This window comes from Parasulfitobacter algicola, assembly GCF_013315265.1.
Lineage (GTDB): Bacteria > Pseudomonadota > Alphaproteobacteria > Rhodobacterales > Rhodobacteraceae > Parasulfitobacter > Parasulfitobacter algicola.
This window is the reverse complement of sequence record NZ_JABUFE010000005.1, coordinates 1-56,201: the sequence shown is the minus strand read 5'-3', so window position 1 is coordinate 56,201 and position 56,201 is coordinate 1. Positions and strand designations below refer to the sequence as shown.

At 53.7% G+C, this 56,201-nt stretch carries 58 protein-coding genes (1 of these 58 running past the window's edge); 35 read left to right on the top strand and 23 right to left on the bottom strand.

From position 1 onward, the window contains the following. Nucleotides 1–360, bottom strand: partial view of a Ppx/GppA phosphatase family protein gene (locus HRQ87_RS10080; RefSeq protein WP_174137900.1) — the beginning only. 753 nt of this gene lie to the left of the window's left edge; 360 of the gene's 1,113 nt are visible here — the first part of the coding sequence; it begins with the start codon at nt 358–360; its stop codon lies beyond the left edge, outside the window. A 231-nt stretch (nt 361–591) separates the two neighbouring features. Here HRQ87_RS10080 and HRQ87_RS10075 point away from each other — a divergent pair, with 231 nt between their 5' ends. From HRQ87_RS10075 to HRQ87_RS10050, 6 genes are all read left to right on the top strand, one after another. Further along, nucleotides 592–888 (top strand): virulence factor, encoded by a 297-nt coding sequence (locus HRQ87_RS10075; RefSeq protein WP_174137897.1) that lies wholly within the window; start codon nt 592–594, stop codon nt 886–888. A gap of 26 nt (nt 889–914) precedes the next feature. Beyond that, a complete protein-coding gene (locus HRQ87_RS10070) occupies nt 915–1,856 on the top strand; it encodes a methylenetetrahydrofolate reductase (RefSeq protein ID WP_174138222.1) in 942 nt (313 codons plus the stop codon). Further along, nucleotides 1,853–2,833, top strand: coding sequence for a methyltetrahydrofolate cobalamin methyltransferase (locus HRQ87_RS10065; RefSeq protein ID WP_174137895.1), 981 nt, complete (start codon nt 1,853–1,855; stop codon nt 2,831–2,833). Before HRQ87_RS10070 ends, HRQ87_RS10065 begins: the two co-directional genes overlap by 4 nt. Nucleotides 2,834–2,920: 87 nt before the next feature. Next, complete coding sequence (locus tag HRQ87_RS10060) at nt 2,921–3,187, top strand: hypothetical protein (RefSeq protein ID WP_174137893.1); 267 nt, start codon at nt 2,921–2,923, stop codon at nt 3,185–3,187. Nucleotides 3,188–3,291: 104 nt separating this feature from the next. Then, entirely contained in the window at nt 3,292–5,322 is a 2,031-nt protein-coding gene (locus HRQ87_RS10055; RefSeq protein WP_174137891.1) for an ASKHA domain-containing protein, read from the top strand. Beyond that, entirely contained in the window at nt 5,319–6,140 is an 822-nt protein-coding gene (locus HRQ87_RS10050; RefSeq protein ID WP_174137889.1) for a class I SAM-dependent methyltransferase, read from the top strand. The genes HRQ87_RS10055 and HRQ87_RS10050 overlap by 4 nt, the downstream gene beginning before the upstream one ends. 344 nt (nt 6,141–6,484) lie before the next feature. Here the strand turns inward: HRQ87_RS10050 and HRQ87_RS10045 are convergent, their stop codons facing one another. Beyond that, nucleotides 6,485–7,114, bottom strand: a complete 630-nt coding sequence (locus tag HRQ87_RS10045; RefSeq protein WP_174137887.1) for a DnaJ domain-containing protein — start codon at nt 7,112–7,114, stop codon at nt 6,485–6,487. A 78-nt stretch (nt 7,115–7,192) separates the two neighbouring features. Here HRQ87_RS10045 and HRQ87_RS10040 point away from each other — a divergent pair, with 78 nt between their 5' ends. Then, nucleotides 7,193–7,447, top strand: a complete 255-nt coding sequence (locus HRQ87_RS10040; protein WP_174137885.1) for a BolA family protein — start codon at nt 7,193–7,195, stop codon at nt 7,445–7,447. 3 nt (nt 7,448–7,450) lie between these two features. On the opposite strand, the gene HRQ87_RS10035 is transcribed toward HRQ87_RS10040, so the two are convergent. Then, entirely contained in the window at nt 7,451–7,801 is a 351-nt protein-coding gene (locus HRQ87_RS10035) for a DUF4177 domain-containing protein (RefSeq protein WP_174137883.1), read from the bottom strand. A 116-nt stretch (nt 7,802–7,917) separates the two neighbouring features. Between HRQ87_RS10035 and HRQ87_RS10030 the strand changes: the two genes are divergently transcribed. Further along, entirely contained in the window at nt 7,918–8,340 is a 423-nt protein-coding gene (locus tag HRQ87_RS10030; RefSeq protein ID WP_174137881.1) for a cupin domain-containing protein, read from the top strand. Between the two features lie 44 nt (nt 8,341–8,384). Here the strand turns inward: HRQ87_RS10030 and HRQ87_RS10025 are convergent, their stop codons facing one another. Further along, nucleotides 8,385–9,476 (bottom strand): anhydro-N-acetylmuramic acid kinase, encoded by a 1,092-nt coding sequence (locus HRQ87_RS10025; RefSeq protein WP_174137879.1) that lies wholly within the window; start codon nt 9,474–9,476, stop codon nt 8,385–8,387. 63 nt (nt 9,477–9,539) lie between these two features. Here HRQ87_RS10025 and tyrS point away from each other — a divergent pair, with 63 nt between their 5' ends. Both tyrS and HRQ87_RS10015 read left to right on the top strand, forming a co-directional pair. Further along, nucleotides 9,540–10,790 (top strand): tyrosine--tRNA ligase, encoded by a 1,251-nt coding sequence (tyrS, locus tag HRQ87_RS10020; protein WP_174137877.1) that lies wholly within the window; start codon nt 9,540–9,542, stop codon nt 10,788–10,790. A 173-nt stretch (nt 10,791–10,963) separates the two neighbouring features. Continuing rightward, the gene (locus HRQ87_RS10015) at nt 10,964–11,893 is read left to right on the top strand and encodes a GNAT family N-acetyltransferase (RefSeq protein ID WP_174137875.1); all 930 of its coding nucleotides are present in this window, start codon (nt 10,964–10,966) and stop codon (nt 11,891–11,893) included. Nucleotides 11,894–11,958: 65 nt separating this feature from the next. Here HRQ87_RS10015 and HRQ87_RS10010 read toward each other — a convergent pair whose 3' ends face one another. The 3 genes from HRQ87_RS10010 to HRQ87_RS10000 all read right to left on the bottom strand — a co-directional run bounded on the left by HRQ87_RS10010 (nt 11,959) and on the right by HRQ87_RS10000 (nt 14,041). Beyond that, nucleotides 11,959–12,927, bottom strand: a complete 969-nt coding sequence (locus tag HRQ87_RS10010; protein ID WP_174137873.1) for a DUF3179 domain-containing protein — start codon at nt 12,925–12,927, stop codon at nt 11,959–11,961. 69 nt (nt 12,928–12,996) lie between these two features. Continuing rightward, nucleotides 12,997–13,542 carry a peptidylprolyl isomerase gene (locus HRQ87_RS10005; protein ID WP_174137871.1) on the bottom strand — a complete coding sequence of 182 codons (546 nt, stop codon included), beginning with the start codon at nt 13,540–13,542 and terminating at the stop codon, nt 12,997–12,999. Beyond that, nucleotides 13,535–14,041, bottom strand: a complete 507-nt coding sequence (locus HRQ87_RS10000; RefSeq protein WP_174137869.1) for a peptidylprolyl isomerase — start codon at nt 14,039–14,041, stop codon at nt 13,535–13,537. Before HRQ87_RS10000 ends, HRQ87_RS10005 begins: the two co-directional genes overlap by 8 nt. 129 nt (nt 14,042–14,170) lie before the next feature. Here HRQ87_RS10000 and HRQ87_RS09995 point away from each other — a divergent pair, with 129 nt between their 5' ends. The 5 genes from HRQ87_RS09995 to HRQ87_RS09975 all read left to right on the top strand — a co-directional run bounded on the left by HRQ87_RS09995 (nt 14,171) and on the right by HRQ87_RS09975 (nt 20,255). Beyond that, nucleotides 14,171–15,349 carry a phosphoglycerate kinase gene (locus HRQ87_RS09995; RefSeq protein ID WP_174137866.1) on the top strand — a complete coding sequence of 393 codons (1,179 nt, stop codon included), beginning with the start codon at nt 14,171–14,173 and terminating at the stop codon, nt 15,347–15,349. Nucleotide 15,350: 1 nt separating this feature from the next. Continuing rightward, a complete protein-coding gene (locus tag HRQ87_RS09990; protein ID WP_174137864.1) occupies nt 15,351–16,133 on the top strand; it encodes an SDR family NAD(P)-dependent oxidoreductase in 783 nt (260 codons plus the stop codon). Nucleotides 16,134–16,249: 116 nt separating this feature from the next. Then, nucleotides 16,250–17,179: a class I fructose-bisphosphate aldolase gene (locus HRQ87_RS09985; protein WP_174137862.1), complete on the top strand. Its 930-nt coding sequence runs from the start codon at nt 16,250–16,252 to the stop codon at nt 17,177–17,179. Nucleotides 17,180–17,394: 215 nt separating this feature from the next. Continuing rightward, nucleotides 17,395–19,551: a phosphoribosylformylglycinamidine synthase subunit PurL gene (purL, locus tag HRQ87_RS09980; protein ID WP_174137860.1), complete on the top strand. Its 2,157-nt coding sequence runs from the start codon at nt 17,395–17,397 to the stop codon at nt 19,549–19,551. A gap of 89 nt (nt 19,552–19,640) precedes the next feature. Continuing rightward, entirely contained in the window at nt 19,641–20,255 is a 615-nt protein-coding gene (locus HRQ87_RS09975; protein WP_174137858.1) for an imm11 family protein, read from the top strand. 90 nt (nt 20,256–20,345) lie between these two features. Here HRQ87_RS09975 and HRQ87_RS09970 read toward each other — a convergent pair whose 3' ends face one another. After that, complete coding sequence (locus HRQ87_RS09970; protein ID WP_246252037.1) at nt 20,346–21,479, bottom strand: HupE/UreJ family protein; 1,134 nt, start codon at nt 21,477–21,479, stop codon at nt 20,346–20,348. Here HRQ87_RS09970 and HRQ87_RS09965 point away from each other — a divergent pair. From HRQ87_RS09965 to HRQ87_RS09950, 4 genes are all read left to right on the top strand, one after another. Continuing rightward, on the top strand, nt 21,466–22,263 hold the full coding sequence (locus tag HRQ87_RS09965) for a DUF4198 domain-containing protein (protein WP_174137856.1): 798 nt from the start codon (nt 21,466–21,468) through the stop codon (nt 22,261–22,263). The two genes, HRQ87_RS09970 and HRQ87_RS09965, sit on opposite strands and share 14 nt — an antisense overlap. Before the next feature lie 8 nt (nt 22,264–22,271). After that, nucleotides 22,272–23,177 carry a PfkB family carbohydrate kinase gene (locus HRQ87_RS09960; RefSeq protein WP_174137854.1) on the top strand — a complete coding sequence of 302 codons (906 nt, stop codon included), beginning with the start codon at nt 22,272–22,274 and terminating at the stop codon, nt 23,175–23,177. After that, nucleotides 23,174–24,112 (top strand): pseudouridine-5'-phosphate glycosidase, encoded by a 939-nt coding sequence (locus HRQ87_RS09955; RefSeq protein ID WP_174137852.1) that lies wholly within the window; start codon nt 23,174–23,176, stop codon nt 24,110–24,112. The genes HRQ87_RS09960 and HRQ87_RS09955 overlap by 4 nt, the downstream gene beginning before the upstream one ends. 62 nt (nt 24,113–24,174) lie before the next feature. Next, nucleotides 24,175–24,858 carry a DUF502 domain-containing protein gene (locus HRQ87_RS09950; RefSeq protein WP_174137850.1) on the top strand — a complete coding sequence of 228 codons (684 nt, stop codon included), beginning with the start codon at nt 24,175–24,177 and terminating at the stop codon, nt 24,856–24,858. Between the two features lie 2 nt (nt 24,859–24,860). Here HRQ87_RS09950 and HRQ87_RS09945 read toward each other — a convergent pair whose 3' ends face one another. The 5 genes from HRQ87_RS09945 to HRQ87_RS09925 all read right to left on the bottom strand — a co-directional run bounded on the left by HRQ87_RS09945 (nt 24,861) and on the right by HRQ87_RS09925 (nt 28,536). Next, nucleotides 24,861–25,052 (bottom strand): DUF2783 domain-containing protein, encoded by a 192-nt coding sequence (locus HRQ87_RS09945; protein ID WP_174137848.1) that lies wholly within the window; start codon nt 25,050–25,052, stop codon nt 24,861–24,863. Further along, a complete protein-coding gene (locus HRQ87_RS09940) occupies nt 25,052–26,656 on the bottom strand; it encodes an FAD-dependent oxidoreductase (protein WP_174137846.1) in 1,605 nt (534 codons plus the stop codon). Before HRQ87_RS09940 ends, HRQ87_RS09945 begins: the two co-directional genes overlap by 1 nt. Nucleotides 26,657–26,912: 256 nt before the next feature. Further along, nucleotides 26,913–27,167 carry a hypothetical protein gene (locus tag HRQ87_RS09935; protein ID WP_174137844.1) on the bottom strand — a complete coding sequence of 85 codons (255 nt, stop codon included), beginning with the start codon at nt 27,165–27,167 and terminating at the stop codon, nt 26,913–26,915. Nucleotides 27,168–27,226: 59 nt separating this feature from the next. After that, nucleotides 27,227–28,177, bottom strand: coding sequence for an MBL fold metallo-hydrolase (locus HRQ87_RS09930; RefSeq protein ID WP_174137842.1), 951 nt, complete (start codon nt 28,175–28,177; stop codon nt 27,227–27,229). Beyond that, the gene (locus tag HRQ87_RS09925) at nt 28,174–28,536 is read right to left on the bottom strand and encodes a VOC family protein (protein ID WP_174137841.1); all 363 of its coding nucleotides are present in this window, start codon (nt 28,534–28,536) and stop codon (nt 28,174–28,176) included. The genes HRQ87_RS09930 and HRQ87_RS09925 overlap by 4 nt, the downstream gene beginning before the upstream one ends. Nucleotides 28,537–28,600: 64 nt before the next feature. Between HRQ87_RS09925 and HRQ87_RS09920 the strand changes: the two genes are divergently transcribed. Further along, nucleotides 28,601–29,161, top strand: a complete 561-nt coding sequence (locus tag HRQ87_RS09920) for a DUF2585 domain-containing protein (RefSeq protein ID WP_174137839.1) — start codon at nt 28,601–28,603, stop codon at nt 29,159–29,161. Between the two features lie 2 nt (nt 29,162–29,163). Here HRQ87_RS09920 and HRQ87_RS09915 read toward each other — a convergent pair whose 3' ends face one another. Both HRQ87_RS09915 and hmgA read right to left on the bottom strand, forming a co-directional pair. After that, the gene (locus HRQ87_RS09915; protein WP_174137837.1) at nt 29,164–30,120 is read right to left on the bottom strand and encodes a fumarylacetoacetate hydrolase family protein; all 957 of its coding nucleotides are present in this window, start codon (nt 30,118–30,120) and stop codon (nt 29,164–29,166) included. Between the two features lie 66 nt (nt 30,121–30,186). Further along, the gene (gene hmgA / locus HRQ87_RS09910) at nt 30,187–31,479 is read right to left on the bottom strand and encodes a homogentisate 1,2-dioxygenase (RefSeq protein ID WP_217430435.1); all 1,293 of its coding nucleotides are present in this window, start codon (nt 31,477–31,479) and stop codon (nt 30,187–30,189) included. Nucleotides 31,480–31,616: 137 nt separating this feature from the next. Between hmgA and HRQ87_RS09905 the strand changes: the two genes are divergently transcribed. Both HRQ87_RS09905 and HRQ87_RS09900 read left to right on the top strand, forming a co-directional pair. Further along, the gene (locus HRQ87_RS09905) at nt 31,617–32,063 is read left to right on the top strand and encodes a MarR family winged helix-turn-helix transcriptional regulator (protein WP_174137833.1); all 447 of its coding nucleotides are present in this window, start codon (nt 31,617–31,619) and stop codon (nt 32,061–32,063) included. A gap of 158 nt (nt 32,064–32,221) precedes the next feature. Next, nucleotides 32,222–32,572 (top strand): hypothetical protein, encoded by a 351-nt coding sequence (locus tag HRQ87_RS09900; RefSeq protein ID WP_174137832.1) that lies wholly within the window; start codon nt 32,222–32,224, stop codon nt 32,570–32,572. Nucleotides 32,573–32,724: 152 nt separating this feature from the next. Here HRQ87_RS09900 and HRQ87_RS09895 read toward each other — a convergent pair whose 3' ends face one another. From HRQ87_RS09895 to HRQ87_RS09875, 5 genes are all read right to left on the bottom strand, one after another. Continuing rightward, the gene (locus HRQ87_RS09895) at nt 32,725–32,988 is read right to left on the bottom strand and encodes a hypothetical protein (RefSeq protein WP_174137830.1); all 264 of its coding nucleotides are present in this window, start codon (nt 32,986–32,988) and stop codon (nt 32,725–32,727) included. A 373-nt stretch (nt 32,989–33,361) separates the two neighbouring features. Beyond that, the gene (locus tag HRQ87_RS09890; RefSeq protein WP_174137829.1) at nt 33,362–34,072 is read right to left on the bottom strand and encodes an alpha/beta fold hydrolase; all 711 of its coding nucleotides are present in this window, start codon (nt 34,070–34,072) and stop codon (nt 33,362–33,364) included. Between the two features lie 156 nt (nt 34,073–34,228). Beyond that, nucleotides 34,229–34,861 (bottom strand): hypothetical protein, encoded by a 633-nt coding sequence (locus tag HRQ87_RS09885; protein WP_174137827.1) that lies wholly within the window; start codon nt 34,859–34,861, stop codon nt 34,229–34,231. Nucleotides 34,862–34,892: 31 nt separating this feature from the next. Continuing rightward, complete coding sequence (locus tag HRQ87_RS09880) at nt 34,893–35,078, bottom strand: hypothetical protein (RefSeq protein ID WP_174137826.1); 186 nt, start codon at nt 35,076–35,078, stop codon at nt 34,893–34,895. Then, nucleotides 35,078–35,278: a hypothetical protein gene (locus HRQ87_RS09875; protein ID WP_174137824.1), complete on the bottom strand. Its 201-nt coding sequence runs from the start codon at nt 35,276–35,278 to the stop codon at nt 35,078–35,080. Before HRQ87_RS09875 ends, HRQ87_RS09880 begins: the two co-directional genes overlap by 1 nt. Nucleotides 35,279–35,654: 376 nt before the next feature. On the opposite strand from HRQ87_RS09875, the gene HRQ87_RS09870 reads away from it, so the two are divergent. Continuing rightward, the gene (locus HRQ87_RS09870) at nt 35,655–36,845 is read left to right on the top strand and encodes a multidrug effflux MFS transporter (RefSeq protein WP_174137823.1); all 1,191 of its coding nucleotides are present in this window, start codon (nt 35,655–35,657) and stop codon (nt 36,843–36,845) included. 622 nt (nt 36,846–37,467) lie between these two features. Here the strand turns inward: HRQ87_RS09870 and HRQ87_RS09865 are convergent. After that, nucleotides 37,468–38,223, bottom strand: coding sequence for an alpha/beta fold hydrolase (locus HRQ87_RS09865; protein ID WP_174137821.1), 756 nt, complete (start codon nt 38,221–38,223; stop codon nt 37,468–37,470). A gap of 95 nt (nt 38,224–38,318) precedes the next feature. Between HRQ87_RS09865 and HRQ87_RS09860 the strand changes: the two genes are divergently transcribed. After that, the gene (locus HRQ87_RS09860; RefSeq protein ID WP_174137819.1) at nt 38,319–39,074 is read left to right on the top strand and encodes an ArsR/SmtB family transcription factor; all 756 of its coding nucleotides are present in this window, start codon (nt 38,319–38,321) and stop codon (nt 39,072–39,074) included. Nucleotides 39,075–39,091: 17 nt separating this feature from the next. Here HRQ87_RS09860 and HRQ87_RS09855 read toward each other — a convergent pair whose 3' ends face one another. Continuing rightward, entirely contained in the window at nt 39,092–39,301 is a 210-nt protein-coding gene (locus HRQ87_RS09855) for a SlyX family protein (RefSeq protein WP_174137817.1), read from the bottom strand. A gap of 93 nt (nt 39,302–39,394) precedes the next feature. Here HRQ87_RS09855 and hisS point away from each other — a divergent pair, with 93 nt between their 5' ends. From hisS to hisG, 3 genes are read left to right on the top strand one after another with little or no spacing between them, the layout of a single operon-like run. Then, entirely contained in the window at nt 39,395–40,921 is a 1,527-nt protein-coding gene (gene hisS, locus HRQ87_RS09850; RefSeq protein ID WP_174137815.1) for a histidine--tRNA ligase, read from the top strand. Between the two features lie 3 nt (nt 40,922–40,924). After that, nucleotides 40,925–42,007 carry an ATP phosphoribosyltransferase regulatory subunit gene (locus HRQ87_RS09845; RefSeq protein WP_174137813.1) on the top strand — a complete coding sequence of 361 codons (1,083 nt, stop codon included), beginning with the start codon at nt 40,925–40,927 and terminating at the stop codon, nt 42,005–42,007. Continuing rightward, a complete protein-coding gene (gene hisG, locus HRQ87_RS09840) occupies nt 42,004–42,699 on the top strand; it encodes an ATP phosphoribosyltransferase (RefSeq protein WP_174137811.1) in 696 nt (231 codons plus the stop codon). The genes HRQ87_RS09845 and hisG overlap by 4 nt, the downstream gene beginning before the upstream one ends. A gap of 31 nt (nt 42,700–42,730) precedes the next feature. On the opposite strand, the gene dnaE is transcribed toward hisG, so the two are convergent. Beyond that, nucleotides 42,731–46,177, bottom strand: a complete 3,447-nt coding sequence (gene dnaE, locus HRQ87_RS09835; protein ID WP_174137809.1) for a DNA polymerase III subunit alpha — start codon at nt 46,175–46,177, stop codon at nt 42,731–42,733. A gap of 234 nt (nt 46,178–46,411) precedes the next feature. Between dnaE and xdhA the strand changes: the two genes are divergently transcribed. The 8 genes from xdhA to HRQ87_RS09795 all read left to right on the top strand — a co-directional run. Then, nucleotides 46,412–47,779 (top strand): xanthine dehydrogenase small subunit, encoded by a 1,368-nt coding sequence (gene xdhA, locus HRQ87_RS09830; protein WP_174137807.1) that lies wholly within the window; start codon nt 46,412–46,414, stop codon nt 47,777–47,779. Further along, on the top strand, nt 47,776–50,073 hold the full coding sequence (gene xdhB, locus HRQ87_RS09825) for a xanthine dehydrogenase molybdopterin binding subunit (RefSeq protein WP_174137805.1): 2,298 nt from the start codon (nt 47,776–47,778) through the stop codon (nt 50,071–50,073). Before xdhA ends, xdhB begins: the two co-directional genes overlap by 4 nt. Beyond that, complete coding sequence (gene xdhC / locus HRQ87_RS09820; protein ID WP_174137803.1) at nt 50,070–51,002, top strand: xanthine dehydrogenase accessory protein XdhC; 933 nt, start codon at nt 50,070–50,072, stop codon at nt 51,000–51,002. The genes xdhB and xdhC overlap by 4 nt, the downstream gene beginning before the upstream one ends. Beyond that, nucleotides 50,999–52,531: an ABC transporter ATP-binding protein gene (locus HRQ87_RS09815; protein WP_174137801.1), complete on the top strand. Its 1,533-nt coding sequence runs from the start codon at nt 50,999–51,001 to the stop codon at nt 52,529–52,531. The genes xdhC and HRQ87_RS09815 overlap by 4 nt, the downstream gene beginning before the upstream one ends. After that, the gene (locus HRQ87_RS09810) at nt 52,528–53,613 is read left to right on the top strand and encodes an ABC transporter permease (RefSeq protein ID WP_174137799.1); all 1,086 of its coding nucleotides are present in this window, start codon (nt 52,528–52,530) and stop codon (nt 53,611–53,613) included. The genes HRQ87_RS09815 and HRQ87_RS09810 overlap by 4 nt, the downstream gene beginning before the upstream one ends. Next, nucleotides 53,613–54,503: an ABC transporter permease gene (locus tag HRQ87_RS09805; protein WP_174137797.1), complete on the top strand. Its 891-nt coding sequence runs from the start codon at nt 53,613–53,615 to the stop codon at nt 54,501–54,503. The genes HRQ87_RS09810 and HRQ87_RS09805 overlap by 1 nt, the downstream gene beginning before the upstream one ends. A 34-nt stretch (nt 54,504–54,537) precedes the next feature. Next, complete coding sequence (locus HRQ87_RS09800; protein WP_174137796.1) at nt 54,538–55,614, top strand: BMP family ABC transporter substrate-binding protein; 1,077 nt, start codon at nt 54,538–54,540, stop codon at nt 55,612–55,614. A 228-nt stretch (nt 55,615–55,842) separates the two neighbouring features. Further along, on the top strand, nt 55,843–56,201 hold a 359-nt coding region (locus tag HRQ87_RS09795; RefSeq protein WP_174137794.1), incomplete at its 3' end, for a hypothetical protein.

Sequence of the window (56,201 nt, the reverse complement as noted above, 5' to 3'; positions counted from 1 at the left end):
GTTCATGAATTCGGCGCCATTTGTGGCACGGCGGCAGGCCTCGGTCGCGACTAAACGCATCCGGCGCACTTTATGACGGCGTAACTTTTGACGGCAAATACGCATGGCTTGTACGGCACGCGCGATGGACGCCTCGCTTAACTGGCCCGAACTTTCAAGCCCGGAACCAAGTTGTACAGACTTCGAAAAACTGTCCACCACATGAAATTGACTGCCCTTGGGTTGGGCAATCAGCATACGGCAACTGTTCGTTCCCAAATCCAGCGCGGCATACAGCTCGGCTGGATCGGGCGGATTCGGCGCGGGGCTCTCAACCGGTTTAGGGAAAGCGCCCACACCCTTCGGACGCCTGGGCGCCATTTTCACGCCCTCCATATCAAGTTGACCTTAACGTAATCGCAGAATGCCGCAGGTGCAACCTGTCACCTCATGATGTTCATGAAGATTTTTCCGATCTGAAACTGTAGCCGCGCCCAAGCGGAACCCATATGATGATAAAAGTCGCAGCCAAACAGCGTTCTGTCGAAAACAGGCGTTGTCGGGCTGCGTATTCGTCGTATGCAGATCATAAGATAAGGGAAAAGACGCAAGATGCCTGATGTGACCATAGTCTATTGGCGTGATATTCCGGCACAAGTGATTGTTGGAAAAGGTCGGCGTGGCTCTAAAAAACAGCTGCCCGAACGGTTTGAACAGGCCATCGACCGGGCCGCCATGAAAACCGGCGCGGCAGGTACGGATGAATATCTTGCAGAATGGCGCAAAGCGGCACCTTATGTGATGGAAGGTGATCCCGATCAAATTGCGCTGGATGAAGCGGCACGCTTGGACGCGGAATATGATCAGGCACGGATCAAACAACTGATCGACAACGACGGACGGGCATGACCCCGAAAAATCTGTGGGAGGCGGCAATGGCGCTGTTACAATTCAAAAAGAAAGACACACCGGCAGATCGCAAGGTGTCGCCACAGGTTGAAGCTTTTTTAAAGGATTATTCGATCGAGGTGATGCCCCGCACCGCCGAAAAGGTCGAAAACTTCCGCGATCTGCTGCCCGAAGGTACGCGTGTGTATATTGCACATATCGACGGTACACCGATTGACGACATGGTGGCTACCGCGCGCCGTCTGGCCGAAGACGGATATGCCGTCATGCCACATTTCCCTGCGCGGGTTATCAAAGATCAGGCCATGCTGGCCGACTGGATTGCCCGCTATCAGGGCGAGGCAGGCGTGGATCAGGCACTTTTACTGGCCGGTGGCGTGGCACAGCCCAAAGGTCAGTTCGAAAGCTCAATCAATCTGCTGGAAACAGGGCTGTTCGATAAAGCCGGGTTCAAACGCTTGCACGTGGCTGGCCACCCCGAAGGCAACCGCGACATCGATCCCGATGGTAGCATGAAAAACGTTGATGAAGCCCTTGCTTGGAAACAGAAATTCAACGACACGACCGATGCCGAGATGGCGTTGGCGACGCAGTTTTGCTTTGAAGCCGACCCCGTGATCAAATGGGCCGACGCGCTGCACGATGCGGGCATCACATTGCCCATTCACATCGGAGTGGCCGGGCCTGCAAAACTGCAAACATTGATCAAATTCTCAATCGCCTGTGGTGTTGGTGCATCGCTTCGCGTTTTGCAAAAGCGGGCCAAAGATGTCACCAAACTGCTATTGCCGTTTGAACCGACACAGTTCGTCGCTGATCTGGCAGCCCACAAGGCGGCGAACCCTAATTTCAATATCACCAATGTTCATTTCTTCCCGCTTGGCGGGATCAAGACCAACGCGACATGGGCCATTGAAAATGGTGGATCTTCCACTGTTCCGGCTTCTCAAACCAAGGATCACGTATGACCCGCACTGTACTGGAATCAAAGACGAAAACTGTCACGATCGGGTTTGATGAACCATTCTGCGTGATCGGTGAACGGATCAATCCGACAGGACGCAGCAAGCTGGCCGCTGAACTGGAACAGGACGATTTCACCACTGTTGAAAAAGACGCTTTGGAACAAGTCGCCTGTGGCGCGATGGTGCTGGATGTCAATTCTGGCGCGGTGTTCAAGAATAAAATGGCTGATGATCCACGCTATGCTGACAACAATTTTGTCGAACCGCCGCTGATGCGCGAGTTGATCAAACGCATTCAGGCATTGGTCGACGTGCCATTGTGTATCGACAGTTCGGTTCCCGGCGCGCTGCAGGAAGGCTTGGAAAACTGCGAAGGTCGTCCCCTGCTGAATTCAGTCACTGGCGAAGAAGAACGGCTTGAGATGATCTTGCCGCTGGTCAAGAAATACAATGTGCCGGTTGTGGCGATTTCTAATGACGACACAGGCATCAGCGAAGATCCCGATGTGCGGTTTGCAGTGGCCAAGAAGATCGTCGAACGCGCCGCTGATTTCGGCATACCTGCCCATGATATCGTGGTGGACCCGCTGGTGATGCCCGTGGGCGCGATGGGGACGGCAGGTCTGCAGGTGTTTACCCTTGTGCGCAAACTGCGTGAAGAACTGGGCGTCAACACCACTTGTGGTGCGTCCAACATAAGCTTTGGTCTGCCCAATCGGCATGGCATAAATGCGGCTTTCCTGCCTATGGCGATTGCCGCCGGAATGACCAGCGCGATTATGAACCCCGTACGCCCCGTCGAAATGGAGGCTATTCGCGCTGCAAACTTCTTGATGAATAACGATCCGAATGGCAGCGAGTGGATAAAATTTTCCCGTGTCCTTGATGCAACAAAGACCGGAATCCCCTTTCCAGAAGCCTCAAAAGCGTCCTCCGACGCGTCCGGCGGGCGTGGTGGACGCCGCCGCAGACGCGCATAATGTGGTGGAAAACAGAAAACAGTGGTTATATAGAGCTGTATGAAGATAATAGGTCTTCATTACTGACGTAAACAAAGGACTATGATAATGCGTATTAAATCCATCCTTGGTGCTGCCGCGATCGTAACAGGCTTCGCAGCAACATCCGCATTCGCGGAATGCACACAGGCGGATATTCAAGCCAAAGCCATGGAACTGAATACAAAGATCCAGGAAATGGCCGCATCTGACCCTGCTAAGATGAGTGCATTTGCAACAAAAGCCCAGGAAGCTGGTGCGAAAATGGCAACAGCTTCAAATCAGCAAGAAGTATGCGATTTTTATGACCAACTGCTGGCTGAAGCGAATTCATAAGCCAGACTGAGATTTGACGGTGGCGCCTTTTATGGGTGCCCCGTCACCCCCCCATTGGGGCACGCTGCCCCGCTTTTTAAACCACTTGAAAAGGCGCAGGCAGCATGACTGATCCCCTTGTCATCTTCACCCCTTCCGGCAAACGCGGCCATTTTCCCAAAGGCACCCCCGTTCTGACCGCCGCCCGGCAATTGGGCGTTGATCTGGACAGTGTCTGTGGTGGGCGTGGCATTTGTTCAAAATGTCAGATCACACCGGGATATGGCGAATTTTCCAAGCATGGGCTTACAGTTGCGCCTGATGCCTTGTCTGATTGGAATGCCGTCGAACAGCGCTATCAGGACAAACGCGGACTGACCGAAGGGCGGCGATTGGGGTGCCAGGCCAAAGTTCAGGGCGATATCGTCATCGACGTGCCACCCGAAAGCCAGGTTCACAAACAGGTTGTGCGCAAGGCCGCATCGGCCAGACCGATCATCATGGACCCCGCCACCAAGCTTTATTATGTCGAGGTGCTGGAGCCTGACATGCACGAACCGTCTGGCGATCTGGAACGTCTGGCGGCGGCGCTGAAATCGCAATGGGATATCGACACGATCCGCGCCGATCTGAATATTCTGCGCAAACTGCAACCCGCCCTGCGCAAAGGCGGTTGGAGCGTAACTGTCGCCATTCACAAAGGCCACCGAGATGATCATCACAGCATTCTAAACCTGTGGCCCGGCTATTATGATGGCAGTATTTACGGCCTTGCCATTGATCTGGGCTCGACCACTATCGCGGCGCACCTGTGCGATCTGCGCGATGGCATGGTCAAGGCATCATCGGGCATCATGAATCCGCAGATCCGCTTTGGCGAAGATCTGATGAGCCGCGTCAGCTATGCGATGATGAACCCGGGCGGCGACGTTGAAATGACCGCATATGTGCGCGCCGCGATCAATGATCTAACCACAGAACTCGCGGCCGAGGTTGATATCGACGCGGGCTTGATTATGGAAACCGTCTTTGTCTGCAATCCTGTGATGCATCATCTGTTGCTTGGGATCGACCCGGTTGAACTGGGCCAGGCCCCTTTCGCGCTTGCGACCTCCAGCGCGCTGTCGCTGGACGCGCGCGATCTGGATCTGAACGTGATGAACGGCTCGGCCAAGGTCTATATTCTGCCGTGCATTGCCGGCCACGTCGGGGCCGATGCCGCCGCCGTCGCCTTAAGCGAAGCGCCCGGCCAATCCCCCGATCTGGTTCTGGTCGTCGATGTGGGCACCAATGCTGAAATCCTGTTGGGCAACACGCAAAAGGTGCTGGCCTGTTCGTCGCCCACCGGTCCCGCGTTTGAAGGTGCGCAAATCTCATCCGGCCAACGGGCCGCGCCCGGTGCGATTGAACACATCACCATCGACCCCGATACCAAAACCCCCCGCTTTCAGGTGATCGGCAGCGATCTATGGTCCGATGATCCCGGCTTTGCGCAAGCCATCGCGACAACAGGCGTCACTGGCATTTGCGGATCCGGCATTATTGAGGCTGTGGCCGAGCTGCGCATGGCAGGTCTGATGGACCCGTCGGGTCTGATCGGATCAGCGGAACAAACCGGAACAGACCGCTGTGTTCCCGATGGTCGCACGCATTCCTATATCGTCCATGACGGCACCGCCGATGGCGGCCCGCTGATCGCTGTCACCCAAGGCGATATCCGCGCCATTCAACTGGCTAAATCCGCGCTTTATGCAGGCGCACGGCTGTTGATGGACGAAATGAAGGTGGATACCGTCGATCGGGTGGTACTGGCAGGCGCGTTCGGCGCGCATATTTCTCCCAAGCACGCCATGATCCTGGGCATGATCCCCGACGCGCCACTGGACAAGGTCACATCGGCAGGCAACGCTGCCGGACATGGCGCACGTATGGCGCTGTGCAATGTGCAGGACCGTGCCGATATCGAAGAAACCGTCGGCCAGATCGAAAAGGTCGAAACCGCGATTGAGCCGAAATTTCAGGAACACTTTGTTAACGCCAACGCGATCCCCCACGCGACGGACCCTTTCCCGAACCTGCCCGCCCTGCCCCATGTCAGTTTCAACATGGGTGGACGGGATCCGGGATCCAGCCGCAAACGCCGCAGACGCGGATGAGCAACTCTGATCAGGCAGACTATTGGACCGGCCAAGCCGGTTGGGTCGAACAGCAGGATAAGCTGGATGCAACGCTGGCCCCCGTGCTGGATTTGTTACTTGCCAAGTCCGCCCTGACACCCAACGACCGCGTTCTGGACATCGGCTGCGGTACGGGCGCCAGCACCATCGCGGCGGCTTCATCTGCAGGCTATGTCACCGGCCTTGATATCTCGCCCACTTTGCTGGCCTGCGCCAAAACCCGCACGAGCCACGTACAGAACATTGACCTGATCCAGGCGGACGCGCAAACATACGCTTTCGACACACCCTTTGATGTGGTGATATCCCGTTTTGGCGTCATGTTTTTCGAAGATACCGTCGCGGCCTTTCAAAATATTCTGTACAATATGAAACCCGGCGGACGCATCATCATGGCCGCGTGGGGCCCACCCCATCAAAACCCTTGGTTCATGGAACCTGCCGCTGTGGCCAGCGCCCATCTGGGTGATCCACCCAAGACAGACCGAACCCTGCCCGGCCCTTTCGCGTTTGAGGACGCCCCGCGCGTGCTGGATTTGCTGACCAAAGCCGGTGTCAAAAATCCAGCCTGCGATGCTGTCACTGTGCACCTGACAGCAGGTCCATTGATGCAGGCCGCAGAGCTTTGCACACACATCGGCCCTGCCAAACGCGCATTGGGCCATTTCAACGGATCAGAGCCCGTACGCATCGCAATCCGCGATGGCATCATGGATGTATTCACAAAATACGACAGGCCAAACGGCCTGCAGATTCCTGCGGTGATTAATCTGTTTACGGGGCACGCAGCGGGCTGATCTGACAGCAGTTGTGGCTCCGCTCAGCAGGCATTGACCGCAACCAAATCAACGGAAAGAAACAAGAACGGATTCTACACCTGAACGGCCCGGATCAGGGGGCTGGGTCAACTCATTTCCCAATCTGCATCACAGTTTGTACAAAAATTTAAGTACAAAACCCGTGTACAAATTATACAAAACTGCGTGCGCATGGGGCCCCGGGGCCCCTATTTCAATTTTTGATTTATAAGGTAATCATCGCCTTAGGCCGGTTTGAATTTCAATTAATCACAGCTCAACCACAGCATAAATGCACTCTTAAACGCATTCATCTTGCCAATACGTGTCCACCATAAACCGGCTTAGTCTTTGAAATTACGGCTTTCTTTGACTTGATCCCAGGCCCAAACGACCTCTTGCAGTTTTTCTTCGTCAGATCGATCACCACCGTTCATATCGGGGTGCAAGATCTTGATCAGACCTTTGTACGCCTTGCGAATCTCAGCCTTGGTCCAATTGTCTTTGGCTTCAAGAATATCCAAAGCCCGCCGTTCCGTCGGTGGCAATTTGCGATTACCGGTGACACCCTTGCCCGGGTTGCGTGTGGCATTTTCGCCCAGAACCTGATGCGGATCATCCACACCCAACCTTGCCCAAGCACGTTGTTCTTCCTTGCTGGCGAAGGGTTTGGTTTCGCGTTCCCAGACACGATCTTTTTCCATCTGTTCGGCAAATTCTTCTTCTGTTGTACCGTCGAAGAAATTCCACTTCAGATTGTATTCGCGCACATGATCTTTGCAAAACCACAAGAAATCATCCAGAGAGTCCGGTGATTTGGGCGCACGATATTTCCCTGGCTCGTCACAACCTGGCTTGTCGCACACACGTTTTGACGTTTCAAATGCACCAGACATTCCGCGTCGGCCACGCGGATTTTTCTTCTTTGCAGACGATACTGACATATCGAAACCAAAGGGATCATTCTTTGCCATTTCGTTCGCCTCACCTTTCCGACTCGGACAACAGAGTTTAGACTTTCTGTCGTCAGACAAAAGGGGGTCTTTTGAAAAATGTCCGTGACCGATGAAATTAAAAGCAGATTAGAGGCAAGCTTTCGCCCAAAAGAGCTGAAAATTGTGGATGAAAGTGAATCCCATCGCGGGCATTCAGGCTTTCAGGAAGGTGGCGAAAGCCATTTTCATGTGCGTATAGTTTCTGACAGCTTCAACGATATGTCTCGATTGCAACGTCATCGCGCGGTTCACAGTGCAATTGGACAAGATATCATCAGCCGCATTCATGCGCTGGCGCTGGATATCAACTAGCGTCTATTCAGCGGCGACACTTGTATTGGATTGGGTGTCGTCCTGTACTGTTGTTTTGGCGCGAACCACAACGGGCGTTGGCTTTGCCATAACCTCGGGTTGCAATCTGGACACACCGTCACCGGTTTGACGGCGAAAAACCAGCACATTTTGATAAACAGTCGATTTGCCCCGAATACCGCTGCGTTCTTCAGATGGCAGTGTATCTGTCCGCAGATATTCCCAGCCATCAGCGCCATAAGTGTTCATCAACACCTCAAGCGCATTGGCAAAACGTGCTTCGGTCCCCTTGACACCTTTAGCCCGTTCACCTTTTTTCGGCGCAGGAATTACTTTGTATTGGTATGTCGGCATCGACGACTCCTAATGTACCGACATAAAATATTCAGTATGCCGGGCCAAGTCCAACGCCAGCGGAGCGGAAGATCACAAACTGTCAACCCGTGGCACAACTACAACGGAAAACCACTATGACGGCCGACCAGATCATCGCACATCTTAATCTAAGCCCGCATCCTGAAGGCGGTTGGTACCGTCAAACCTGGATCGCAGACGCCCGACCCGGCGAACGTGCTGCAGGAACGGCGATTTATTTTCTGTTGAAATCGGGTCAGGCAAGCCATTGGCACCGCGTAGATGCGGCCGAGATTTGGCATTATCATATTGGCGCGCCCCTTAAGTTGGGAATATCCGCAAACGATCAAGGGCCAAAAGAAACGGTTATTCTCGGCTCAGATCTTTTGTCAGGCGAGGTACCGCAGGAGATTGTTCCAAAAAATTACTGGCAAGCTGCGGAAACAACAGGCGATTTCACCCTTGTCAGCTGCACGGTCTCACCCGCGTTTCAGTTCGAAACTTTTGAACTTGCCCCCAAAAACTTTTACATTCCCTAAGCCTTTGTATTTTAAAATATTTACATTGCGCTTATTCCACCAGATTAGGGGGCGCTGAGTATTCCGCCAGATATCGCATGCGCCACCCCAGTGGTACTTGGACAGGTGATTGGCAGTGATTTCGCAACACGCACGGCAAGATAGCCAAAAGCCTGTGCTTCCAACATATCGCCGTTCAGCCCGACATCCTCAACAGGGGCAACCGGACACTTCAAGGCATTGGACAGCCCTGCCATCAAAACCCGATTATGCCGCCCACCGCCCGTTACCAGAACCCGTTGCGGTGCAACTGGCATTTGCGTGATCGAATGGCTGACCGATGCCACGACGAAACCACATAATGTAGCAACGGCGTCAGCATCAGACAAATGCAAAATCCGATCCAGAATATCCGGAAAATCGTTCCGGTCCAAAGACTTCGGCGGCGTTATGGTGAAATACGGATGCGACATGAACGCATCAACACTTGCCTGATCGACATGCCCTTTCTGTGCCAGTTCTCCGTCCTTATCAAACGCTAAACCATAGCGCTGTTGCATGAAATCATTGATCGGCGCATTTGCAGGGCCTGTGTCAAACGCCAGCAGCGCCCCTTGTTGTGCCGGGTCGTCTTTACCGGGATCAACCCAGGTCAGATTGCCGACACCACCCAGGTTCAGAAAAACCAACGGCTGTGTGGCGCCGATCCATTTGGCACAGGCAAAATGAAAGAACGGGGCCAATGGTGCGCCCTGTCCGCCTGCCACTACATCAGCAGTGCGAAAATCCCAAACCACAGGACGGCCCAACTGATTGGCAAGCCAGGCCCCGTCCCCAATCTGATGTGTCCGCCCTTGACCCGGATCATGAGCCAATGTCTGGCCATGAAATCCGATCATATCGACATCTGTAAAAGTTGTCAGGATATCCTTGTGCGCCTTTTCCACCACCTGCTTGGCAGCCAACACGTTGTCTTCTGGCCAAAGACCCAAAGATGCCTTCAGAACGGCGCGTTCATCTAAGGAATAAGCGCGATAATCTGTCTTGCCAAATCCCGTAATAGACCGCCCATCTGTTTCGATCACAGCCGCGTCGACGCCATCCAGTGACGTGCCGGACATGGTTCCGACAACCTTAATCACCTCATCCATCCGCATGGTCTTTCCCTTTGCGTCCTGCCCGCCTATAGAGTGCACCGCATCACTTTACAGGACAAGACCATGACCTATCACCCGAAATCAGATTTTCTTGCGGTTATGATGGACCGCGGCTTTCTGGCCGATTGCACGGATTATCAGGGCCTGGACGAGGCTTTGGCAAATGGGGTTGTTCCGGCCTATATTGGGTTTGATGCGACAGCCAAATCGCTGCACGTCGGGTCGCTGATCCAGATCATGATGATGCGTTGGCTGCAAAAAACAGGGCACAAACCGTTGGTTTTGATGGGGGGCGGAACAACCAAAGTTGGTGATCCCAGCTTTCGCGCCGACGAACGCCCCCTACTGACCGAAGACGAAATCAACGCCAATATTGCAGGTATTAAACAGGTCTTTTCCAGCTATGTTACCTTTGGTAACGCCAAAACAGATGCTTTGATGCTGAACAATGCCGAATGGTTGGACGACCTGAACTATCTTGAGTTTCTGCGCGATATCGGGCGGCATTTCAGTGTGAACAGAATGCTGTCGTTTGAATCCGTCAAATCCCGTCTGGACCGCGAACAAAGCCTGTCGTTTCTGGAATTCAACTATATGATCCTGCAAGCTTATGATTTTCTGGAACTCAACCGCCGCTATGGCTGTCTGCTGCAGATGGGTGGATCGGACCAATGGGGTAATATTGTCAACGGCATAGACCTGACCCGCCGCGTGCTGGACCATGAGATTTACGGCCTGACTTCACCCCTGCTGACGACGTCGGACGGCAAGAAGATGGGCAAATCGGCCAGCGGCGCGGTCTGGCTGAATGCGAAGATGCTATCGCCTTATGAGTTCTGGCAGTTCTGGCGCAACACCACCGATGCCGATGTGGGCAGGTTTCTAAAGCTTTATACCGAACTTCCCCTTGATGAATGCGACCGCCTTGGCGCGCTTGAGGGGTCAGACATCAACACCGCCAAAATCACTTTAGCAAATGAAGTCACAACGCTTTTGCATGGTGCTGATGCCGCAGCAACGGCCGAGGCGACGGCGCATGAGGTGTTTGAAAAGGGGGGTGTCGGTGATGATCTTCCGACGTTGACACTATCTGCCGATGACATTGGTGACGGGATATCAATCGTGCAGTTGATCGTTCGTTCCGGTCTGGCAGGGTCGGGAAAAGAAGCAAAGCGCCTGATCGCTGAAAACGGCGCCAAGATGGATGATGCAGCGATAACAGACACCGGACTAATGATAGGCCAGAATGATCTATCGCAGCCGATCAAGTTGAGTGCCGGCAAAAAGCGGCACGCTATTGTCCAGCTTGGTTAAAGCCAGAAAAACTCAATCACAGTCAAAAGACTGAAGACTGGCACGGATAAAGCAGTCGCCAACAAAAAGGCTGCTGTTTTTGTCACTTTGGGTGTTGGCGCATGAACGCCGCGAACAGGACTTGGCATGGCCGCATTAAGACTGCGTAAACCTAACCAAGTGTTAATGCAGCCATGAAAATAACACCAATACCCGTTCCCGAAACCGCAGATGTCCCTCTGCAACAGCATCCCAGCTTTGCGCGGGCTGTCGGGCGCATTGGTCGGTCCGTTCACTCTTTGGGTTTTATAGATGGCGCGCATTGCTGCGGCACGGTTCAAATCATAACACGTCATTTGCGCGGGCTTGGCCAAGTTGCCCTTGCATCGCGCGGTCCCGTCTTTCACCACCCCATGACCCCGGATCAGATCACGAGCGCCTATCGCAATCTGGCACAATACATCCCACATCTGGCCTTTATCGCAAACACGCAAACATCAGCCCCCCTTCAGACTGCCGGATACGCACCACTGATGACGCCTGCACATATTGCGCAACTCGATCTGCGCGGTACGCCAGATCATCGCATGGCCAGATTGCATCAAAAATGGCGTAATCGGCTGCGGCGGACGCAAGAAGGTCCGTTGACCGTCACCACAGCGCTGTATGATCCACAATCCCATCTTTGGCTTTTGAAACAGGACGCCGCACAACAGCGCACGCGCGGTTATAAAAACTGGTCAATCCCGCTGACATTGGCCTTTGCGATGGAAAACCCAAAGCACATGCAGGTTTTCACAGCTTGCATTCATGAAACGCCTGTCGCCGGTATGATCTTTTTACGTCACGGGGCACAGGCGACCTATCATATCGGATACACAAGCGATCAGGGCCGTCGGCACAATGCCCATACACTTTTGTTATGGCATGCAGTCAACTGGCTGGCAGAACAGGGGCACATCACACTTGATCTTGGAATGGTTGATACCGAAGTTAACCCCGACCTTGCACGTTTTAAACTTGGCACCGGCGCTAAGGTGATACAGCTTGGCGGCACGTGGTTACATTCTTCAATAACCGCAAGGCTAATACGATATTTTCATAACGCTTTTTGTACGGAATAAATTCCGGGCGCTGGGTTATGCACCAATCGCACGCAGTGCCAGAAGACGTGCGCGCGATAGCGTGCTCAGTTGGATAACATCCAGGTGCCTTCGGGCCAAAAAGCGTGGAAAGCAAAAGCAAACATCACATCATGGGGCACATCACGGCCGCGCGTATCCCGCACACGCACTGTTCCCACGTCGCGACCTTTTCCAATGTTGGCACTGTCCAGCGCAGAGGCCTGCCCCTTTTCCCAAGTGATGTTCAAGCCCGCTTCTTCGACCTTGCCGCTGCGTAAACGCGCAACAGGCCAAGCACGATCTCCCACACGCACAACCCTTGCCAAAGGTTCAATCCCATGGGGCGGCATTTCACCATTATATAGAAACGGCCGCGCTGACGTATCATAGCCGGTATAAGGGTTGCGCCCGTAATCGCGCGGATAGTTTGGTTGCGCCATCACCAGTCCGTTTGGATTGCGCGCCTTGAACTCGGCCCAGCTTTCCATCCAGCTTGGTAATTGCGTCAACTCGACGCCCGTCATCTGGCCGACAATGCCCTGCCCCAGCGCCTGTTGCCACCAGCTTTCGGTTTCGCGATCATACATGACCATGTCAGAATTGCGCAGTTTTCCTGATACACCAAAAGTCAGCACCTTGCCTTGAATACGCCGATCAAAGGTGATGCCGGAGTTACAAAGCGGGCAAAAGGTTACCGCCACCGGGACACCGCCGACGGTATCATTCACGATCTCGTGCCAGGTCAGATAGCGGATGGGAAACGCACGCGGCGTATCACCAGGCAATTCCAATGTAATCACCGGTTCGCGATCCAGAATACGCTTTTCCCGGGACACTTTTATGTAATCGGGATCGGTAAGTGCGGGAATACCATCGCGTGGCGGGCCACCTGACAGGATCTCGGACCAGCTGCCGATATTTGTTTTACCAAAGTCGGTATTGGGCCATTCGACCCTCCAGCGATCCGGTGTTGCCTGTGCTGTTGTGATCAAGCAGCCAACGACGAAAGCCGCGATAAGATATTTGAAACGCATTGGGCTTCTCCTCTTCACGAAAACTGTGACAAAGGAAAAGCCCCAAGGATACCCCTGCTCGCACAGAGTTTACTGAACGACAGTGACTTTCGACATCACATCAGGTTGGCCTGTGACTGCGCCGTTGCGACCCTGACCCCGTTTGATTGCATCGACAACGTCCATACCGTCAGTCACACGTCCAACGACTGTATATTGGCCGTTCAGATGCGATGCGGGTGCAAACATGACAAAGAATTGGCTGTTTGCGGAATCCGGATTTGAAGACCGCGCCATGCCAACCACACCACGGGCAAAATCCTGCGATGAGAATTCTGCAGGCAGGTCAGGCAAGTCAGATCCACCCGTCCCAGCCATACGCATATCCGCACCCATCTTGCCATGTTCCACATCACCGGTTTGGGCCATGAAGCCGTCAATCACACGGTGAAAAACCACGTTGTCATAGGCCCCATCTGCGGCCAGCTTTGTGATCTGTTCCACATGGGCAGGTGCCACGTCTTCCAGCAGATCAATGGTAATTATACCGTTTGCTTCGCCTTCGACTTCGATTTGTAATCCGGTCGCCAAGGCTGGACTGGCCGCAAAGGCCAAAGCAAAAATCAAACTACGCATCGGCGGCCACCTTGACGCTGATCATTTTATCGGGATCAACAGGCGGTTCGCCGCGGGTGATCTTATCTACATGCTCCATGCCGGAAATAACCTGACCATAGACAGTATACTGGCCATTCAGGAAATCGTTGTCCTTGAAGTTGATGAAGAACTGGGAATTTGCAGAATTCGGATCAGACGCGCGCGCCGCACCAATGCTGCCCCGCGCATGGGGGACTTTTGAAAATTCAGCAGGTACATCCGGTAGATCAGACCCACCTGTGCCAGTACGACTTATATTAAAGTTACCTTCGGTATTTCCATTACTCACATCACCGGTCTGCGCCATGAACCCGTCAATTACGCGGTGAAAGATCACGTTGTCATAAGCGCCCGCACGGGCAAGCTCTTTCATACGCTCGCAATGTTTCGGAGCCACATCGGGCAGCAATTCGACAATCACATCGCCATCTTTCAGAGTGATGATAATCGTGTTTTCGGGATCTTTGATATCGGCCATCTGGCTCTCCTTTGTCTTGCGTTGGGGCGGAACCTAAGCCCCTTACAACAGATTGCCAAGCAAGTGATGTTGACGCGCCTGTCCCATCGCGCGACTAAGGGGTGAAATCACGTAAACCGGGGGCACGATATGGGCTGGAAAACACTTGATGATATGGACTTGGCGGGAAAGCGGATTCTGACCAGGGTTGACATTAACGTGCCTATGGAAAATGGCCGCGTGACAGACACCACACGGATCGACCGCATCGTACCAACGGTCAAAGATATACTGGCCGCAGGTGGCATCCCCATCCTGCTGGCGCACTTCGGCCGACCCAAGGGTCAGGTTGTACCAGACATGAGCCTGCGCCAACTTATCCCCACACTTGAAACGGCGCTTGAGCAATCTGTAAAATTTGCTGATGGAAACTATGGCGCGACAGCTCAGGCGCTTGAACCTGGTGATATCCTATTGATCGAAAATGTCCGCTTTGCGCCAGGCGAAGAAAAGAACGATCCCGATTTTGCAACCCGCTTGGCATCACTTGGCGACATTTATTGCAATGATGCGTTTTCCGCCGCACATCGCGCACATGCCTCAACCGAAGGGATTGCGCATATTCTGCCGTCGTGTGCGGGCCGCCTGATGCAGGCCGAACTTAGCGCGCTTGAGGCCGCATTGGGCAAGCCCGAACGCCCGGTCGTCGCCGTTGTGGGCGGAGCGAAGGTATCAACCAAACTGGATCTTCTTGGTAATCTGGTCGGCAAGGTCGATCATCTGATTATCGGCGGCGGCATGGCAAATACGTTTTTGGCCGCACAAGGTATCGACGTTGGCAAATCGTTGGCCGAACATGACATGACAGATACAGCCCGCGAAATTTTAGACAAAGCCAAGACCGCAGGTTGTCAGATCGTTTTGCCCGCAGATGTGGTTGTTGCCCGCGAATTCAAGGCAGGTGCGGCCAGCGAAGTTGTTGCGGCCAATGCCTGTCCTGCGGATGCAATGATTTTGGACGCAGGCCCGGACGCGGTTGAAACAATCAGCAAAGTGTTGGAAACTGCCAAAACACTGATCTGGAATGGACCCCTTGGTGCGTTTGAAATTGAACCGTTCGATACTGCTACCAACGCCGCCGCGCAGCTTGCGGCACAGCAAACGAAAGCTGGCAAGTTGATATCCGTTGCAGGCGGCGGTGATACAGTCGCAGCCCTGAACAAGGCCGGCGCGGCGGATAATTTCACCTATATCTCAACCGCCGGCGGCGCGTTTCTGGAATGGATGGAGGGCAAAACCCTGCCCGGCGTCGCAGCATTGGAAAGATGATATGAAACATTGGACATTGATCACCGGCGCATCCGAAGGCATCGGCAAGGAATTTGCCCGCATTGCCGCAAAAGAAGGCCGCAGCGTGATTTTGGCGGCCCGTTCGGAAGACAAGCTGAACCAATTGGCCGAAGACTTGCGCAGCAATACGGTCCAGGTTGAGGTTATCCCTGCCGACCTAAGCCGGATTGAAGACACAGCTGCCCTTTGGGATCGCGCCACAGCGGACGGGCGCATTGTTGATGTGTTGGTCAATAACGCTGGCCTTGGACGCAACGGCGTGTTTGGGGATGGAACGGATTGGGATCGCGAACTGTTATCGATACAGGTCAATATGACGGCGCTAACCTATCTTATGAAAAAAGCCATTCCGCATATGCAAAACAATGGTGGGGGTCGTATCTTGAATGTCGCGTCCACAGCAGCGTTTATGCCGGGGCCGAACATGGCGGTCTATCATGCTACCAAGGCTTATGTTTTGTCCCTGTCCGAAGCAGTTGCGGAAGAATTGCGCGGATCAAAAGTGACCATAACCGCCCTTTGTCCCGGCGCCACCCAATCGAATTTCTTTAACGAAGCGGACATGCACGACGTGACATTGGTCAATATGGGCAAACTGCCAACGGCGCGATCCGTGGCGGAACTGGGCTGGATCGGAATGCGGGGCGGCAAACGGATTGTCGTGACTGGTTTCCAGAACAAGGTTTTTGCCTTTCTGCCCAGAATTTCACCACGCAGTTTTGTCACCAGAATAGCGAAATATTTCCTATCCAAAGGTAGTTAGGCACCTTTCAGCCGATCTGTTGGCGCTATCAATGCAGCTGTTCGCGCTAACGTGTTTGCAACCCGCCGCCCGTCTCGCTAGGCCGTTAAGGAAATCAAGCCACAGGGGATTTGAGCATGAGAGCAACACGGACCGTCCAACGCATTTTGGCAAATTATGAAGGCGAAACACCCGGTGTGAAAGGGAAGCTGTGTCAGATGCTGATGCACGGCAAGCTTGGCGGTACGGGCAAGATGATTATCCTTCCTGTCGATCAGGGTTTCGAACATGGGCCCGCGCGCAGCTTCGCGCCAAACGCCCCGGGATATGATCCGCATTACCATTATCAGTTGGCGATTGATGCCGGGCTGAATGCCTATGCAGCGCCTTTGGGCATGCTTGAAGCCGGGGCCGATACCTTTGCCGGACAAATTCCGACGATCCTGAAAGCCAATTCAGCCAATTCACTGATGTCAGATACGGCTGGCAAAAATCAGGCCGTGACCGCCAGCGTCGATGACGCGCTGCGTCTGGGCTGTGCTGCGATCGGGTTCACGATTTACCCGGGGTCCGATATGGCGCTGGATATGTTCGAAGAAATCGTCGAAATCCGCAAGGAAGCTGCAGCAAAAGGTGTGGCGACTGTGATCTGGTCCTATCCACGCGGCGAAGCGATTAGCAAAAATGGTGAAACGGCGATTGATATTGCTGCTTATGCCGCGCAAATCGCCGCCCTTTTGGGCGCTCATATCATCAAGATCAAACTGTCCACAGATCATTTGGAATTGCCCGAGGCTAAAAAGGTCTATGAAGAGCAGAAAATTGACATCGCCACTCAGGCTGATCGCGTAAAGAACTGCATGCAGTCCAGCTTTGCTGGTCGCCGGATCGTCGTATTTTCAGGCGGGGCAAAAAAGGGCACCGACAGTGTTTATGATGATGCCCGCGCCATCCGCGATGGGGGCGGCAACGGATCAATCATCGGTCGCAACAGCTTTCAACGCGATAAAGCCGACGCGCTGGATATGCTAGGCAAACTGGTTGAGATTTATAAGGGCAAGGCTTGATGGGCGTTCGCTGATTAACCCGGGCGGTAGGAATGCCGCCCAACCCGACCAGCAGACCTTATCTGTCAACGCTTGGGTCACATGGATACGGAATGTGTCAGCCGTATCAGCGACATGCTCAAATAATGCGCGATCTTCTGAATAACCACCCTTTCCCATTCTGGCCCCTTGGATTATGACACCCCCAATCAATGCCTGATGGGGACACTATAGCAATGACCGACCCGGCGATTACGCCCGATTTGATAACGGCCCACGGCCTTAGCCCCGACGAATACCAACGCATTTTGGATATCATTGGTCGCGAGCCGAGCTTTACCGAGCTTGGGATTTTTTCGGCCATGTGGAACGAACATTGTTCTTACAAGTCCTCAAAAAAATGGCTGCGGACGCTGCCGACCGAGGGGCCTCAGGTTATCTGCGGGCCGGGTGAAAATGCGGGCGTTGTCGATATCGGCGACGGTCAGGCAGTTGTGTTCAAAATGGAAAGCCACAACCACCCCAGTTATATTGAACCTTATCAGGGCGCTGCAACCGGTGTGGGGGGCATTCTGCGCGATGTGTTCACCATGGGCGCGCGGCCGATTGCGGCGATGAACTCACTATCATTTGGCGAACCCGCGCATCCCAAAACCCGCCAGTTGGTCAATGGCGTGGTCGAGGGCATCGGCGGCTATGGCAACTGTTTCGGCGTGCCGACCGTGGGGGGCGAGGTGCGCTTTCACCCTGCCTACAATGGCAACTGTCTAGTCAACGCCTTTGCCGCCGGTCTGGCGGATGCGGATAAGATCTTCTATTCGGCCGCTTCGGGTGTTGGGATGCCCGTCGTCTATCTGGGCGCCAAAACAGGCCGCGACGGTGTCGGTGGCGCAACGATGGCCAGCGCGGAATTTGACGAAAGCATCGAAGAAAAACGCCCCACGGTTCAGGTAGGCGACCCCTTCACCGAAAAGCGCCTGATGGAGGCCACGCTTGAGCTGATGGCCACCGGCGCTGTGATTTCGATCCAGGATATGGGCGCGGCGGGGCTGACATGCTCGGCCGTTGAGATGGGCGACAAGGGCGGTCTGGGCGTGCGGCTGGATCTGGAAAAGGTCCCCGTGCGGGAAGAGAATATGACAGCCTATGAGATGATGCTGTCGGAATCCCAGGAACGCATGCTGATGGTGCTAAAGCCCGAGCTTGAGTCCGAGGCAAAGGCCGTCTTTGACAAATGGGATCTGGATTTTGCGATTGTGGGCGAAACGATTGCCGAAGACCGCTTTGTCATCATGCTGAATGGTGAACTGAAAGCTGATTTACCGCTGTCCAAACTGTCGTCCGAGGCCCCCGAATATGACCGCCCTTGGGAACCAACTCCGCAGGCCGATCCGCTTGGGGATGTGCCCGAAATTGAGCCAATCGACGGTCTGAAAGCTCTGCTGGCCAGCCCGAATTATGCGGCCAAGCAATGGGTTTACGAACAATATGACACCATGGTCATGGCCGATACGGTCCGCACACCCGGCCTTGGCGCGGGCATTGTCCGCGTGCATGGCACGGAAAAGGCGCTGGCCTTTACCAGCGATGTGACCCCCCGCTATGTCAAGGCCAACCCGGTTGAGGGCGGCAAACAGGCCGTGGCCGAAGCCTATCGCAATCTGACAGCCGTGGGCGCCCGCCCCCTGGCCACGACCGATAACATGAATTTCGGCAACCCTGAAAAACCTGAAATCATGGGGCAATTCGTGGGCGCCATTCAGGGCATCGGTGAAGCCGTCAAAGCGCTGGATATGCCCATCGTGTCCGGCAACGTCAGCCTTTATAACGAAACGGATGGCAGTGCGATCCTGCCCACACCAACCATCGGGGCTGTGGGTCTGTTGACGCAGGATCAGATCATCAACGACACCGCACGCGACGGGCATGTTGCATTGCTGGTCGGCGAAACAACAGGACATCTGGGGCAATCGGCCCTTTTGGCCGAGGTCTTTAACCGCGAAGAGGGCGACGCGCCTATCGTTGATCTGGACGCCGAAAAACGCAATGGCGATTTCATCCGTGACAATATTGATATGATCAAAGCCTGCACCGATCTGTCTGACGGGGGCCTTGCCCTGGCCGCGTTCGAAATGGCCGAGGCGGGTGGCGTGGGCGTACAGTTGGACGCCAGCGACACACCCACCCTGTTTGGCGAAGATCAGGCGCGTTACCTGATCGCCTGCAACTTCGATCAGGCCGAGGCATTGATGATCGCAGCTGGACAGGCCGGTGTCACCATCCAAACCGTCGGCCGCTTTACGGGTGACACCGTTTGGTTTGGCAAATCAGATGCGCCTTTATCAGAGCTACAGACCATCTTTCGCAGCAGTTTCAGAAGTGCTTTGGATTAGACCTTAAATTCGCAATGTCGGCGCTTCGAGTTTGGCGGTTTTATAGATGAAAGTCTTCGCATGGCGATAAAGTAAAGACAAAAAAAAACATGACCTATGTATTTGATCTGCAGATTGTTGGGCCCCAATTCCAAATTGGCGGTTTCATTGGGTTTGAGGAACAAATCCCTGACTTAAATACTCGAGCAAATCTTTCGAGTGTCTATGCTGAGGGTACTCGTAAACTCGGTTCAGATGAAGTCCCCAAAACTTTTAAATTAAGCAAAGCACGCGATAGTTTACCAGCCAGTTTTATGGTTCAAGATGGTCTTTACATAGTACAAAAGCCGTTTCGTGATCTGATCGAACAGCTGGACCCGGGACTGCATCAGTTTTTCCCAATTGAGGTCCGCCACCGCAACGGAACGCCGCATGATCCACCCTGCTATGCGATTAATGTGACAGAAACACGCGACAGTATCGTGGATGATCAATCAACTGTCGATAAATTTGTAACCGATCCGGAAAATACCGACAAACGTATCGTATATTTTAAAAAGGACATTACTATTGATCCCTCAAAGCTAACCAACATCCATCTCTGGCGAGAAGTGCGGTATCCAAAATCCTTGCTGATGTCGGACGAATTGCGAGATGCTCTGAAAGAAACTGGCTTAAGAATGCCCAGATGTTTCAAGGCAAAAAACCTTAGGGCTGCGATATAAATGCTTCATGGTTGACGTGACTTGGTGTGGGTCTAGTCACACAAAATCAGGGTCTGATCAGCTAACCCCTCGACATATCGAACATTCTTTCTATGCAAGGAAAACCCGTTCAATAAACCAGAATGCGCCAACGGCTGCGATAAGGCAGGATGCGGGTTTTGCAATATAGGGTTTGTACCACGGCTTGTTGCGAAACCATAAACCAACCGCTAAAAATGCAACTGCGATCACAGCCAGTTGGCCCAACTCGACCCCCACATTAAAGCCGATCAAGGCTGCAATCAGTTGCCCGTCGGGCAGACCGAATTGCCCCAAGACACTTGCAAATCCAAGACCGTGCAGCAAACCAAAGCCAAAAATCACAACAGGCCGCCACGGCTTTAACCCATCCGTGAACAGGTTTTCCACTGCGACATAGACGATGGATGCCGCGATCAGCGGTTCCACGATTTCCGCAGGCACATTGACCAGCCCCGTCACGCCAAGCGCCAAAGTCACCGTGTGGGCCAGTGTAAAAGCAGACACCTGCCATAACAGCCCCCCAAGACGGGCTGTCAGAAAGAAAAGCCCCAAAACGAACAGAATATGGTCCAGCCCCTTGGGGACGATATGATCAAACCCCACAGGAATATAGCGCATGAATGTCTGCCATCCGTTTTCCGCGGCTGCCTGATTGCGCGACAAAGGCGGGCTTAGCTGACCAGGGGCAAGATATCCGGTAAAGGCATCTTCGTCCGGCCCGATCTGTCGCAAGATCATGCTGCCAAGGGATCGATCCCATCCGACCTGCACGGGCGCGTTTGTCGGGTGATCCGCAGCCATCGTCACTATTGATTGTCGCGGCAGTTCGGCATTGCCAACGGGCGGGATTTCGACCGATTGCAGTTCAAACTGCAACATCTGCCCTTCTGACATAACAATCAGACGGCTTTGCATCTGCGACCAGTATGCCATGAATTCAGCGCGTATATCTTCGGGCGGTAAAACGCGCAGTGCATCATAATCAGCTGAATTTTCCGAGGCGTCGGTGTTTTCGATGGTTTCCAAATCAATGCCCGCCACAAAGGCTTCAAGGTTCAGCGTGACCTGCAAGGTGACGCGACCATCGTCGAGGATAACATCTGTCACGGTTGGATCAATTTCATGCGATTGCGCAGTTACAGCGAACAGCAGGGTTGACACCACCGCAATCATCCACACCCTTAAGCCCATGAAATGGATCATCGTTTTCTTCCTTTTACCCCTGCCCGTTCTTGCACATGAGTTCTGGCTGGATTCCACCGAATTTCAAGTCCAAAATGGCACTGAAGTTTCACTTTCGATACGAAATGGCGAACTGTTTGATGGCAGCGATCTGGTCTATAGCCCGCGTCGGTTTGCGCTGTTTGATCGCTGGCATCAGGGCATAAAGCATGATGTCGCAGGTCGGCTTGGAGATCGGCCCGCGGTATCGCCACGTGTCTTGCCAAGTGGGCTGCATATCTTTTCCTATCAAAGCACTGTCTCAACGCTTACGTATCAGGAATGGGAAAAATTCTTGCAATTTGCAAAGCACAAGGATTTTTCAAATATCACAGCGCGTCATCAGGCGCGTAATTTGCCCGATACAGATTTCAAAGAGTTATACACACGCTTTTGCAAAGCATTGGTCGCAGTCGGCGATGGCGCGGGCGCGGATCAAAAGACCGGGCTTGAGACTGAGTTCATCGCGCTGGCCAATCCATATGTCGACCCAATGGATCAGGGCTTGCCATTGCAATTGCTGTATCAGGATGCCCCCCGCCCCAACGTGCAGGTTGAACTGTTTGAACGGACGCCACAGGGCGATGTTAACGTCACCCTTCACCGGACAGATAAAACAGGGCGTGTGACAATTCCCGTAAAAGCCGGGCATGACTATTTGGTTGATGCAGTTGTGTTACGTATCCCGTCCGATGCAATTGCCGCTGAAAAAGATGCAGTTTGGGAAACACTCTGGGCTTCCCTTACCTTTGCGGTTCCGCAATAAGCCATGGTATGACGAAAACACTGCCACATTCTGTTGATATTTTGTGTATCGGATCCGTTTTGTGGGACATGATCGGGCGGTGCCCCAGTCACATGAGCCAGGGCGCGGATGTTCCAGGACGCATAACGCGGTTGCCAGGCGGGGTTGCGATGAACATCGCCATGACACTAGCCCGCTTTGGCCTACGCCCCATTTTGCTGACAGCTGTCGGGCAGGATGCGGAAGGTCGCGATCTGATATCCGCTTGCAGCGGGCTTGGGCTGAACACAGATCATGTCTATGTCTCGCAGGATTTGCCGACAGATCGTTATATGGCGATTGAGGGCGCAAATGGTCTGATCGCCGCCATTGCCGATGCGCATTCATTGGAAGCTGCTGGCGATAAGATACTGCGCCCCTTGTCTGACGGACAGCTTGGCAGTGAAACAGCCCCTTATGACGGACCGGTCGCACTGGATGGCAATCTGACGCTGCAATTGCTGGAACAGATTGCCCAAAGCCCACTGTTTGCCAAAGCTGATCTGCGAGTGGCCCCGGCATCGCCTGGCAAGGCCGAACGGCTGATGCCCCTGTTACGCAACAACCGCGCGACGCTTTACGTAAATCTGGAAGAAGCATCGCTGTTGTGTCACCAGAATTTCGATGATGCCCCAACCGCCGCGCGCACTTTAGTCGAAAAAGGTGCCGCGCGCGTGCTGGTCACCAATGGCGGCGAAACGGCAGCCGAGGCACGTGTTGGCCAGTTGCTGACCGCCTGCCCGCCCAAAGTTCTGGTCACACGTGTCACAGGGGCCGGTGACACCTTCATGGCCGCCCACATCGCTGCCGAAACCCAAGGGGCAGACTCGCAAGCCGCGCTGGAAAAAGCCCTGCAAACTGCCGCAATCTATGTCTCCGGAGAAACACCCCTATGATCCCAATCGCCTTTTCCCCAGATGTAATTGATGCGCGTGAAACCGGAAAGCCTATTGTGGCACTGGAAAGCACAATCATTACCCACGGCATGCCGCATCCGCAAAACGTGGAAACTGCGACGCTGGTCGAAAAAACTGTGCGCGAAAACGGTGCTGTGCCTGCCACCATCGCCGTGATGAACGGCACACTTCATATCGGTTTGACCAGTGCTGAACTGGACCAACTGGCGCAGGCAAAGGGTGTCGCAAAGCTGTCGCGCGCCGATCTTGCCACCTGCATCGCCACGGGTGGCACCGGGGCCACGACAGTTGCGGCCACCATGATTGCCGCGCGCTTTGCCGGCATTCACGTGTTTGCCACCGGCGGCATTGGCGGGGTGCATCGCGGCGCAGAAGAAACATTCGACATCTCGGCCGATCTGCAGGAACTGGCGCAAACACCGGTTACAGTGGTCGCCGCCGGGGCCAAAGCCATTCTGGATCTGTCCAAAACGCTTGAGGTCCTGGAAACCCTTGGCGTCCCTGTCATTGCCTTTGGTCAAAGCAAACTGCCTGCATTCTGGTCGCGTAATTCGGATCTAAAAGCACCACTGCGCATGGACACGTCTGCCGATATCGCGCGGGCCCATCTGATGCGGCAGGCGCTGGATTTGCCGGGCGGTCAACTGGTGGCAAATCCCATTCCCGAAGCCGATGAAATACCTAATGAAAAGATATTGCCCCTGATCGAAAAGGCTTTGGCCGAGGCACACCGCCTGGGTTTGTCTGGCAAAGCTGTCACGCCTTTTCTGTTGCAACGCATTTTTGAGCTGACCGATGGAGCATCGTTAAAGGCTAATACTGCACTTGTTCTGAACAATGCGCGCCTTGCGGCCAAGATTGCACACGAATTGATGACACAAACTGCCGATTCATCGCTAAAAGTGGTGCTGTGATTGTAGAATGATGTGAAAGAGCTTAAGTGATTTTTTAGAAGATTTTCAGGATTACTCTGCCCATGACGACCCCATTTGACAAAGAACCGCCCATCCAAAAACGTGGTATTTTCGCAGGCCTACGCGCAAGTTTTCTGACCGGGATCGTCGTGATTGCGCCTATTGGTCTGACCGCATGGCTGATCTGGACAGTCGTGGGGTGGATTGATGGATTTGTCTTGCCGCTGGTGCCCTCACAGCTAAAGCCTGAACAATATATTGGCATCAATCTGCGCGGTGTTGGTGTTATCATATTCCTGATTTTCACCATTTTTGTAGGTTGGGTTGCCAAAGGGCTGATCGGTAAATCACTGATCCGTTGGGCAGAACATCTGGTGCAACGCACACCTGTGGTGCGGTCGATTTACGGCGGCGTCAAGCAAATCGCCGAAACCGTATTCGCGCAATCTGACACCAGTTTCGACAAGGCCTGTCTGATCGAATATCCGCGCCGTGGTATCTGGGCCGTTGGCTTTATTTCAACCAGTACCAAAGGCGAAATTCTGGAACGCGGTGGGGCAGAAAGCATGACAAGCGTTTTCGTTCCAACGACCCCGAACCCCACGTCTGGCTTTTTGCTGTTTTTTCCGACTGAAGATATCATCGAATTGGACATGAGCGTCGAGGACGCGGCCAAACTGGTTATTTCAGCCGGGCTTGTTTACCCTAACGGTACCGACGGCGATGAATCGGAAGACGCGACATAGCATCAAGTTTCAGCGTATTGCCCGGCGGTTGAAAAAATGGTTTTCAATTTTTGTCCGTCGCCGATTTCATTTGCCATAATCAAAACTAATCGTGCATTCAGGGCGTGGCTTTCTGCTTCAGTCAATCCCTGGTGTGCAGCCATAAGAGCCGCATAAATCCCATCGCCTTCTACGCCAAGATTATCATTTTGCATTACACGTCCCCATCTATCTTGCCACACGCCCGCGCATAGGCTTTCGCAACGGCTTGCGGTGTCGGATCAAAAAATGCTGCCGCCACATGGCCATCTGGACGAAAAAGGTAGGCTATATCTGCACCATAACGATCCAACGCCAAATTATCTATCGCATCGTAAACAGGATAATTTTGGGCAGCCTGCTCTATGCCAATACGATCAATTCCATCAATATCAGGCAATGCAACATTTCCGAAGCCCGTCAATACGAAACGGCCCTGCACTGCATCCAGCAACCACACATGATTGGCCAATGGCGCATCCATTATGGCTGTGCCAGGTCGGATCGGCGCAGTATTCGCAGTTTGCAACGGCAACCCGGCCAGGGACCCCGGCATCGACAAACGGCCCGAGTTGATCAGCCGCCGCGCAAAGGGCATGTCGTGGGCCAGTCGTAGAACCTCTTGCCGAAACAGCGCCTCGATCGGCGATTTTGGGGTCATGAAGTTCGTGGCCCGTGACGAATTCAGAATGTTTTCGTCACAGCAGTGCCGCCGCTCCTGATCATAACTGTCCAACAGGCTGGCATCGGACTGCCCCTGCACCACGCGCGCCAGTTTCCAGCCCAAGTTATCGACATCCTGAATACCACCATTCCCGCCCCGCGCACCAAAGGGGCTGACCACATGGGCGCTGTCACCGGCAAAGATCATGCGGCCGTGGACGAATTGATCCAGCTTGGCACAGCGGAATTTATAGACGCTCATCCAATCCAGTCGAAAGGGCCGGTCGCCCACCATCGCGCGGATGCGGGGGATGACCTTTTCTTCGGTTGCCTCAGACTTCGGGTCGGTCTCGGGGCCCAGTTGCAGGTCAATGCGATAGATGTTGTCGGGTTGACGATGCAGCAGCGCGGACTGGCCGTTGTGAAAGGGTGGTTCGAACCAGAACCAGCGTTCGGGGGTATCGGTGCCAAAGGGGCTGTCGTCCATCTCGACATCGGCGATCAGGAAATGTTCGTCGAATGTCTGCCCCTCAAACGCCAGCCCCATCCGTTTGCGCGTGGGCGATCCCGCGCCATCACAGGCGACGCAATATTGCGCCTCAAGCTGGTACGATCCATCCGGCGTCTCGACCATCAGGGCCACATGGTCGCCGCGATCCTGATGGTCTGTGACCGCGTTCTTAAAGCGCAGATCGATCAGGTCAGGGAAGTCCCGCGCGCGGTCGATCAGGTATTCTTCGACATAATATTGCTGCAGATTGATGAAGGCAGGGTATTTGTGGCCGTCTTCAGGCAGCAGATCAAAGGCATAGACCTCATCCGCGCCATAAAACAGCCGCCCCACCTGCCAGGTTACACCCTTGGCCAGCATCCGTTCGCCAACGCCAAGGCGGTCAAAGATTTCCAGCGTCCGCTTGGCCCAGCAAATCGCGCGCGACCCGACCGAGACGACGTTGTTGTCATCCAGCACCACGTTGCTGACCCCCTTGGTCGCCAGATCAATCGCCAGAGCCAACCCAATCGGCCCCGCCCCGATAATCGCCACCGCATGGCGTGGCTCGGGTCCCGTCAGACCGGGGGGAGCAATGTAGGGAAAGGGTTTGTAGTCATAGGGCATCGCGTCACCTGTCAGATAATCGGCACCAGCGGCACGCCGCAACCGGTCAGTACGACCATAGCCAGGATTGCCATAATAGCTTTTGTTTTCATGATATTACCCTTACTTTCGCTACGGTTCACTGCTGCAGCATAGAAAACTCGCCCGGTGGGCACCACCGGGCCGCGCCGACCCGCCCCCAGGGCGGCGCGATTGCGCCACCCTCGGGCCGGCGCTACCGGATTTCTAGTGCCGAATGGAACATCAAGGCTATCTTCTAACCAGCAACTTCTGCTTCCTTGTAAACATTTGTCTGAACATCTGTCTCGAAATCCGCTTCCTGCTCCACGCGCGTTTCGGCTGTATCGATCTTCTGAATAGATGCCGCCAGAAAACCGGATGCGGCTAACGTGGGAACGACCCAAACCATCTGCCCGGTAAGATAAGCAGCGGTGTAGGAGGGCAACAAAACGACCGTAGCCTTGACTATGGCGACTTTGAATTCGGTCCAATCGATGATGCCTATCCTCACTGCAGGTTTGTGACATTGTCATCCTTTAGTTGCTTAACACTCAGTTAAAATCCACGTCATCACCCCTGCAAATCCTCCCACATCTGTTTGTCCCGCTCGGCCGTCCAGATGCGGGGGGTGTCGATGCCGCGGGCCTCATCATAGGCGCGGGCGACGTTGAAGGGCAGGCAGTGTTCATAGATCGCGTAATCGCCGAACTTCGCGTCACAGGCATCGCGCACGGCTTCCATCGCGTCTTTCAGTGACCCGCCACGCGCAGCGACCTGAGCCGCGGGGCGATACGTGCTTTGGACGAAATCGCGGGTATTCTCAATCGCGGCACCCACCATCTGATCGCCAACCAAAGCATCGCCGCGCCCCGGCGCAATAGACTTTGGCTGATATCCCGCCACCGCATTCAGAGTACGACCCCAGTCGGCGAAATGCCCATCCCCGCAGTAGCAGGCCGAGTGATATTCGACGATATCGCCGGTAAACATCACCTCGGCATCGGGCACCCAGATCACGGCGTCGCCCGCCGTATGCGCACGGCCCAGGTGCATGATCTCGACCTTCCGGTTGCCCAGATAAACCGTCATCCGGTCGCTGAAGGTCGTCGTGGGCCATGTCAGGCCGGGGATTTCTTCGTGCCCCTGAAACAGACGCGGAAAGCGTTCGAATTCACTGGCCCAATCCTCGGCCCCGCGTTCGACGACCATGGCGCGGGCTTTGTCCGACATGATGACCTGCGGCGCGCCATAGGCACTGGCCCCCAGAACCCGGACCGCGTGATAATGGGTCAGCGCCAGATGGGTGATCGGTTTGTCCGTCACCCCGCGAATGCAGTCGATCACCTTCTGCGCCAAACGCGGCGTCGCCTGCGCCTCAACCACCATAACGCTATCATCGCCAATGATCACGCCGCTGTTCGGATCGCCCTGGGCTGTGAAGGCATAAAGCCCCTCGCCCACCTCGGTGAAACTGATCTGCTTTTCTTCCATATCGTCCGCGCTTGCGAATGCTTTGCTCACTGCCGTACCTCCATTAATTCAATCCTGTTCCCCGCTGGATCGACACTGAAAAAACGTCGAATATCGGGAATTTTAGTATCCCAAGTTACTGCAAGGTTTCGCTGTTCGAATCGCGCTGCCAAGTCATCAAGGTCATCCGTGCCAAGTGCAATATGCGGCTTTTTCTGCGCAACAAAGCTATCATCAACGCCGAAATGTATATTCATCATGCCAGCCTTGACCCAAAACCCACCCCTTGCTTCCAATGCATGCGGCTTTTCGACCTCAATCATGGCAAGTACATCAAGATAGAAATCACGCATGGCGTCCGTATCATCCGCGCGCATCGACAGTTGCACGTGATCAACAGTCTTGATCATCATTGCTTCACCTCTGGTTTTCCATACTCGACAACTGCCTCAGATATCGTGAACGCTGTTCGACATGACAAAACGTATGCTTCCCTATTGGATCACCGCCGCACTTATTATGGCCATGGCCGCCGTCCTGCTTTGGATGGGCCGCGAACCAATGTGTAAATGCGGCACGATCAAGCCGTGGCATTTCGAACTGATGTCGTCCGAAGGATCGCAGCATATCATCGACTGGTACACGCCGTCGCATCTGATCCACGGGCTTTTGTTTTACGGTGCGCTTTGGCTGGTGGCGCGGCGCATATCCATTGGCTGGCGGCTGGTGATTGCGACTGCAGTCGAAGCCGCGTGGGAAATTGTCGAAAACACCAACGCCGTCATCGAACGATACCGAGAGGTCACGATCTCGCTTGATTATTACGGTGACAGCGTCGTCAATTCCGTGTCCGATATGGCAGCAATGCTGATCGGCTTTTGGCTGGCGCGGCGGCTGCCGGTCTGGGTCAGCATCGCGATCGTAGTATTTTTTGAGGTTTTGACCCACTGGCTGATCCGCGACGGTCTGGCGCTGAACGTGCTGATGCTGATCTATCCGCTGGATGCGGTGAAGGATTGGCAAGGTGCGCTTTAGGCTCATAGCGCACGCACCGTCTGGCTGATTTCCCCAAAGATGGACTGACCCGTGTCATCCTCCATCCAGATTTTCACGTGATCGCCCGGTTGCAGAAACGGTGTCTTGGGCGCACCGTCCAGGATCGTTTCGACCATCCGCTGTTCGGCGATGCACGAATAGCCCGCCCCGCCCTGATCCACGGGTTTGCCGGGGCCGCCGTCCAGCTTGTTTGACACGGTCCCCGACCCGATGATCGTACCCGCCGCAAGGGGCCGCGTTTTGGCGGCATGGGCGATTAGGGTGGGGAAATCAAAGGTCATATCAACGCCCGCATCCGACCGCCCAAAGGGCTGGCCGTTCAGATCCACCTTGACGACACCATGCAACTTACCGCCGTCCCAGCCCGGTAGGGCATCCGGCGTGACGGCCACGGGGGAAAAGGCGCAGGGCGGCTTCGACTGGACAAAGCCAAAACCCTTGGCCAGTTCGCCCGGGATCAGATTGCGCAGGCTGATATCATTGCACAGCATCACCAACTTAATCGCCGCAGCTGCCTCATCCCGACTTGCACCCATCCGCACATGGCCCGTGATCACCGCCACCTCAGCCTCAAAATCAATGCCCCAGGCCGGATCACCGACAATGTCGTCCGAGGGGTTCAGGAAGCTGTCCGAACATCCCTGATACATCAGCGGATCGGTCCAAAAACTGTCCGGCATCTTCGCCCCCCGCGCCCGCCGAACCAGTTCGACATGGTTCACATAGGCCGAACCATCCAGAAACTGATACGCCCGCGGCAGGGGTGACAGGCACTCCGCCTGATCAAAAGCCTGCTGCCCTTCGCCCAACTCAAATCCCGTGCCATCCAGCGCGACCTGCAACGTCGCAGCTGAACAGCTTTGAATGCTCGTCAAATCATCCGAGACAACGCCCAGCACCCCATCAGCGCCCTCACCTTTTATTGTCGCAATCTTCATACATCTTCTTCTTGGCCAAAATACTCTGGGGGCGTGGGGGCTGGCCCCCACAGACACTCAAAGAAATCACTTCTCACCCGGCGTACCGTCGAATTTCTTTTCAAGCCCATCCCAGCAATCGATATAATCATCCTGCAACGGCGCTTCGTTCGCGGCTAATTCAGTCAGGTGCTGCGGAAACCGTGTCTCAAACATGAATGACATCGTGTTTTCCAGCTTCTGCGGCTGCAGATCAGCATTTGACGCCCCCTCGAACGCGGGCTGATCGGGCCCATGGGGCAGCATCATGTTATGCAGGCTCATCCCACCGGGCACGAAACCCTTGGGCTTGGCGTCATAAATTCCGTGAATATTCCCCATCAACTCGGACATGATATTCTTGTGATACCACGGCGGGCGGAAAGTATTCTCGGCCACGTTCCAACGATCACGAAACAGCACAAAATCGATATTCGCCGTGCCCTCCACCCCGCTTGGCGCGGTCAGAACGGTGAAAATCGACGGATCGGGATGATCAAACAAGATCGCCCCCACCGGGCTAAAGGTCCGCAGATCATATTTACAGGCGGCATAGTTTCCATGCCAGGCCACCACATCCAGCGGGCTGTGATCGATCCATGTTTCATGAAACTGCCCGCACCATTTGATCACAACTCGTGACCGGGCATCGCGATCCTCAAAAGCAGCAACCGGTGTCTTGAAATCCCGCGGGTTGGCCAGGCAGTTCGCGCCAATCGGACCGCGGCTTGGCAGATCGAATTTCGCCCCATAGTTCTCGCAAACGAACCCGCGACAAGGCCCCTCAAGCACCTCGACCCTGAACAGCATGCCGCGCGGCAGAATGGCGATCTCCTGCGGCTCCAGATCGATGATCCCCAGCTCAGTCGCAAAGCGCAACCGCCCGTCTTGCGGGACGATCAGCAGCTCACTGTCAGCGGAATAGAAATATTCGTCCTGCATCGACTGTGTGATCAGATAAACATGCGCGGCCATGCCCACCTGAGTGTTCACATCCCCCGCCGTCGTCATCGTCCGCATGCCCGTCAGGAACGTCAGCGGCGCATCGGAATGGGGCACCGGGTCCCACCGATATTGGCCCAGACTGATGACATCAGGATCAACATTCGGCGCGCTTTTCCAATAGCTTAGATCAATCTTTTCAAACCGCCCCGTGTGTTTGACCGACGGGCGGATGCGATAACACCAGGTGCGTTCATTCTGCCCCCGAGGCGCGGTGAATGGTGTGCCGGACAGCTGTTCGGCATATAGCCCATAGTTGCACTTCTGCGGGCTGTTCTGGCCCTGTGGCAGCGCGCCGGGCAGCGCCTCGGTCTCAAAATCATTGCCAAAGCCGGGCATATAGCTTGGCTTCAACAATAGCGGCTGATCGCCCTCAGCCTCTACCAACGTCGCAGATTGATCATTCATATCGCGGCCCTCCCACAGCACTCCGCTAACTGTTGCATTTGTAACTAACAAGCCCTAAGTCAACCCCCATGAAGAATGACCTGCCCCCGGATGACTTCGACCTGACCGATTTTCTGCCCTATCTGCTGAACCAGGCGGCCGAGGAATGCAGTCTGGCCTTTCAGAAACACTATAAGGACCGCTACGGCATGCTGCGCACCGAATGGCGCGTTCTGTTTCACCTTGGCCGCTTCGGCACCCTGACCGCCCAGGAAATCAGCGCGCGGTCCAAGATGCACAAAACAAAAATCAGCCGAGCGATCACAAAACTGGAACACCGCCGCTGGCTGAAACGCGACACCGATGCAAAGGATCGCCGACGTGAACTGTTGCAGCTAACGCCCTCAGGTCAAAAGGTTTATCACGATCTGGTCCAGGTGGCCCATGACCATCAGCTAGAGTTGCTGGGGCAATTCAAAATGACCGACGCGAAAGCGTTGCAAAATATGCTGAAAAGACTGGGACGACTAAAGTAGTTGATAACATGCGTACTTACTACAAAAATACCCAAAATGCATTCTTGCCCGTGGAAAAATGATTTTGAACCAAGTGTACAGGCCCACCATACAGTTACTTGTTGCCCAAGTTCAATAGCACTATGTTTTAAAAGAAAGACACGATTTAAGGGAAAAAGATGGGGATGTTTGCCGAACTTCTATGTATTGGTCCTTTTAAAAACGAACTGGTTGAACATTATGAATATAATCAGGATTACTACACTGAAACTAAGCAAAGCACTCCAATAATTTCACTATTATTTGGCATTGATGGCAACAGAAAAAGCAAAGAGTTTGCACGGTCTTTAGGCATTGATGATCCTTGGAACTTCAACCAGCATTTAATTGACAATCAAAGCATCGATTTCGCCAAGATTGAAGAATTTCTTGCCAGCTGTGATCCCGGACAACAGTATAAGCGAGATTACGAACGCCTCGTTGCTTTCGTTAAGCATGGATACAGCATTTACTTTTTACCGAACGGTTGACAACAGAGCCCCTCGCTTTGTCCAAATGCGCAGACCGATGAAATTATGCAAATTTACCAAAAAAACAAAGCGGGGCTCACCCATATGGGGAACCCCGCCTCTTCGTCACCGGTGACACTGAACGCGCTTTGATCAGGCGTCCAGCAGTTCAATTAGGCGTCGTCTGAGATGATGCCGGCTTTACGGCCATCTGCTGAACGGTCCATGTCGATGCTTTGGGTCGACACGATTTCTGAACCGCCTTCAAAGCCGAAACCGATACGATCATCACCGTCCTGTGCGGCTTTCAAAGAAGCCAGTTCATTCAATGTGAATTGACCAGGCTCAACACCAACTGAACCAGCCAGTTGATCATTTGCCAGAGCAGGTGTTGCGATTGCGAAAGCGATAGCGGCGATTGTAAGTTTACGTGTCATTGGTCTTCCTTTCCATGTCCCACAAAGCTGCAGGGGTTATATATTGACCCTTATGGGCCGTTGATTTGGCGGGTGGATCGTTGTGATCCGCTCGTCGGATGAGTTACATTTAGGGGCGTGCCAAAAATTGAGTATTGGCGAAAATGCGACTGCCCATTGTGCAAAATCGCACATCAAACACACGTGATGTGGAAAACCACCTGAGAAACTAAAATATCGCAATAAAATATAGCGTATTAGAATGTGCAAGTATACAATGTTACACTCTAGGGCCGATCCCGGCCGGATATTCACACATTGCGTGAGTGACCTAGGGTCAAAAGAATTTATTTTCGTCCGGCTTTATTGATCTATCACGATCAAAATTGCAGGTTTATTGCAAAACATAAGGTTGCCGAAGCCAGTCCTGAAGCGCCTGAGTCGTCGCTTGCGGTTGTTCTAACGTGGGCAGATGCCCTGCCCCTTCGATGATCTTAAGGTTTGCATGTTCAATCAGCTCGGCCATGAATTCGTGCCGTTTGACAGGCGTCATCGTATCATGTTCGCCACACAGGATCAGAACCGGGCATTTCATCTGGCGCAGGGTTTTCTGCTGATCTTTGCGCTTTTGCAGCGCGCGGGATTGGCGGATGAACACATCTGGGCCAAGTGCTTCGGCCATTTCCATTACCAGATTCAGTACATCAATGCGGTGCGTACCGGGGGCCAGATATTTTGGCTGCATCACTTCGCGCATCACATCGATCAACTGGCCGGTCTTGACCTTGACGATTTGCGGTTCGCGTTCTGCCGCGTGGGCCGGAGTTTCAGCAAGGGGCGTAGTGTCCAGCAATGCGATACGCGTCACCCGGTCCGGCGCGCGACGCTGCACCTCCATCGCGACGATGCCACCCATGGATAGACCTGCCAGCGCAAATTTGGGCGGCGCGACGGTCAGAATGTCTGACGCCATTTCCTCGACGCGTTCACCTGTCGTGATCGGTGCCACCATAACGGCACGTTCGTTCGCAATTGTATTGATTTGCGGCCCGTAAAGACGTGCATCGCACATCATACCCGGAATAAGAACAAGGGGCTCAGTCATCATTATTGCTCTGCACGTGTGTACCCGACTACCCGATTTGGTTTCTGCAATAAACTGCGATACTTAAGGCGGGGTCTGCAAGTGTGATCTTTGCAGCCAAGCAACAATCTTACAAACCGGGTGATGCCATATCACACTTACGCGGATCATCGCCGATTATGGCGATGGACAGTGCTGCATTTGCCAGTCCTGCAATTCGATCAACAACAAACGCGCATCCGGGCCGATGACAGTCAGATCAAGATAACTCATCGCATCGAAAGTATATATGTCGCCGTTCATATCAGTTTCTGTATAATTGCGCTGCAAAACAGGGCCGAATTCCCCAGACATCACACGATCCGCCAAAGCACGATAGGCATTGGATTGATCTTCGAAACTTGATTGCGGAAATAAGATCGCACGCCATATGTTAGGCGGATCAATATTTTGCCAAATCTTGACCACTTCTTTTGAATAAGCCTGCAGGTTATCTGCCTCAGCCTGCTCTAACTTGGGGCGCAAAGGAAACGAGACGGTCACATAAGCTGGTAACCCATCTTCAGCCGGCATGTTGGAATAGGATGCTTGGTCAAGGTCCAGAAGAAAATCAGCCAACTCATTTCTTTGTTCCCATAGATCAAACCGATCCGTCGATCGCAAACGCAAAACACATCCATCCAAGACTGTACGGATATAAGGTTCGTCATGATGGATCAAAGCAGCAGTGAACCGTTTGGGAAAGCTGTCATCAGCGATAGCCGTCGATACAGAAAACGCACAGAAAATCACGGCAAATCGGGTTTTCATAAATAACCTTTGGCTTTGTTCGCTTGCAGTTTTATTTTTGCACCATTTGCCGATAAAAAACAATCAATCCGACAATGGCCAGACCCAGAATAAACGCAGGCAAAAGCGTTACGTATATCTGAAGCGCAAACGCATTGGCGGCCTTTTGTCCGAAAAGCCAGATCGCGTCAAAGGCGCCCTCGATCGATTCACGTCTTTCATTGGCGGTGATGTCCATCAGGTTCGGGTAAATCGCCCATGGAATTTGCTGATAGGCCTGTTAGTCATACCCGCCAAAACGAACAGGCCCGAAATCGCATGCACATTGACATACGGCAGTGCGGCATAAAGCGCCGCAAGCAAAAGGATATAAAGACCCAAGCCGGTGATCAGCGCATTCAGTTTGCCCAAATTGATTGATACAAAAATCCAAACCACTTAGCTTAGAGTGGATCCCGCAACAAACGCTGCAAACATTAGCGATAGAACGGATAAAACGCGCTGCAGTGGATGAAAATGTATCACCATTGCCTAGTATCAGATGGATCGCCAAAAAGGGCAAACCCGCCGTGATCAATGCATCACTACTGTCATCACACCATAAAGACACGTCATCCGAAGGAACGCGCGATTAGCATTGCAAAACCCGTTTTTGGACTCTACGATTTGTTCAACAGGAGACCCAAAATGAAACAGACAACTGTCGTCGTGGTGAGCAATAGGTGCATGGTCCGATAAGGGTTTCCATATCCGTTACCATGCGCCCCCGACAGAGCTCGGGGGCTTTTTTGTTTTCAGATCAAAGATTTTCGCTATGACCAAAGACAAAACCCCGCCGCATCTTGCTACTCTCATCCTGCTGCCTGCGTTTTCGGTGCTGTCACTCAACATGTTCTTGCCGTCTCTCGCGAACATCGCTGCCGATTTGGACGCTGACTATGGGACGGTCAGCCTTTCAGTTGCGGGCTATCTCGCTGTCACCGCCATCGTCCAACTTGTCGTTGGGCCATTGTCGGACCGCATAGGAAGACGCCCCGTTCTCTTGGCGGCACTTACCTCCTTTTGCATTGCTTCCGTCGCATGTTCTCTCGCTACGGACATTTTGACGTTTCTGATTTTTCGAATGCTGCAAGGCGGGATCGTTTCCGGCTATGCGCTGTCCCTCGCTATTGTCAGAGACACCACATCAGAGCGCAAAGCCGCCGGTCTTATTGGTTACATCAGCATGACGATGGCGATTGCCCCAATGTTAGGTCCAATGCTTGGCGGTGCCCTAGATACGGCCTTTGGGTGGCGTGCAAACTTCTATTTTTATGCCATGTTCGGTTTACTGCTGTTGATCACATGTTGGATCGACTTGGGAGAGACGAAGCCAGCGAAATTAGAACAAACAGGCGCATCGCCAGAAAGCTTGCGGACTCTTATCCGGGAGCCTTTATTTTGGGCATATTCACTTTGTACTACGTTTTCGACAGGGGCTTTCTATATCTTCCTGACAGGCGCACCGCTCGTCGCTACGTCGGAATTTGATGTTACCACTGCTCAACTGGGGATTTACATCGGAACAATCACGGCAGGCTTTATGCTGGGAAGTTTCCTGTCCGGACGCTTTGCCCCACAATATGAACCATCAACAATGATGCTCGCGGGCCGCCTCACAGCCTGCGTCGGTCTTACGCTTGGTCTCGTCGCAATGTTAATGGGGTATATGACGCCGATCACCTTCTCTGGCAGCACGATTTTTGTTGGCCTTGGGAATGGCCTTACGATACCAAGCAGCAATACAAGTGCCATGTCGGTTCGGCCCAATCTTGCAGGAAGTGCAGCAGGTCTGAATGGTGCGCTGGTCGTTGCCGGTGGGGCTATACTGACAGCCTTCACTGGCCTGATATTGCCCATAGAGAGAGCCGGAGTAGTGCTTCATATGCTTATGTTGGCAGCATCGGGCGCGGGACTGGCTTCAGTACTATGGGCGATACGCCTTCAATCTCAAAGGCGGTATTGAATGTCCGCTAACTCAAAACGGGGAAGGTCGACTATGTCCTGCACATCAAACCATTGTCCGCCCCGCGTTGAAGGTCCGGTGTGGGACAGAAATGTTTAACGTTTGCGGTAATATTGCGTGATACAGCCCCCTTGATAGGATTAGAAAATCCGTTGCATCAGGTCAAAGGTGCGCGACGTTCCACACTGGGACCGTTCATCAGGGTCGCGTGTTATTTTGCCCACCCTAACCTCATAAGGGATAACAGTCATGATAAATCCGATTGTGGCAATCATGAAAAACAGCCGACCCAAAGCAGATTGCCTTTTATCTGAAATCCGGTGGAAACTGCGAAAAGCCCAATCATGCCGCCAGCCGGAACAAGCCCCCTATAACATCCATGGCGCTCGGCGCCCCCGTTTACTGTGGGTGCGGTCTGACGGATATCCGATTAACGGGGTCCGTTATGGTGTCAAAATCAAGACCGCTATTATCAAAGTTCCGGCCAGGGAAATCAGCACACCAAGATAACTGTTCAGAAATGCCAAAATCAGCAACTGTTTGAGCACCACGAACTCAACATGCCTGTGTTTGCCAATCGCAAACCGGCTTTTTGTGCTGTGGTTAACGCCATATTGGATGATTATTTTCCGCTTAGCCTCAGAACTTCGTAAATTGTCGCCGTAATCAAATCAAGGTTCTCGGGGTTGGACATCTGATGATCAGCGTCTTTGACCAGTGTCAAACGCATATCGTTTGATTGTGCATGATCCAGCAGCCGCAAAGCGGTTTCCGTCAATACGGCCTTGTCCGCGGTGCCTTGCAAGGATCGTACCGGAAACGGCAAAGGGAGCGGGGATCGCAGCACCAGATGATCACGCCCATCTTCGATCAGACGCTTGGTAATAATGTAAGGGTCGCCGTAATCTGACGGCACTGCGACATGCCCGTCGCGGTCCAGCATAGCGCGCTGATCATCATCAAAAGCGGACCAGTATCCGTCTTCGGTAAAATCCGGTGCCGCCGCAATCGTGATAAGCCCTGCGATGCGCTGTGGTATGCGTTTGCACATCAAAAGCGATATCCACCCGCCCATGGACGATCCGACAATCACCTGCGGCCCCTCAGTCAGATTTTCAATCACAGCCTGCGCGTCTTGAGCCCAATCGCCGATGCAACCATCCGTAAATGCACCTGATGATTGACCGTGGCCGGAATAATCAAACCTTAGAAAAGCATGTCCTTGCGCTTTGGCCCATGCCTCAAGATGCGTGGCTTTTGACCCTTGCATGTCAGATTTGAAACCGCCCAGAAAAATCACGCCTGGCCCTCTGCCACTGGTCTGATGATAGGCGATTCTGCGGCCTTGGGGGGTATCCAAGTATGCTGGCTCTGACATTGCGGCCTCCTCTTTCGTAAATAAAAACAACGATTTTTAAGATTACACAAGTTACTATATTGTCACGTGACTATTAAGTAACCTATGATTCTCATATGGATGCGATTTTCAAAGCCCTAAATGACCCCACCCGGCGCGCACTGTTGGACAGTTTGCGCCACAAAGACGGTCAAACCCTGCAAGAGCTGGAAGCTCAGTTAGATATGACACGGTTTGGGGTCATGAAACATTTGGGCCTGCTTGAAGACGCTTCCCTGATCATCACGCTCAAAAAGGGGCGGTTCAAATATCACTATCTGAATGCCCTGCCCTTGCAGGAAGTGATCGACCGCTGGATCGAACCGCTTTTGGCAAAACCCGCCGCGCGTGCTGTGCTTGACTTGAAAAACACCCTTGAAGGAGTTGCCGAAATGACCACGAAACCAGATTTCATGATGCAAACCTATATTCGCTGCACACAGGATGCACTGTGGCACGCTTTATCTGATGCGGACGCTGCCACGCATTATCATTTTGTTGCCAATCGCGTAGAAGAAAACGGCGATGAAATAACCTATTACGCGCCCGATGGAACTGTGATGTTGATCTGTAATACGATCAAAACTACCCCCAAAACCCGGCTTGAGGTTTCATTTGAACCCAAATGGTCCGGCCCAGACATGCCCGCGTCACGTGCCGTTTATCTAATCGAACCCGAAGGTCCGATCTGCAAACTGACCCTTGAACACTATGACATACCCGCAGGTCAGGAAGGTGTGGCAGACGGATGGCAGCGGATGCTGGCCGGTCTGAAAACATGGCTGGAAACCGGCCAGGATGCTAAATTTGGAAGACCGCAAACAGCGGCGTAAGTCTTAGGATCAGAGGTTTACCAATGCGGGGGCTTCTGATCTGCCACTGGCACCGTACCACCACTGTCCAGCTCTCGCCCAGCCTCGCGTTCCAATAAAACCTGCACCCGCCGTTTCAGTACGCCGATCTCGCCTTCTTGGCGGGCCACAATATCGGATAATTCATCCACAGTATGGGCCAGATGGGCGATCGTTTCTTCAAGGCGGGTTATCGGATCATCAGTCATATCCCCCCATACGACAGCTTTTTGCATTTTGCCACTGTTGCCCCCACCCGTCCCGCGCGGTAAAGGCAGGCGCGATAAGCAAAGGGACCGATCATGGCCAAGCAAAAAAAACAACCCCGCCCCAAGGCCATCACGCCAAAGGGCTTTCGCGACTATTTCGGCACCGAGGTGACAGAGCGCGCCGAAATGCTGCAAAAGATCGCCGGGGTTTATCATCGCTATGGCTTTGATGCGCTGGAAAGTTCCGCCGTGGAAACGGTCGAGGCGTTGGGCAAGTTCCTGCCCGATGTCGACCGCCCGAACGAAGGTGTGTTCGCGTGGCAAGAAGACGACGCCAAAGAAGGTCAGGATTGGCTGGCATTACGCTATGACCTGACAGCGCCCTTGGCCCGTGTCTTTGCGCAATACCGCAACGATCTGCCCACCCCTTATCGCCGCTATGCGATGGGCCCCGTGTGGCGCAATGAAAAGCCGGGTCCGGGCCGGTTTCGGCAGTTTTATCAATGCGATGCGGATACGGTCGGCACGTCGTCAATGGCCGCAGATGCCGAGATTTGTGCGATGCTGGCCGACTGTCTGGAAGAGGTTGGCATACCCCGAGGCGATTATGTAATTCGGGTGAATAACCGAAAGGTTCTTGAAGGTGTATTAGAAGCGGTCGACTTAGCAAATGTTTCTAATCCCAATGGCCCCCCAGATTACTACGATGATATGGGAGAATGGCAAGCGAACATACTTCGCACTATCGACAAATTCGACAAGGTTGGTGAACAGGGCGTGCGCGATCTGCTTGGCGAAGGTCGCAAGGATGCTTCCGGGGCTTTCATTGATGGTATTGGTTTAAGTGATGCCCAATCCGAACCAGTTGTTGCCTTCTTAACATCGAAAGGCGTCAACAACGCTGAAACTCTACAAAATCTTTCTAGCGCCGTTGGTAGTAGCGAAATTGGCTATGAAGGCATCCGTGAATTGGAAGAAATTATCGCCCTACTGAACGCTCAAAACTACCAAGCCGACCGCATTATCATAGACCCCTCCGTCGTCCGGGGCCTCGGCTACTACACCGGCCCCGTCTACGAGGCCGAGCTCACCTTCGAGATCACCGACGACAAGGGTCGCCCCCGCCAGTTCGGCTCCGTCGCCGGGGGTGGCCGCTATGACGATCTGGTCAGACGCTTTACAGGCCAGGAAGTCCCTGCAACCGGTGTATCCATCGGCGTTGACCGCTTGCTGTCAGCTCTTCATGCCAAGGGCAGGATGGACCAAACCGCGAAAGGCCCTGTTGTTGTCACTGTGATGGATCGGTCGCGCATGGCCGATTATCAGGCCATGGTGGCCGAGTTGCGCACCGCCGGTATCCGGGCCGAGGTTTATCTGGGCAATCCCAAGAACTTCGGTAACCAATTGAAATATGCCGATAAACGCAATTCACCGGCTGCCGTGATCCAGGGCAGCGATGAACATGACAAGGGTATTATCCAGATCAAGGATCTAATCCTTGGGGCCAAAATCGCAGAAAATGCGACCTATGAGGAATGGAAGGAACGCCCAAGCCAGTTCGAGGTGCCGCGCGATCAGCTGGTCGCCAAAATCCGCGAAATTCTGGACGGGCAGGACTGACCGATGCCACCCAAGGCTGATGTCAAAACATGTGCAGCACAGCTGCAGTCGTTCTTTGTAAACGCCGGGGCACACCCGGTCGAAGCTGACATATTGCAACCTGCTGCAACGCTGTTGGATCTTTATGGCGAAGATATCCGCGCGCGTGCCTATGTGACCCAAGATCCATTGCGCGGCGAACAGATGCTGCGGCCCGATTTCACAGTTCCTGTTGTGCAGATGCATATGCATGATGGTGCCGAACCCGCGCGCTATACCTATTCAGGCGAGGTTTTCCGCCGTCAGGAAACGGATCCGGACCGTGCCAACGAATATATGCAAGTGGGATACGAGGTGTTTGACCGCGATATCGCAAAGGCTGATGCCGAGGTTTTCGCCCTGTTTTCCAAAGCATTATCCCCACTGGGACTGCGCGCGGCCACAGGCGATATTGGTTTGCTGATCACTGCTGTCCAAGGGCTGCGCACGACAGACAAGCGCAAAGCTGCATTGATGCGCCACATCTGGCGTCCCCGCAGGTTTCGCACGCTGCTGGAACGATATTCCGGCCGCATACCGGTACCACAAACGCGTCAAAACCTGCTGGTCGCGGCTGATCCAATGTCTGAAGGCGGACCATTGATCGGTCTGCGTAAACGCACTGAAATCGCCGCACGCATCACTGCACTGCACGAAGATGCTGCGGCTGATCCAATCTCGGCCATCGAAGTCGACATGCTGGAAGAACTGATGGCCCTGCGCGAAACTGCATCCAATGCGCTGGCCGCACTGCGTGATATTATGGTCGACCTGCCTGCGATCACCCCTGCTGTCGATCAACTGGATAGGCGACTGTCTGAAATGAACAGCCAGGGCATCAACGTTGATACCCTGGAATTTGAGGCCAGTTATGGCCGCACAACGCTGGAATATTACGACGGCTTTGTCTTTGGTTTCTATTCTGATGCCCGTCCTGATTTGCCTCCGGTTGCTACAGGCGGGCGCTATGATGCGCTAACGCGGGTCTTGGGCAACGGGCGTGAAATCCCCGCCGTGGGTGGCATGATACGCCCCGGTATTGTGACCGAATTGGGGAGCTTGTCATGACGCTTAAGCTTGGTATCCCGTCTAAGGGCCGGTTGATGGAAAAGACCGGTGACTGGTTCAAAGCGCATGGCATTTCCTTGCGCAGAACAGGGTCTGACCGCGAATATGCGGGGGCCGTCGACGGCATTGACGGCATCGAATTGGTCCTTTTATCCGCTGGCGAAATTCCCCGCGAACTGGCCGCAGGGCGTATTGATTTGGGTGTGACAGGATCGGACCTGATCCGCGATAAATTGGCCCTTTGGGATACGCGCGTGACCGAGTTGGCCCTTCTTGGGTTTGGCCAGGCAGACCTGATTATTGCTGTTCCAAGTGCCTGGGTCGATGTGGATACATTGGATGATCTGGATGCTGTTGCCGCAGCTTTTCGGCGTGATCACGGATTCCGCCTGCGCATTGCCACAAAATATCACCGATTGGTGCGGGATTTCTTGCGTGAAAACGGTGTTGCGGATTATCAGCTTGTTGACAGTCAGGGCGCAACAGAAGGCACAGTCAAGAACCATACCGCCGAGGCCATCGCCGACATTACATCCACTGGTGAAACCTTGCGCGCTAATCATCTGAAAATTCTAAGCGACGGCCTAATTCATAAATCGCAAGCAACGCTTTACAAATCACGCATGTCTGATTGGACAGATGAAAAACGCCGCGTAATCAAAACCCTAAAAGATAGGTTGAACCTAGATTAACAGCGGTCTATCGTTTTTTATCCAGCTAAAGCTAAAGATCCTCGACCATGATCACACCATCCAAGGATTTGATGGCACCTTTGATCTGTGGGTTCACTGGGAATTCTTTATTCAGCGCGACATCAACCTCGCCTGGTAAATCCGGGTCCATCAGGCAAAATGATATTTGCCCCTTACTGCCGGTTTTCAACGTCTGTGCGGCATCCGTTAGAACCGTGGCAACAGACTGAATTGCCAGCGCGTCGTCGACAAAGACTTTCAGTCCTGACGATCCAGCATCCGCCAGAACCCCATCAATCGGCTGTGCACTGCGGCAAAGCAATTTCAGTTGATCGCCTTCAACCGTTGCCTCGACCGAGATCACAACTTTTGATCCAGTGTCAAAATGTTCCCGCGCTGTTTCCAACGTATCGGAAAACACTGTCACCTCGTACGCGCCGGTCGTGTCTGAAAGCTGAACAAAGGCAAACCGATTGCCGCGCGCCGATTTGCGTTCTTGCCGCCCAGCGACCGTGCCCGCCATCTTGGCAACAAAGGCGCCTTGCTCAGCCTTTGCTGTCACCTCATCCAGCGTCAAAACGCCTTTGCGTTTTAAAGGCGCCATATAATCATCCAGCGGATGACCCGACAGATAAAAGCCAATCGCCTTGAATTCTTCGCCCAAACGTTCTGCGGGCAACCAGTCGCCCACCGGTGACAGACGTGGTTCCGGCAGGTCATCGCCCGCATCGCCGAACAGGCTGACCTGGTTTGAGTTTTTCTGGTCGTGTATCGCCGCCGAATAATTCACCAGCGCATCCAGACTTTCAAAAACCCGCCGACGGTTCGGATCCAGCTGATCAAAGCCCCCGGCCCGCGCCAGCATCTCAAGCGGGCGTTTGCCCACGCGTTTCAGATCGACCCTGCGCGCGAAGTCGAACAGCGTCACAAAGGGCTTGTCACCGCGCGCGTCCGTGACCAGCCGCATCGCCTCAACCCCCACATTCTTTAGCGCGCCCAGGGCATAGACCAGCTGGCCGTCGTCCACAGTAAACAGCGCCTGCGACCGGTTCACGCAGGGCGGCACATAGGGCAGTCCAAGGCCTTTTTTCACCTCTTGAAAATAGACATTCAGCTTGTCGGTCAGATGGATATCGCAGTTCATGACGCCCGCCATGAACTCAACCGGATAATTCGCCTTTAGCCATGCCGTTTGATAACTGACCACAGCATAGGCCGCAGCATGTGATTTGTTAAAGCCGTAGTTAGCGAACTTGTCCAACAAGTACCAAACTTCCAGCGCTTTTTCTTTATCAACGCCATTCTCAGCTGCGCCTGCAAGGAATTTTGGACGTTCGGCGTCCATCGCCTCTTGGATCTTTTTACCCATCGCGCGCCGCAGCAGATCGGCACCGCCCAGGGAATATCCCGCCATTTCCTGCGCGATCTGCATCACCTGTTCCTGATAAACGATGATCCCTTGCGTTTCGTCCAGAATATGGTCAATCGACGGATGCAACCGTTCGCGATCTGCCTTGCCGTTCTTCACATCGCAATACTGCGGAATATTTTCCATCGGACCAGGCCGGTAAAGCGCCACCAGCGCCACGATATCCTCGATGCACGTCGGTTTCATCCGCTTCAGCGCATCCATCATGCCTGAGCTTTCCACCTGAAACACCGCGACAGTCTTTGCCTTGGAATAAAGCTGATAACTTTTTTCATCTTCCAAATCGATCGCGCCAATATCGATATTGATGCCACGTTTTTTCAGCAAATCCAATGCGTTCTGGATCACAGTTAAAGTTTTCAGACCCAGAAAATCAAACTTGACCAGCCCCGCCTGTTCAACCCATTTCATGTTGAACTGCGTCGCGGGCATATCTGACCGCGGATCCTGATACAGCGGCACCAGCGCATCCAATGGCCGATCCCCAATCACCACCCCCGCCGCGTGGGTCGAGGCATTGCGCAACAGTCCCTCAAGCTGTTGGCCATAGGTCAACAACCTGTCCACCACCTCTTCCGCCTTCGCCTCTTCCCGCAAGCGCGGCTCATCGGCCAGCGCCTTTTCGATGCTGACGGGTTTGACACCTTCGACCGGGATCATCTTTGACAGTCGATCCACCTGCCCATAGGGCATCTGCAACACCCGCCCCACGTCGCGCACAGCAGCTTTGGACAAAAGCGCACCAAAAGTGATGATTTGCCCCACCTTGTCGCGCCCATATTTTTCCTGAACATAACGAATGACTTCTTCGCGCCGGTCCATGCAAAAATCGATATCAAAGTCAGGCATTGACACACGTTCGGGGTTCAAAAACCGTTCGAAAAGAAGGCTATAGCGCAGCGGGTCAAGGTCCGTGATCGTAAGCGCATAGGCCACAAGCGACCCCGCACCAGACCCCCGGCCCGGCCCAACCGGAATATCCTGATCCTTTGCCCATTTGATAAAATCGGCTACGATCAGAAAGTAGCCGGGAAAACCCATACCTTCGATAATGCCCAATTCAAACTCAAGCCGTTGTTCGTATTCCTCAACCGTCGCGGCATGGGGGATAACAGCCAACCGATCTTTCAGACCCGCCTGTGCCTGACGTCGCAGTTCTTCGATCTCATCATCCGCGAATTTCGGCAAGATCGGATCACGGGTATAAGCTTTGAAGGCACAGCGCCGTGCTATTTCAACTGTGTTTTCAAGTGCTTCCGGCAGATCTGCGAACAGCGTCGCCATTTCCTCAGGCGATTTGAAATAATGCTGCGGGGTCAGGCGACGGCGCGGTTCCTGTTGATCGACATAGGCCCCTTCGGCGATGCAGATCAGCGCATCATGGGCCTCGTAAATCTTGGATTTCGGGAAATACACGTCATTTGTGGCAACCAACGGCAAATCCATAGCATAGGCCATTTCGACAAATCCACGTTCTGTCTTCATCTCAGCCTCAGGCAAGCCATTTTCGCCCGGATGACGCTGTAATTCGACATAAAGTCTGTCTGCATAAATGCCGGCCAACCGCGTCATCAACGCTTGCGCCTTGGCCTGCTGCCCGTTCTGCAGCAATCGCCCGACAGGGCCATCTGCCCCCCCTGACAGGCAAATGACCCCTTCGGAATACCTGGCCAGTTCATCCACCGTGACCTGCGGCAATTGCCCGCCCTTATCCAGATAAAGGCAGCTGTTCAGCTTCATCAGGTTTTCATATCCACGCTCGGATTGCGCAAGCAGTACCAAGGCTGCCGGATCACGTTGCTTTTCCCCTGGCGTGGCAGGATCATAGCACAGATCCACCTGGCACCCGATAATCGGCTGTACACCTGCTTTTGATGCCGCTTCCGAAAACTCAAGCGCGCAAAACATGTTGTTCGTATCGGTCACTGCAACCGCGGGCATTCCTACATCAAAGCAAAGCCCAGACAGCTTTTTGACAGGAACAGCACCTTCAAGCAGGGAATATTCGGTATGAACGCGCAGGTGAATGAATCGGGGGGCATTTGTCATGGCCCAACCGTACTTCAGCCTGCGGCGGGGGAAAAGTGCGATTAGCATCATTGATCGATTGCACTGTTCTTGATCAAATATCCATGGATACAGCGATTTCCCTGCGGAAAGGCTTGCAATACGCCTTGAAATTCGTCTTTGCTAAAAAATAATCAAAGATAGCGTTTCGCGTTCTACGCCGCATCGAGCGCGCGCCGACGTTTGGAAATTTGGTAAGGCGGCAGGTTTTCATTGATGGAAGTAACGTTTCTTCTGAACGGAGAGACTGTGCAAGTGGACAGCGATCCGACGCATACGCTGTTGGATTGGCTGCGCGAAAATCGCGGTCTGACGGGCACAAAAGAAGGCTGCAACGAAGGCGATTGTGGCGCCTGTACTGTGATCATGACGGATACCTATGGCGCGCGAACGCTGAACGCCTGTATTCTGTTTATGCCGCAACTTCATGGAAAAGCGGTACGTACAGTCGAAGGCATTTCTGGCCCGAACAATAAATTGCACCCCGTTCAAAAAGCGATGATCGAACATCATGGATCGCAATGCGGCTTCTGCACACCTGGCTTCGTTGTCAGCATGGCATGCGCGCATCAGAACGGGCGGCAGAATTTCGATGATCAATTGACAGGCAATCTGTGTCGCTGCACCGGGTATGCACCGATTGTCCGCGCTGCCCAGGCCGCAGCAAAAGATCCGGTGCCGGACTGGATGGCGGACACTCTGCCCACGCAAAATGCGCAAAATGCACATATACCGGAAAATGCCGATGCATTGGCGGACTGGTACACAGCCCATCCTGATGGAACCTTAATTGCAGGTGCGACAGATGTCGGTTTATGGGTCACCAAACAGTTTCGCGATCTGGGGCCCGTCGCTTTTTTGCACCGTTGCGCAGACCTGCAGCAGATTCATGAAACCAAAGATCGCACACACATCGGTGCTGCCTGTACGATGACGCAAGTTTTGGACTGGGCCGTTGATCATTTTCCCAGCTATGCCGAAATGATCCGCCGCTATGGATCCGTTCAGGTGCGCAATGCGGCAACAATTGGCGGGAATATCGCCAACGGTTCCCCCATCGGGGATAACCCGCCTGCCCTGATAGCCCTTGGAGCCAACCTGCATCTGCGCCAAGGGGAAAGACGGCGGGTGATCCCGCTTGAGACGTTCTTCCTTGAGTATGGCAAACAGGACCGCGCGTCCGGGGAATTCATCGAGGCGATCAGTATCCCACAACAACGGGATCATTTGAAATGCTATAAGATCAGCAAGCGATTTGATCAGGATATATCGGCCCTGTGCGGATGCTTTAACATTGAAGTCAAGAATAACCGTGTCACAGATGCAAAGATCGCTTTTGGCGGTATGGCCGGTATTCCCAAACGCGCCCATTATGTAGAACAGGCTTTGATCGGTTTGGAATGGCACAACGATGCCGTACCGGCTGTTTATGATACATGGCCCGCTTGGGAAAAGGACTTTAATCCGCTAAGTGATATGCGGGCATCAGCACAATACCGTTTGGAAACAGCGCGTAATCTGCTGGTACGCTATTATATGGAAAGCATAGGTCAGAACACATCGGTCCAGAAGGTGGCGCCATGACTGTTGCCAAACCTCTGCCCCACGATGCCGCGCATTTGCATGTGACCGGGCAGGCAAGATATGTGGATGACATTCCGGCCCCTATGAACTGCCTGCATCTGGCCTTTGGGATGGCCGATATTGCGCATGGTGTCATCACCGGCATGGATTTGACCGCCGTTCGCGAAGCGCAGGGTGTCATTGTCGTTCTGACAGCGCAAGATTTGCCATTTGACAACGATGTCTCGCCCTCGGCCCATGATGAGCCGCTTTTGGCAAAGGGCCAGGTGTTCTATCGCGGACAGCCGGTCTTTCTGGTGATCGCCGACAGCCATCTGGCTGCACGCCATGCCGCGCGGTTGGGTCAGATCACCTATGATGAACACCCTGCAATTCTAACGATTGACCAGGCCATGGCAGCTGATAGCCGGTTTGAGGACGGCCCGCGCATTTACACAAAAGGTGATGTGGACACAGCGATATCCGAGGCTCCGCATCATGTGCAGGGCAGCATCGACATCGGGGGCCAGGAACATTTCTATCTTGAAGGCCAGGCCGCACTCGCCTTGCCACAGGAAGGGGGCGACATGATCGTCCATTCCTCGACCCAGCATCCAACGGAAATTCAGCATAAAGTGGCCGAAGCGATTGGCCAGCCCATGCACAGCATACGGGTCGAAGTGCGTCGCATGGGTGGCGGCTTTGGTGGAAAGGAAAGCCAAGGTAATGCTCTTGCCGTGGCCTGCGCCGTTGCTGCACGCCAGACCGGGCAACCTTGCAAGATGCGCTATGATCGGGATGACGACATGATCATCACTGGCAAGCGGCACGATATTCGCATTGTTTATAACGTGGGCTTTGACGATGACGGCCAGATTACAGGTGTGGATTTTACACATTTTGTCCGTTGTGGATGGGCGCAGGATCTGTCGCTGCCCGTTGCAGACCGTGCGATGCTGCATGCAGATAATGCGTATCACTTACCCGCGGCGCGCATCACGTCGCATCGGTTGAAAACCCACACACAGTCGGCCACCGCGTTTCGCGGATTTGGCGGACCACAAGGGATGGTCGGGATTGAACGTGTGTTGGACCATATCGCGCATCATCTGGCCCGCGATCCGTTAGAGGTGCGAAGCAGGAACTTTTATACTTCCAGCGACAGCATTTCAAAAACAACAAGGCCGCAGACCACCCACTATGGGATGGAGGTTGAGGACTTTATTCTGCACGAGATGGTCGAAGCCCTAAAAGTGTCGTCCGAATACGAAAAACGGCGGGCTGCACTTGAAGACTGGAACGCAGCTAACGCAGTGCTGAAAAAGGGTATTGCCCTGACACCTGTGAAGTTCGGCATCAGTTTTACGCTGACGCATCTGAACCAAGCGGGGGCCTTGGTGCATGTGTATCAAGACGGCTCAATCCATTTGAACCATGGCGGAACCGAGATGGGCCAGGGGCTGTTTCAGAAAGTGGCACAGGTGGCGGCAGATCGGTTCGGCGTACCGGTTGAGGCCGTAAAAATTACCGCGACAGATACGGCAAAGGTGCCAAATACATCGGCCACAGCTGCATCATCCGGGTCTGATCTGAACGGGATGGCGGTCAAGCTAGCTTGCGATGAAATCAGGGATCGGATGGCGTGCTGTCTGGCTGACTTGCATCAGACCGATCCAAGTAAAGTCGTCTTTCGGAATGGGAATGTTGATATCGGCGCAGCACGTCTAAGCTTTGCTGAAGCGGCAGCGCTGGTCTATCAAAATCGGGTCAGCCTGTCGGCCACGGGGTTTTACAAGACACCAAAACTGTCATGGGATCGGATCAAGGGTCAGGGGCGTCCGTTCTTCTATTTCGCCTACGGTGCGGCCGTTACTGAAGTGGTGATTGACACATTGACGGGCGAAAATCGGATTTTGCGCGCGGATATTCTGCATGACTGCGGCGCGTCATTGAACCCGGCGCTGGATATCGGACAGATCGAAGGCGGCTATGTTCAAGGTGCGGGATGGTTAACGACCGAAGAATTGGTTTGGGATGACAAAGGCCAGCTGCGCACCCATGCGCCATCGACCTATAAAATTCCCGCCTGTTCGGACAGGCCGGATGTTTTCAACGTGACACTTTGGGATGCGCAGAACCCCGAACAAACGATCTATCGATCCAAGGCCGTGGGTGAACCGCCACTGATGCTGGGAATTTCAGCTTTGCTGGCGTTGTCGGATGCAGTGGGTGCCTGTGGTGCCACATATCCAGATCTGGACGCCCCCGCCACGGCCGAGCGTATTTTGATGGCTGTCAAACGGGTCCGCGCATGAGCTTTGATCTGGACACCCTGAAGCAAACCGTTGCGGATCATGGCGCTGTAGCGCGCGTGGTAATTGCAGATATAAAGGGGTCTACTCCGCGCGAAGTTGGGGCGGCGATGCTGGTTTGGGCGGACGGGCAAAGCGGTACAATCGGCGGCGGCACATTGGAATTTCAGGCCACCACGGCAGCACGAAAAATGCTGACATTAAATCAAGATCAGATCACAAAGCACCCCCTTGGGCCGGCGCTTGGCCAGTGTTGCGGCGGATCGGTGACGCTGTTGACTGAAATTTATGATGCAGCACGTGCAAATTCGATTGGCGATACCCCAGTCGTGCGAGGCAACGGCGATATGCCATTGGACGTGCAACGCATTCTAGCCTACGAACGCAACAGCACACAGCCAGTTACACCGCAGATGATCAATGGCTGGATGATCGAACCGATCATGCAACCCAGTCATGATATCTGGATCTGGGGCGCAGGCCATGTGGGCCGCGCGCTGGTTCATACCCTTGCCCCCTTGCCTGATTTGAATATTACATGGGCTGACACGGATTCGGATCGTTTTCCTGATGAACCTGTGAAATCAGTGACAAAGGTTCCGACAGCAGACATGCCCACCTTGGTCAAGCATGCGCCGACCCATGCCGAGCATTTCATCCTGACCTATTCCCACGCCATTGATCTGGAACTTTGTCATCAACTGCTTTTGCACAGCTTCCGATTTGCCGGGTTGATCGGATCGCTTACAAAATGGGCACGTTTTAAATCCCGTTTACGCGACTTGGGGCACGCTGACACATCCATTGCGCGTATTACCTGCCCAATTGGTGATCCCGCGCTTGGAAAACACCCACAGGCCATTGCAGTAAGTGTCGCGGCTGCGCTATTGAATTCAAACAAGAACGCCGCCCTCAAGGAGCGCACCGGTTGACGGGGAAACTTTTGACGATCAATGGTCTGACCAAGGCCTATCCTGGCGTGATTGCCAATGACGATGTTTCATTTCAGATCACCAATGGCGAAGTCCACGCGCTGCTTGGGGAAAACGGCGCGGGCAAATCAACGCTTGTCAAAATGATCTATGGTCTGGTCAAGCCGGATGCCGGATCTATGACGTTAAATGACGCGGCTTATGCGCCCAATGAACCCCGTGCCGCGCGATCTGCTGGTGTGGCGATGGTGTTTCAGCACTTTAGCCTGTTTGAAGCTTTAAACGTTGCTGAAAACATCGCACTTGGTATGGAAAACCCGCCTGCGATGGGGCAACTGTCAGCGAAAATTTCGCAAGTCAGCGGCGATTACGGTCTACCATTGGATCCGCACCGGCTGGTGGGTGATCTGTCAGCGGGGGAACGCCAGCGGGTCGAGATCATTCGCTGTCTGCTGCAAGATCCAAAACTATTGATCATGGATGAACCGACCAGCGTTCTGACCCCGCAAGAGGTTGATATCCTGTTTGCAACGTTAAAGCTGTTGCGCGAACAGGGAACATCCATCCTGTATATCAGCCATAAGCTCGAAGAAATCCGCACCCTGTGCGATGAAGCGACTGTTTTGCGCGGTGGCAAGAATGTTGGCACGTGCATTCCGCGCGAAACCTCAGCCAGTGCGATGGCTGAAATGATGGTCGGTACGCGTTTAAGCCCCCCGCAAAAGGCATACAAAAAACTAGAAAAAACAGTATTGCAACTGAACGGACTAAACCTTAGTCCGGCATCGCCCTTTGGGACATCTTTAAAAGATATCACGCTGGAAATTCGCGCTGGTGAAATTCTGGGGATTGGCGGGGTGGCGGGCAACGGTCAGGACGAATTGCTTGGCGCCCTGTCGGGTGAGGCGAAATCTGCGCCACAATCAGTACAAATGGATGGGCAGAACTTGGGACATCTTAGCCCAAACGCGCGGCGCAAACTTGGACTGCTGGCCGCACCCGAAGAACGTCTTGGCCACGCTGCCGCACCTGATATGACGTTAACCGAAAATGCAATGCTGACGGCTGCTGAACGTGAAAACCTTCAGAGCAATGGTTTTTTGAACTGGACCCGCAGCCGCAGTTTTGCTGAAAAAGTGATTGCGCGTTTTGATGTTCGTACACCTGGCCCTGAAAATGCCGCACGGTCCTTGTCTGGTGGCAACTTGCAGAAATTCGTCATCGGACGCGAGATTTTGCAAAATCCTCGGGTGCTTGTGGTGAACCAGCCAACTTGGGGCGTTGATGCATCGGCCGCGGCCGCGATCCGACAGGCCTTGCTTGATCTTGCCGCAGATGGCGCCGCCGTTCTGGTGATCAGCCAGGATCTGGATGAATTGATGGAGATCACAGACCGCTTTGCCGCCCTGAACGAAGGGCGACTGTCTGCCCCCGTCGCTACATCGGATCTGACTGTGGAAAAAATCGGTCTGATGCTAGGCGGCGCGCACGGTATGGAAGTGGCCCATGACACCGTGGTGCACCCATGATCCGTCTGGAAAAACGGAAACAACCGTCGCAAGTCTGGTCTTACCTGACGCCCATATTGGCCGTGATCGCCACAATGATCGCAGGGGGCATCATGTTCTGGATACTGGGCAAAAATCCGTTTGAGGCGATCCGCATCATTTTTTGGGATCCGCTTTTCAACACACAGTTCGCCAGCTATTCGCGCCCGCAACTTCTGGTCAAAGCGGCCCCCCTGATCCTGATCGCCATTGGGCTTAGCCTTGGGTTTCGTGCAGGTGTGTGGAACATCGGCGCCGAAGGACAGTACGTCATCGGTGCGATTTGCGGCGCAGCCGTGGGGCTTGCGTTCTATCCTATGGAAAGTTTTATAATCTTCCCGCTGATGGTATTGGCAGGTGCTTTTGGTGGGTTTTTGTGGGCGATGATCCCTGCCCTTTTGAAAATCGCTTTTCGCACCAATGAAATCCTTGTGTCACTTCTGTTAGTTTATGTCGCAGATCAGCTTTTGGCATCCATGGCGCTTAGCACGCTGCGCAATCCTGACGGCGGCGGTTTTCCGGGTAGCCGCAATTTGCAGCAATACCCAAGTGCCGCAAACCCCGAATTGATCGCGGGCACTGGTGCCCATTGGGGTGTCGTTGCCGCCCTGATCGCAGTGATCTTTGCCTATATCCTTTTGGCCAAACATAAGCTGGGCTTTCAGATCAAGCTGGCTGGCCAAAGCCCCCGTGCCGCGCATTTTGCAGGCGTGAACACAAGCGTGATTATTGTGGTGTGTCTGGGGCTTTCCGGTCTTTTGGCAGGTCTTGCCGGCTTGTTTGAGGTCGCAGGCCCCGCTGGACAAATCAGCATCGACTTTGCCAGCAACTATGGATTTACAGCAATTATCGTGGCCTTTCTGGGCCGTTTGCATCCTGTTGGCATTCTGCTGGCGGGGCTGTTGATGGCACTGACTTACATCGGCGGAGAACTGGCGCAACTGATGCTGGGCATCCCGCTGGCGGCCATTCAGGCGTTTCAGGGGATGCTGTTGTTCTTTCTGTTGGCAATGGATGTCTTGACAGATTATCGCCCGGTGATCGGCAAGGCAAAGGTGGTCTGATGGATTTATCCGCAATCAATCCCATTGTTCTGATCGCCTCGCTTATGGTGGCATCAACCCCAATCCTTTTGGCGGCCATTGGGGAACTGGTGGTCGAAAAATCAGGTGTGCTGAACCTGGGCGTCGAAGGTATGATGATCACAGGGGCAATCTGCGGCTTTGCGATGGCTGTAGAAACCGGGTCACCCGCGCTTGGGTTTATTGGCGCGGCTTTGGGTGGCGCCGCGCTGTCGCTGATATTTGCATTTCTGACGCAGGTGCTTTTGTCAAATCAAGTCGCCACAGGTCTGGCTCTGACCCTGTTCGGCCTTGGGTTTTCGGCACTGATCGGACAAAGCTATATTGGTGTCAAACCACCTACATCCGCCACACTTATCCTTGGGCTTGATGCGATGGTGTTTGTCGGCATCGGTATTATTGCGGTCACATGGTGGGTACTAAAGTACACGCGCGTCGGTTTGATTTTGCGCGCTGTGGGCGAAAATCACGATGCGGCCCATGCACTTGGTTACAAGGTGGTGCTGATCCGGACAGCCGCCATCGCCTTTGGCGGGGCCTGCGCAGGACTGGGGGGCGCCTATCTTAGCCTGATCCGCGTGCCCCAGTGGACCGAAGGTATGACATCGGGCGCAGGATGGATTGCGTTGGCCATCGTGGTTTTTGCAAGTTGGAAGCCCTGGCGCGTTTTGCTGGGCGCATATCTTTTCGGCGGTATCACCGTTTTGCAGCTGAACCTGCAGGCGGCTGGCGTCAAAATTCCTGTCGAGTATTTGTCGATGAGCCCGTATTTGATTACAATCATCGTTCTTGTCATCATGTCCGCCGATAGAACGCGGACGGCCCTGAACGCACCTGCGATGCTGGGCCGAAGTTTTCATGCCTCAAACTAGGGGCGCTGCTGCCAACCAACAGGGAGATACCTGAATGCAACTAAAAACAATCCTGACCACAGCCACAATGGCCCTTGGTCTTGCAACCGCAGCACTGGCTGACGGACATGAAAAAACAAAAGTGGGTTTTGTCTATGTCGGTCCCGTCGGTGACTTTGGCTGGTCCTATGAGCATAACGAAGGCCGTTTGGCTGTTATGGAAGAATTCGGCGACAGTGTTGAAACAACATTTGTCGAAAGTGTGCCCGAAGGGGCTGACGCCGAACGCGTTCTGACACAAATGGCGCTGTCGGGTCATGATCTGATCTTTACGACATCCTTTGGGTACATGGATGCCACGATGAATGTCGCCGCCAAATTTCCGGATGTGAAGTTTGAACATGCGACCGGCTATAAGCGTGCCGATAACGTGTCAACCTATGGCGCGCGTTTCTACGAAGGCCGCGCTGTCATCGGTCATATTGCGGGCAAGATGACGGAAACGAACAAGGTGGGATATATTGCGTCTTATCCGATCCCTGAAGTGATCCGCGGCATCAATTCGGCTTATCTGCATGCCCAAAAGGTTAATCCTGATGTGGAATTCAATGTGGTATGGGTTTATTCTTGGTTTGACCCTGCAAAGGAAGCGGATGCAGCAAAAGCGCTGATCGAACAGGGCGCTGACGTCATCATGCAACATACAGATTCGACCGCACCGATGACAATTGCCGAAGAAGCGGGCATCGTGGCCTTTGGTCAAGCATCCGACATGAAGAACTTTGGGCCCAACGCACAATTGACAGCAATCATCGACAATTGGGCCCCCTATTACATCGACCGGGTTCGCGCCGTGAAGGATGGGACTTGGTCCAGCATGGACACCTGGGATGGTATCGCACCTGGGATGGTCGAACTTGCGCCGATCTCAGACAAGGTGCCAGCCGACGTGAAAGCCGAAGCCGAAGCCATGGCCGCAGCGATTGCCGCGGGCGACTATCACCCCTTTACCGGACCGATTAACAAACAAGACGGCAGTGCTTGGCTGGCCGAAGGAGAGGTTGCGGACGACGGAACATTAGCCGGAATGAACTTCTATATCGAGGGTGTTCAGGGCGAAATTCCGAACTAAAAAATACCTCAAAAAGATCATTGGCCCGACATCGTATCGGGCCATTTTTATTTTCGCGCATAAGGTGATTCTCTCGCGAAACCGTCAACCTGTTGATTAGTTAACACATTAATGACACTACATTATGTAATTTACACAACCTGTAGCACAACTTGTGGTTGCCACATACAATTTTTCAAGAAGTGTTTGACAGCGGGCCAATCTGTTTGACAGCCTATAGGGGAATTAATGATTAACCTTGGAGCACTGAAAATGACACTTCGCAACACACTCGACACTGGCCTTGTTCACATCGCAAACAAGAGCCCAATTTTTGATACCGACTTCGATCACGTGACAGACGCAGGCCGTGTTCACATCGCGAATAAAGCGCCATCTTTCCGCACTGAATTTGCCGACGTACAAGATGCGGGAAATGTGCACATTGCGAATAAATCACCTGCTTTCAGTGTGGATTGTGAAGACGCCGGATTGGTTCACATTGCGAACAAATCCCCAGCTTTTAATGTTGATTGCCAGGATGCAGGCAACGTGCATATCGCGAACAAATCACCTGCGTTCAGCACAGATTGTGAAGATGCGGGTCG

Coding starts and splice junctions, on each gene's coding strand:
- HRQ87_RS10075 (WP_174137897.1), top strand. CDS start 592: ATGCCTGATGTGACCATAGTCTATTGGCGTGATATTCCGGCACAAGTG.
- HRQ87_RS10070 (WP_174138222.1), top strand. CDS start 915: ATGGCGCTGTTACAATTCAAAAAGAAAGACACACCGGCAGATCGCAAG.
- HRQ87_RS10065 (WP_174137895.1), top strand. CDS start 1,853: ATGACCCGCACTGTACTGGAATCAAAGACGAAAACTGTCACGATCGGG.
- HRQ87_RS10060 (WP_174137893.1), top strand. CDS start 2,921: ATGCGTATTAAATCCATCCTTGGTGCTGCCGCGATCGTAACAGGCTTC.
- HRQ87_RS10055 (WP_174137891.1), top strand. CDS start 3,292: ATGACTGATCCCCTTGTCATCTTCACCCCTTCCGGCAAACGCGGCCAT.
- HRQ87_RS10050 (WP_174137889.1), top strand. CDS start 5,319: ATGAGCAACTCTGATCAGGCAGACTATTGGACCGGCCAAGCCGGTTGG.
- HRQ87_RS10045 (WP_174137887.1), bottom strand. CDS start 7,114: ATGGCAAAGAATGATCCCTTTGGTTTCGATATGTCAGTATCGTCTGCA.
- HRQ87_RS10040 (WP_174137885.1), top strand. CDS start 7,193: ATGTCCGTGACCGATGAAATTAAAAGCAGATTAGAGGCAAGCTTTCGC.
- HRQ87_RS10035 (WP_174137883.1), bottom strand. CDS start 7,801: ATGCCGACATACCAATACAAAGTAATTCCTGCGCCGAAAAAAGGTGAA.
- HRQ87_RS10030 (WP_174137881.1), top strand. CDS start 7,918: ATGACGGCCGACCAGATCATCGCACATCTTAATCTAAGCCCGCATCCT.
- HRQ87_RS10025 (WP_174137879.1), bottom strand. CDS start 9,476: ATGCGGATGGATGAGGTGATTAAGGTTGTCGGAACCATGTCCGGCACG.
- tyrS (WP_174137877.1), top strand. CDS start 9,540: ATGACCTATCACCCGAAATCAGATTTTCTTGCGGTTATGATGGACCGC.
- HRQ87_RS10015 (WP_174137875.1), top strand. CDS start 10,964: ATGAAAATAACACCAATACCCGTTCCCGAAACCGCAGATGTCCCTCTG.
- HRQ87_RS10010 (WP_174137873.1), bottom strand. CDS start 12,927: ATGCGTTTCAAATATCTTATCGCGGCTTTCGTCGTTGGCTGCTTGATC.
- HRQ87_RS10005 (WP_174137871.1), bottom strand. CDS start 13,542: ATGCGTAGTTTGATTTTTGCTTTGGCCTTTGCGGCCAGTCCAGCCTTG.
- HRQ87_RS10000 (WP_174137869.1), bottom strand. CDS start 14,041: ATGGCCGATATCAAAGATCCCGAAAACACGATTATCATCACTCTGAAA.
- HRQ87_RS09995 (WP_174137866.1), top strand. CDS start 14,171: ATGGGCTGGAAAACACTTGATGATATGGACTTGGCGGGAAAGCGGATT.
- HRQ87_RS09990 (WP_174137864.1), top strand. CDS start 15,351: ATGAAACATTGGACATTGATCACCGGCGCATCCGAAGGCATCGGCAAG.
- HRQ87_RS09985 (WP_174137862.1), top strand. CDS start 16,250: ATGAGAGCAACACGGACCGTCCAACGCATTTTGGCAAATTATGAAGGC.
- purL (WP_174137860.1), top strand. CDS start 17,395: ATGACCGACCCGGCGATTACGCCCGATTTGATAACGGCCCACGGCCTT.
- HRQ87_RS09975 (WP_174137858.1), top strand. CDS start 19,641: ATGACCTATGTATTTGATCTGCAGATTGTTGGGCCCCAATTCCAAATT.
- HRQ87_RS09965 (WP_174137856.1), top strand. CDS start 21,466: ATGAAATGGATCATCGTTTTCTTCCTTTTACCCCTGCCCGTTCTTGCA.
- HRQ87_RS09970 (WP_246252037.1), bottom strand. CDS start 21,479: ATGATCCATTTCATGGGCTTAAGGGTGTGGATGATTGCGGTGGTGTCA.
- HRQ87_RS09960 (WP_174137854.1), top strand. CDS start 22,272: ATGACGAAAACACTGCCACATTCTGTTGATATTTTGTGTATCGGATCC.
- HRQ87_RS09955 (WP_174137852.1), top strand. CDS start 23,174: ATGATCCCAATCGCCTTTTCCCCAGATGTAATTGATGCGCGTGAAACC.
- HRQ87_RS09950 (WP_174137850.1), top strand. CDS start 24,175: ATGACGACCCCATTTGACAAAGAACCGCCCATCCAAAAACGTGGTATT.
- HRQ87_RS09945 (WP_174137848.1), bottom strand. CDS start 25,052: ATGCAAAATGATAATCTTGGCGTAGAAGGCGATGGGATTTATGCGGCT.
- HRQ87_RS09940 (WP_174137846.1), bottom strand. CDS start 26,656: ATGCCCTATGACTACAAACCCTTTCCCTACATTGCTCCCCCCGGTCTG.
- HRQ87_RS09925 (WP_174137841.1), bottom strand. CDS start 28,536: ATGATCAAGACTGTTGATCACGTGCAACTGTCGATGCGCGCGGATGAT.
- HRQ87_RS09920 (WP_174137839.1), top strand. CDS start 28,601: ATGACAAAACGTATGCTTCCCTATTGGATCACCGCCGCACTTATTATG.
- HRQ87_RS09915 (WP_174137837.1), bottom strand. CDS start 30,120: ATGAAGATTGCGACAATAAAAGGTGAGGGCGCTGATGGGGTGCTGGGC.
- hmgA (WP_217430435.1), bottom strand. CDS start 31,479: ATGCCCGGCTTTGGCAATGATTTTGAGACCGAGGCGCTGCCCGGCGCG.
- HRQ87_RS09905 (WP_174137833.1), top strand. CDS start 31,617: ATGAAGAATGACCTGCCCCCGGATGACTTCGACCTGACCGATTTTCTG.
- HRQ87_RS09900 (WP_174137832.1), top strand. CDS start 32,222: ATGGGGATGTTTGCCGAACTTCTATGTATTGGTCCTTTTAAAAACGAA.
- HRQ87_RS09895 (WP_174137830.1), bottom strand. CDS start 32,988: ATGACACGTAAACTTACAATCGCCGCTATCGCTTTCGCAATCGCAACA.
- HRQ87_RS09890 (WP_174137829.1), bottom strand. CDS start 34,072: ATGACTGAGCCCCTTGTTCTTATTCCGGGTATGATGTGCGATGCACGT.
- HRQ87_RS09885 (WP_174137827.1), bottom strand. CDS start 34,861: ATGAAAACCCGATTTGCCGTGATTTTCTGTGCGTTTTCTGTATCGACG.
- HRQ87_RS09880 (WP_174137826.1), bottom strand. CDS start 35,078: ATGGACATCACCGCCAATGAAAGACGTGAATCGATCGAGGGCGCCTTT.
- HRQ87_RS09870 (WP_174137823.1), top strand. CDS start 35,655: ATGACCAAAGACAAAACCCCGCCGCATCTTGCTACTCTCATCCTGCTG.
- HRQ87_RS09865 (WP_174137821.1), bottom strand. CDS start 38,223: ATGTCAGAGCCAGCATACTTGGATACCCCCCAAGGCCGCAGAATCGCC.
- HRQ87_RS09860 (WP_174137819.1), top strand. CDS start 38,319: ATGGATGCGATTTTCAAAGCCCTAAATGACCCCACCCGGCGCGCACTG.
- HRQ87_RS09855 (WP_174137817.1), bottom strand. CDS start 39,301: ATGACTGATGATCCGATAACCCGCCTTGAAGAAACGATCGCCCATCTG.
- hisS (WP_174137815.1), top strand. CDS start 39,395: ATGGCCAAGCAAAAAAAACAACCCCGCCCCAAGGCCATCACGCCAAAG.
- HRQ87_RS09845 (WP_174137813.1), top strand. CDS start 40,925: ATGCCACCCAAGGCTGATGTCAAAACATGTGCAGCACAGCTGCAGTCG.
- hisG (WP_174137811.1), top strand. CDS start 42,004: ATGACGCTTAAGCTTGGTATCCCGTCTAAGGGCCGGTTGATGGAAAAG.
- dnaE (WP_174137809.1), bottom strand. CDS start 46,177: ATGACAAATGCCCCCCGATTCATTCACCTGCGCGTTCATACCGAATAT.
- xdhA (WP_174137807.1), top strand. CDS start 46,412: ATGGAAGTAACGTTTCTTCTGAACGGAGAGACTGTGCAAGTGGACAGC.
- xdhB (WP_174137805.1), top strand. CDS start 47,776: ATGACTGTTGCCAAACCTCTGCCCCACGATGCCGCGCATTTGCATGTG.
- xdhC (WP_174137803.1), top strand. CDS start 50,070: ATGAGCTTTGATCTGGACACCCTGAAGCAAACCGTTGCGGATCATGGC.
- HRQ87_RS09810 (WP_174137799.1), top strand. CDS start 52,528: ATGATCCGTCTGGAAAAACGGAAACAACCGTCGCAAGTCTGGTCTTAC.
- HRQ87_RS09805 (WP_174137797.1), top strand. CDS start 53,613: ATGGATTTATCCGCAATCAATCCCATTGTTCTGATCGCCTCGCTTATG.
- HRQ87_RS09800 (WP_174137796.1), top strand. CDS start 54,538: ATGCAACTAAAAACAATCCTGACCACAGCCACAATGGCCCTTGGTCTT.